The organism is Comamonas sp. MYb396 (assembly GCF_037479555.1).
In the GTDB taxonomy this organism is placed as follows: domain Bacteria; phylum Pseudomonadota; class Gammaproteobacteria; order Burkholderiales; family Burkholderiaceae_C; genus Comamonas.
Genome location: NZ_JBBGYU010000011.1, coordinates 169,259 through 225,347, shown reverse-complemented (window position 1 = coordinate 225,347; position 56,089 = coordinate 169,259). Strand labels below are relative to the sequence as shown.

Annotated in this window: 53 protein-coding genes (2 of these 53 cut by a window edge); 12 read left to right on the top strand and 41 right to left on the bottom strand. The window is 63.7% G+C overall.

Annotated features, from left to right (window positions below; translation table 11 throughout):
* The 3 genes in view from WH265_RS22315 to WH265_RS22305 are tightly spaced (at most 32 nt apart) and all read left to right on the top strand, a layout consistent with a single transcriptional unit that may run on beyond the window.
* Positions 1–474: the 3' portion of a PhzF family phenazine biosynthesis protein gene (locus WH265_RS22315; RefSeq protein ID WP_339559691.1), read on the top strand. 465 nt of this gene lie to the left of the window's left edge; 474 of the gene's 939 nt are visible here — the last part of the coding sequence; its start codon lies beyond the left edge, outside the window; its stop codon occupies positions 472–474.
* On the top strand, positions 471–1,163 hold the full coding sequence (locus WH265_RS22310; protein WP_339559690.1) for a VOC family protein: 693 nt from the start codon (positions 471–473) through the stop codon (positions 1,161–1,163). The genes WH265_RS22315 and WH265_RS22310 overlap by 4 nt, the downstream gene beginning before the upstream one ends.
* A 32-nt stretch (positions 1,164–1,195) precedes the next feature.
* Positions 1,196–2,164 carry a threonine dehydratase gene (locus WH265_RS22305; RefSeq protein ID WP_339559689.1) on the top strand — a complete coding sequence of 323 codons (969 nt, stop codon included), beginning with the start codon at positions 1,196–1,198 and terminating at the stop codon, positions 2,162–2,164.
* Positions 2,165–2,181: 17 nt separating this feature from the next.
* On the opposite strand, the gene WH265_RS22300 is transcribed toward WH265_RS22305, so the two are convergent.
* Positions 2,182–3,027: a creatininase family protein gene (locus tag WH265_RS22300; protein ID WP_339559688.1), complete on the bottom strand. Its 846-nt coding sequence runs from the start codon at positions 3,025–3,027 to the stop codon at positions 2,182–2,184.
* 68 nt (positions 3,028–3,095) lie between these two features.
* A complete protein-coding gene (locus WH265_RS22295) occupies positions 3,096–5,084 on the bottom strand; it encodes a sigma-54-dependent Fis family transcriptional regulator (protein ID WP_339559687.1) in 1,989 nt (662 codons plus the stop codon).
* A 296-nt stretch (positions 5,085–5,380) separates the two neighbouring features.
* Between WH265_RS22295 and exaC the strand changes: the two genes are divergently transcribed.
* The 3 genes from exaC (at position 5,381) to WH265_RS22280 (ending at position 8,055) form a co-directional block, all read left to right on the top strand.
* A complete protein-coding gene (gene exaC / locus WH265_RS22290; RefSeq protein WP_339559686.1) occupies positions 5,381–6,901 on the top strand; it encodes an acetaldehyde dehydrogenase ExaC in 1,521 nt (506 codons plus the stop codon).
* Positions 6,902–7,041: 140 nt separating this feature from the next.
* Positions 7,042–7,443 carry a DUF779 domain-containing protein gene (locus tag WH265_RS22285; protein ID WP_339536990.1) on the top strand — a complete coding sequence of 134 codons (402 nt, stop codon included), beginning with the start codon at positions 7,042–7,044 and terminating at the stop codon, positions 7,441–7,443.
* A gap of 171 nt (positions 7,444–7,614) precedes the next feature.
* Positions 7,615–8,055, top strand: a complete 441-nt coding sequence (locus WH265_RS22280) for a polyhydroxyalkanoate granule-associated phasin (RefSeq protein WP_021028938.1) — start codon at positions 7,615–7,617, stop codon at positions 8,053–8,055.
* A gap of 13 nt (positions 8,056–8,068) precedes the next feature.
* Here the strand turns inward: WH265_RS22280 and WH265_RS22275 are convergent, their stop codons facing one another.
* Positions 8,069–9,895, bottom strand: coding sequence for an ABCB family ABC transporter ATP-binding protein/permease (locus tag WH265_RS22275; RefSeq protein WP_339559685.1), 1,827 nt, complete (start codon positions 9,893–9,895; stop codon positions 8,069–8,071).
* A gap of 41 nt (positions 9,896–9,936) precedes the next feature.
* Between WH265_RS22275 and WH265_RS22270 the strand changes: the two genes are divergently transcribed.
* Complete coding sequence (locus tag WH265_RS22270) at positions 9,937–10,350, top strand: acyl-CoA thioesterase (protein WP_021028940.1); 414 nt, start codon at positions 9,937–9,939, stop codon at positions 10,348–10,350.
* Between the two features lie 102 nt (positions 10,351–10,452).
* On the opposite strand, the gene WH265_RS22265 is transcribed toward WH265_RS22270, so the two are convergent.
* Entirely contained in the window at positions 10,453–11,073 is a 621-nt protein-coding gene (locus tag WH265_RS22265) for a bactofilin family protein (RefSeq protein WP_021028941.1), read from the bottom strand.
* A gap of 172 nt (positions 11,074–11,245) precedes the next feature.
* Positions 11,246–11,707: a thioesterase family protein gene (locus WH265_RS22260; RefSeq protein ID WP_339537109.1), complete on the bottom strand. Its 462-nt coding sequence runs from the start codon at positions 11,705–11,707 to the stop codon at positions 11,246–11,248.
* A 153-nt stretch (positions 11,708–11,860) separates the two neighbouring features.
* Here WH265_RS22260 and WH265_RS22255 point away from each other — a divergent pair, with 153 nt between their 5' ends.
* From WH265_RS22255 to WH265_RS22245, 3 genes are read left to right on the top strand one after another with little or no spacing between them, the layout of a single operon-like run.
* On the top strand, positions 11,861–12,928 hold the full coding sequence (locus tag WH265_RS22255; protein ID WP_339559684.1) for a glycosyltransferase family 2 protein: 1,068 nt from the start codon (positions 11,861–11,863) through the stop codon (positions 12,926–12,928).
* The gene (locus WH265_RS22250; protein WP_373604942.1) at positions 12,925–13,350 is read left to right on the top strand and encodes a GtrA family protein; all 426 of its coding nucleotides are present in this window, start codon (positions 12,925–12,927) and stop codon (positions 13,348–13,350) included. The genes WH265_RS22255 and WH265_RS22250 overlap by 4 nt, the downstream gene beginning before the upstream one ends.
* Positions 13,351–13,355: 5 nt before the next feature.
* On the top strand, positions 13,356–14,189 hold the full coding sequence (locus tag WH265_RS22245; protein ID WP_339559683.1) for a ChbG/HpnK family deacetylase: 834 nt from the start codon (positions 13,356–13,358) through the stop codon (positions 14,187–14,189).
* On the opposite strand, the gene WH265_RS22240 is transcribed toward WH265_RS22245, so the two are convergent.
* From WH265_RS22240 to WH265_RS22180, 13 genes are all read right to left on the bottom strand, one after another.
* The gene (locus tag WH265_RS22240; protein ID WP_021028946.1) at positions 14,176–14,958 is read right to left on the bottom strand and encodes an enoyl-CoA hydratase; all 783 of its coding nucleotides are present in this window, start codon (positions 14,956–14,958) and stop codon (positions 14,176–14,178) included. The genes WH265_RS22245 and WH265_RS22240 overlap by 14 nt on opposite strands.
* Positions 14,959–15,045: 87 nt before the next feature.
* Entirely contained in the window at positions 15,046–15,888 is an 843-nt protein-coding gene (locus tag WH265_RS22235; RefSeq protein WP_339559682.1) for a thioesterase family protein, read from the bottom strand.
* Positions 15,889–16,052: 164 nt separating this feature from the next.
* Complete coding sequence (locus WH265_RS22230) at positions 16,053–17,252, bottom strand: acetyl-CoA C-acyltransferase (RefSeq protein ID WP_339536995.1); 1,200 nt, start codon at positions 17,250–17,252, stop codon at positions 16,053–16,055.
* A 5-nt stretch (positions 17,253–17,257) separates the two neighbouring features.
* Positions 17,258–17,629 (bottom strand): endonuclease domain-containing protein, encoded by a 372-nt coding sequence (locus tag WH265_RS22225; protein WP_339559681.1) that lies wholly within the window; start codon positions 17,627–17,629, stop codon positions 17,258–17,260.
* 83 nt (positions 17,630–17,712) lie between these two features.
* Complete coding sequence (locus WH265_RS22220; RefSeq protein WP_339559680.1) at positions 17,713–20,121, bottom strand: 3-hydroxyacyl-CoA dehydrogenase/enoyl-CoA hydratase family protein; 2,409 nt, start codon at positions 20,119–20,121, stop codon at positions 17,713–17,715.
* A gap of 68 nt (positions 20,122–20,189) precedes the next feature.
* On the bottom strand, positions 20,190–20,639 hold the full coding sequence (locus WH265_RS22215; protein ID WP_021028951.1) for a DUF2147 domain-containing protein: 450 nt from the start codon (positions 20,637–20,639) through the stop codon (positions 20,190–20,192).
* A gap of 40 nt (positions 20,640–20,679) precedes the next feature.
* The gene (locus tag WH265_RS22210) at positions 20,680–22,482 is read right to left on the bottom strand and encodes an acyl-CoA dehydrogenase C-terminal domain-containing protein (protein WP_339559679.1); all 1,803 of its coding nucleotides are present in this window, start codon (positions 22,480–22,482) and stop codon (positions 20,680–20,682) included.
* Positions 22,483–22,509: 27 nt separating this feature from the next.
* Positions 22,510–23,244 carry a TetR/AcrR family transcriptional regulator gene (locus WH265_RS22205; protein WP_339559678.1) on the bottom strand — a complete coding sequence of 245 codons (735 nt, stop codon included), beginning with the start codon at positions 23,242–23,244 and terminating at the stop codon, positions 22,510–22,512.
* 170 nt (positions 23,245–23,414) lie between these two features.
* Entirely contained in the window at positions 23,415–24,095 is a 681-nt protein-coding gene (gene slmA, locus WH265_RS22200; protein ID WP_021028954.1) for a nucleoid occlusion factor SlmA, read from the bottom strand.
* 200 nt (positions 24,096–24,295) lie between these two features.
* Positions 24,296–25,189, bottom strand: a complete 894-nt coding sequence (gene argB, locus WH265_RS22195) for an acetylglutamate kinase (RefSeq protein WP_133855766.1) — start codon at positions 25,187–25,189, stop codon at positions 24,296–24,298.
* Positions 25,190–25,262: 73 nt separating this feature from the next.
* Complete coding sequence (locus tag WH265_RS22190; protein ID WP_021028956.1) at positions 25,263–26,363, bottom strand: glycosyltransferase family 4 protein; 1,101 nt, start codon at positions 26,361–26,363, stop codon at positions 25,263–25,265.
* Positions 26,363–27,163 (bottom strand): glycosyltransferase family 2 protein, encoded by an 801-nt coding sequence (locus WH265_RS22185; RefSeq protein WP_339559677.1) that lies wholly within the window; start codon positions 27,161–27,163, stop codon positions 26,363–26,365. Before WH265_RS22185 ends, WH265_RS22190 begins: the two co-directional genes overlap by 1 nt.
* A gap of 65 nt (positions 27,164–27,228) precedes the next feature.
* Entirely contained in the window at positions 27,229–28,122 is an 894-nt protein-coding gene (locus WH265_RS22180) for a glycosyltransferase family 2 protein (protein ID WP_445228565.1), read from the bottom strand.
* Between the two features lie 93 nt (positions 28,123–28,215).
* Between WH265_RS22180 and WH265_RS22175 the strand changes: the two genes are divergently transcribed.
* Entirely contained in the window at positions 28,216–31,914 is a 3,699-nt protein-coding gene (locus WH265_RS22175) for a methyltransferase domain-containing protein (protein WP_339559675.1), read from the top strand.
* Positions 31,915–31,978: 64 nt separating this feature from the next.
* Positions 31,979–34,018, top strand: coding sequence for a glycosyltransferase family 2 protein (locus WH265_RS22170; RefSeq protein WP_339559674.1), 2,040 nt, complete (start codon positions 31,979–31,981; stop codon positions 34,016–34,018).
* Between the two features lie 42 nt (positions 34,019–34,060).
* Here WH265_RS22170 and WH265_RS22165 read toward each other — a convergent pair whose 3' ends face one another.
* The 23 genes from WH265_RS22165 to WH265_RS22055 form a co-directional block, all read right to left on the bottom strand.
* A complete protein-coding gene (locus tag WH265_RS22165; RefSeq protein WP_339559701.1) occupies positions 34,061–34,927 on the bottom strand; it encodes a class I SAM-dependent methyltransferase in 867 nt (288 codons plus the stop codon).
* 14 nt (positions 34,928–34,941) lie between these two features.
* Positions 34,942–35,838 (bottom strand): class I SAM-dependent methyltransferase, encoded by an 897-nt coding sequence (locus WH265_RS22160; protein WP_339559673.1) that lies wholly within the window; start codon positions 35,836–35,838, stop codon positions 34,942–34,944.
* Positions 35,839–35,924: 86 nt separating this feature from the next.
* The gene (locus tag WH265_RS22155) at positions 35,925–37,247 is read right to left on the bottom strand and encodes an ABC transporter ATP-binding protein (protein WP_339559672.1); all 1,323 of its coding nucleotides are present in this window, start codon (positions 37,245–37,247) and stop codon (positions 35,925–35,927) included.
* A complete protein-coding gene (locus WH265_RS22150; protein ID WP_339559671.1) occupies positions 37,244–38,047 on the bottom strand; it encodes an ABC transporter permease in 804 nt (267 codons plus the stop codon). Before WH265_RS22150 ends, WH265_RS22155 begins: the two co-directional genes overlap by 4 nt.
* Positions 38,048–38,148: 101 nt before the next feature.
* Positions 38,149–39,042, bottom strand: coding sequence for a peptidylprolyl isomerase (locus WH265_RS22145; RefSeq protein ID WP_339559670.1), 894 nt, complete (start codon positions 39,040–39,042; stop codon positions 38,149–38,151).
* Between the two features lie 185 nt (positions 39,043–39,227).
* Positions 39,228–40,730, bottom strand: coding sequence for a cell surface protein (locus WH265_RS22140; RefSeq protein ID WP_339559669.1), 1,503 nt, complete (start codon positions 40,728–40,730; stop codon positions 39,228–39,230).
* 179 nt (positions 40,731–40,909) lie between these two features.
* Positions 40,910–41,326: a hypothetical protein gene (locus tag WH265_RS22135; RefSeq protein ID WP_339559668.1), complete on the bottom strand. Its 417-nt coding sequence runs from the start codon at positions 41,324–41,326 to the stop codon at positions 40,910–40,912.
* Between the two features lie 27 nt (positions 41,327–41,353).
* Positions 41,354–43,774 (bottom strand): type II secretion system secretin GspD, encoded by a 2,421-nt coding sequence (gene gspD / locus WH265_RS22130; RefSeq protein WP_339559667.1) that lies wholly within the window; start codon positions 43,772–43,774, stop codon positions 41,354–41,356.
* 45 nt (positions 43,775–43,819) lie between these two features.
* Positions 43,820–44,461: a hypothetical protein gene (locus WH265_RS22125; protein ID WP_339559666.1), complete on the bottom strand. Its 642-nt coding sequence runs from the start codon at positions 44,459–44,461 to the stop codon at positions 43,820–43,822.
* The gene (gene gspM, locus WH265_RS22120; protein ID WP_312986321.1) at positions 44,458–45,024 is read right to left on the bottom strand and encodes a type II secretion system protein GspM; all 567 of its coding nucleotides are present in this window, start codon (positions 45,022–45,024) and stop codon (positions 44,458–44,460) included. The genes WH265_RS22125 and gspM overlap by 4 nt, the downstream gene beginning before the upstream one ends.
* Complete coding sequence (locus WH265_RS22115; RefSeq protein WP_339559665.1) at positions 45,021–46,349, bottom strand: PilN domain-containing protein; 1,329 nt, start codon at positions 46,347–46,349, stop codon at positions 45,021–45,023. The genes gspM and WH265_RS22115 overlap by 4 nt, the downstream gene beginning before the upstream one ends.
* Positions 46,350–46,367: 18 nt before the next feature.
* Positions 46,368–47,231, bottom strand: coding sequence for a type II secretion system minor pseudopilin (locus WH265_RS22110; protein WP_339559664.1), 864 nt, complete (start codon positions 47,229–47,231; stop codon positions 46,368–46,370).
* Positions 47,231–47,953: a prepilin-type N-terminal cleavage/methylation domain-containing protein gene (locus tag WH265_RS22105; protein WP_021028970.1), complete on the bottom strand. Its 723-nt coding sequence runs from the start codon at positions 47,951–47,953 to the stop codon at positions 47,231–47,233. The genes WH265_RS22110 and WH265_RS22105 overlap by 1 nt, the downstream gene beginning before the upstream one ends.
* Positions 47,950–48,390, bottom strand: coding sequence for a type IV pilus modification PilV family protein (locus tag WH265_RS22100; protein WP_339559663.1), 441 nt, complete (start codon positions 48,388–48,390; stop codon positions 47,950–47,952). The genes WH265_RS22105 and WH265_RS22100 overlap by 4 nt, the downstream gene beginning before the upstream one ends.
* Positions 48,387–48,884: a GspH/FimT family pseudopilin gene (locus WH265_RS22095; RefSeq protein ID WP_312986317.1), complete on the bottom strand. Its 498-nt coding sequence runs from the start codon at positions 48,882–48,884 to the stop codon at positions 48,387–48,389. Before WH265_RS22095 ends, WH265_RS22100 begins: the two co-directional genes overlap by 4 nt.
* Positions 48,885–48,924: 40 nt before the next feature.
* Positions 48,925–49,356 carry a type II secretion system major pseudopilin GspG gene (gspG, locus tag WH265_RS22090; protein WP_021028973.1) on the bottom strand — a complete coding sequence of 144 codons (432 nt, stop codon included), beginning with the start codon at positions 49,354–49,356 and terminating at the stop codon, positions 48,925–48,927.
* 27 nt (positions 49,357–49,383) lie between these two features.
* Positions 49,384–50,658 (bottom strand): type II secretion system F family protein, encoded by a 1,275-nt coding sequence (locus WH265_RS22085; RefSeq protein ID WP_021028974.1) that lies wholly within the window; start codon positions 50,656–50,658, stop codon positions 49,384–49,386.
* Positions 50,651–52,387, bottom strand: coding sequence for a type II secretion system ATPase GspE (gspE, locus tag WH265_RS22080; RefSeq protein ID WP_021028975.1), 1,737 nt, complete (start codon positions 52,385–52,387; stop codon positions 50,651–50,653). The genes WH265_RS22085 and gspE overlap by 8 nt, the downstream gene beginning before the upstream one ends.
* Before the next feature lie 109 nt (positions 52,388–52,496).
* Positions 52,497–53,045, bottom strand: coding sequence for a dTDP-4-dehydrorhamnose 3,5-epimerase (gene rfbC, locus WH265_RS22075; RefSeq protein WP_021028976.1), 549 nt, complete (start codon positions 53,043–53,045; stop codon positions 52,497–52,499).
* Positions 53,046–53,049: 4 nt separating this feature from the next.
* Positions 53,050–53,940: a glucose-1-phosphate thymidylyltransferase RfbA gene (gene rfbA, locus WH265_RS22070; protein WP_339559662.1), complete on the bottom strand. Its 891-nt coding sequence runs from the start codon at positions 53,938–53,940 to the stop codon at positions 53,050–53,052.
* Positions 53,941–53,942: 2 nt separating this feature from the next.
* Complete coding sequence (gene rfbD / locus WH265_RS22065) at positions 53,943–54,836, bottom strand: dTDP-4-dehydrorhamnose reductase (RefSeq protein WP_339559661.1); 894 nt, start codon at positions 54,834–54,836, stop codon at positions 53,943–53,945.
* Positions 54,837–54,895: 59 nt separating this feature from the next.
* Positions 54,896–55,951, bottom strand: coding sequence for a dTDP-glucose 4,6-dehydratase (gene rfbB / locus WH265_RS22060; protein ID WP_339559660.1), 1,056 nt, complete (start codon positions 55,949–55,951; stop codon positions 54,896–54,898).
* 113 nt (positions 55,952–56,064) lie between these two features.
* Positions 56,065–56,089, bottom strand: the final stretch of a protein-coding gene (locus WH265_RS22055; protein WP_027011401.1) for a type III pantothenate kinase. Its footprint extends 749 nt past the window's final position; only the last 25 of its 774 coding nucleotides appear in the window; its start codon lies beyond the right edge, outside the window; it ends in the stop codon at positions 56,065–56,067.

The following is a 56,089-nucleotide window of genomic DNA, read 5'->3' as shown; positions in this document are numbered from 1 at the left end:
GCCAGCCAAAAACTCAACAACGGCCCCGTTTTCTGGGCCCTGCTGCTGGATGACCCCGACACCGTGCTTGCGATCCAGCCCGACCTGACGGCGCTGCATGGCCTGGGCATGGAATTGGCCGTGGCCGCGCTGTACCCGCAAGCGGGCAAGGCGCTGATCGGCCGCGCCAGCCGCGAGGCGCGAGCCTTTGACGGCGCCACAGGCCAGGCCAGCCGCCCACCGGAGGCCGATATCGAGGTGCGCGTCTGGTTCAACACCGGCACCAGCCTCAGCGAAGACCCGATCACCGGCAGCCTCAATGCCAGCCTGGCCCAGTGGCTGCTGGCCGAGGACCATCTGCAGGCCCCCTATGTCGCCAGCCAGGGCATCAACCTGGACCGCAGCGGCATCGTCAACATCGCGCAGGATGCGGCGGGCCAGGTCTGGGTGGGCGGGCATGTGTCCGCCGGTATCCGCGGCGAGGTGCTGCTGTGAGCCAGGCCGGACTGGACCACCTCGTCGTCATGGCGGCCAGCCTGGACGAAGGCCTGGCCTGGTGCGAGGCGAGCTTGGGCGTGACGCCCGATGCGGGCGGCCAGCATGCCTTCATGGGCACCCACAACCGCCTGCTGCGCATCAGCAGCCCGGCCTTTGCCGCCAGCTACCTGGAAATCATCGCGATCGACCCGCAAGGCCAGCCGCCTAGCAGCCACCGCCGCTGGTTTGACATGGACGATGCCGCGCTGCAGGCCCAGGTGCGCCGCCAGGGCCCGCAACTGACCCACTGGGTCGCGCGCGTCAACGGCATCGGCCAGGCCACCGAGGCCTTGCGCGCGCTCGGCCATGCCGCTGGCACGCCCCAGGCCGCCAGCCGGCAAACACCCCGGGGCCTGCTGGCCTGGCAGATTGGGCTGCGCCCCGATGGCCAGCGCCTGCTCCAAGGCCTGCTGCCCACCTTGATTGAATGGGGGGAGCAGCATCCGGAAGCCAGCATGGCGGACAAGGGCGTTGCACTGCAGCAGCTGCAGCTGCTGCACCCCGATGCCCCAGCCCTGCACACCGCGCTACAGGCCCTGGGCCTGGGCATCCACCCCGCCTTGCAGGTGGACCATGCCGCCACGCCAGCGCTGGTCGCACATTTGCACACGCCCAAGGGGCCGGTGCAGCTGCGCAGCCCTCTCTGACCCGCCCTTCAACGCCCCCCTCTTTTTGACCTATGCAAGCCATCTCCCTGCCCAGCCTCGCCGAGATCGAGGCCGCCTCCCGCATCGTCTACCGTGAGTTCCAGGCCACGCCGCAGTACCGCTGGCAGTTGCTGGGCGAACGCCTGGGGGTCGAGTGCTGGCTCAAACACGAGAACCACACGCCCGTCGGTGCCTTCAAGATCCGGGGCGGTCTGTCTTACTTTGCGCAGATGGCAGCGCGCGGCACCTTGCCCGCGCAGGTGATCAGCGCCACGCGTGGCAACCATGGCCAGAGCATTGCCTGGGCCGCGCGCAGCCATAGCGTGCGCTGCACCATCGTCGTGCCCCATGGCAATTCGGTCGAGAAGAACATGGCGATGCGCTCGCTAGGCGCGGAGTTGATCGAGCACGGCGACGACTTCCAATCCGCCCGCGAGCATGCGATGGCGCTGGCCGAGCAAAGCGGCGCCCACATGGTGCCCAGCTACCACCCGGACCTGGTCAGTGGCGTCAGCACCTACTGGTGGGAGTTTTTACGCGCCGTGCCGCATTTGCAGACCGTCTATGTGCCCATTGGCCTGGGTTCGGGCGCCTGCGCTGCGGTGGCCGCCAAGCTGGCCCTGCAGCACCCGGTGCGCATTGTCGGCGTGATCAGCACCGGCGCCACCACCTACCGCGACTCCATCGCTGCCGGTGAAGTGGTCGAGGCGGTGGTCAGCACCGAGATTGCCGATGGCATGGCCGTGCGCCGCGCCGACCCGATGGCCCTGCCCGTGCTGCGCCAGCACCTGGACCACCTGGTGGCCGTCAGCGACGACGAGGTGCGCGACGCCATGCGCTGTTTGTTCACCGACACCCACAATGTGGCCGAAGGCGCCGGTGCCGCTGCACTGGCCGCCGCGCTGCAGGAGCGCGAGCTGATCGCCGGCCAGACCATTGGCCTGGCACTGACCGGCGGCAATGTGGATGCGGCCGTGTTCAGCCAGGTGCTCCGGGGTTGATCCTCAGCGGGTAGCCATCAGCGCGGTGGCACCGTCCACGCCAGCTGGTGGATCTCCTGCAGCAGCAAGGCCAGTTGCTGGGCCGCTGCCTCGACCACCGCCCGGCCTTTGTCTGCCGTGGCGCCGGCGGCATTGCCAACGGCGCCGCAGGGGTTGTAGTCTTCCATCGCCCAGCCCATCTTGGCGCTCTTGCCATTGCCCACAATCGCAAAGCGCCGCGCCCGGTCCTGCGACGTGGAATGGAAGCAACCCGCCTGCGCCATATCCACCTGCGCGGGTGCTAGGTGCAGCATCATCGAGGTTTCCACCTCGCCGCCATGGATGCCAAAGCGGTGCTCCTCGGCGCTGAACAAAGCCGTCACCTCGGCCGGCAACGGCAGGCCGCCCCAGCTGCTGCTGTAGACCAGCATGCCATGGGCGATGCGCAGCTCGCGCGCCACGATATCCATCACTGCGACCTGCCCGCCATGGGTGTTGAACATCAGCAGCTTGCGGATGCCCGCCCGCGCCACCGCCTGGCCCAGCGCCGTCCACAGGTCGATGATGAGCTTGGGCGGCAGGCTCAGGGTGCCGGGAAAGTTCAGGTGCTCGGTGCTCAGGCCAATGTTCTGCGCGGGCAGCACCAGCACCGGCACATCGGCCGGCAGCAGCGGCATGGCCGCCGCCACAATACCTTCCAGCAAAGTGGCATCGACGGACACCGGCAAATGCGGGCCATGCTGCTCCACCGCACCGACGGGCAGCACCGCCACCGTGCTGGCCGCCAGGCCGCTGGTCTGCGCCTGGGCAAATTCGCGCGTGCTGATATCCGCCCACCAGCGCGAGGACCAGGTGGCGACAGCAGGGTTTTCAGAGGCGGGCATGGGCATTCCAACAAAGGGCGGCACACCATGTGCCGGCGCAGCAGCTATCTTAGGCCATGCAGCTCAACCTAAGCCGTCTTGAGCCGGCGGTACAAGGTCTGCCGGCTGATGCCCAGCAGCTTGGCCGCCTGCGACACATTGCCCCGGCACTGCTGCAGCATCTGCGCAATGGCGGTGTGCGAGAGGGTTTTGAGATCGGTGGCCGGCAGGCTGGGCCGCTGCGCTTGCGCGGCCAAAGCGGCCACCGCCATCGGCGCGCCTTCGCGGTAGCGCAGCAGCTCCTGCGCCAGGTCATCGGAGAGCTGCGACCAGCCAATGGTGTCCTCGCCGGGCAGCAACAGCGCCGATGCGGTCTGCAGCGCATTGGCGTATTCGCGCAGATTGCCGGGCCAGGGGTAGTGCGCCATCGCAAAGGCCAGATCGGGGTGCAAGCGCACCGCTTGGCCGGGGTTGAACTGCTCCAGCAAACGGCGGGTGATGGCCTCGCGGTCGCTGCGCTCGCGCAGCGCGGGCAACTGCAAGGCCAGGCCGTTGATGCGGTAGAACAGATCGGCCCGAAAGCGCCCCTGCGCCACCGCTTCGCGCAGCTGGTGGTGGGTGGCGCAGACCAGCGCAAAATCGAGCTGCTGGGCCTTGCCGCCCCCCAGCGGGGTGATGCTGCGCTCCTGCAGCACGCGCAGCAAACGGGTTTGCAGCGCCAGCGGCATATCGCCAATTTCGTCGAGAAACAGCGTGCCGCCCTGGGCCTCGCGCAAGCGGCCCAGCTGGCCATCGCGCCGGGCGCCGGTAAAAGCACCTGATTCATAGCCAAACAGCTCGGCCTCGATCAAATGCTCTGGAATCGCCGCACAGTTGATGGCGACAAAAGGCGCAGCATGGCGCGCGCTGCTGTCGTGCAGCGCGCGGGCAAACAGCTCCTTGCCCACGCCCGATTCGCCCTGCACCAGCAAGGCAATGCCCTTGCCCCAGGTGCGCCGGCCGCGCTCTGCGGCGGCGCGCCAGCTCGGGTCGCCGGTGTCCAGCTGGGCCAGCGCATCAGGCGCTGATGGCTGGGGCACGGCCACGAGCGGCGCCCGGCCCCTGCGATCGCCTGGCAGCGCGGGCGGTGCAGCGGCCACCGGCGTGGCCTGTGCCGCCTGGGGCAGCACCAGGCGCGCAAACACGCTGCGGCCGGTGTGCAGGGCCGCCAGGTGCAGGCGTTCGGTCTGGGTGTGGCCCCGGGCCAGCCAGTCGCGCAGCGGCATCGCGCTGATATCGTCCCAGTGCAGATGGCCCCAGTCAGCGGCAGCAATCTTGAGGCTTTGCATGGCGGTGCGGTTGCCGCCCAGCAGCAAGCCATCGGGCGCGAGCGCCAGAATGCCTTCACCGGCAGTGCCCACCCCTTCGGCCTGGGTGTGGAAATGCATGCGCCAATCGCGCTGGTGGCGTGCCAGCAGCCAGCGGTTTTCGATCATGCGGGCAGCGGTGGTGGCCAGCCCCAAGGTATGGGCCTGGGCCAGGCGCTGGTCGCCAGAGATATCGAGCACGCCCAGCAGCTGGCCCTGGGCGCTGAAGATGGGCGAGGCTGCGCAGTTCAAAAAGCTGTTGGCCTCCAGAAAGTGCTCGGCACCTTCCACACGCAGTGGCGCGGCCTCGACCAGCGCGGTGCCAATCGCATTAGTGCCGCGCGCCTCTTCGGTCCAGATCGCGCCACTGCGCAGCGCCACGCGCTCGGCCTTGTTCAGGAAAGGGGCGTCACCCAAGGTGTGCAGCAAGGTGCTTTGGGCATTGGCCAGGATGACCATGCTGTGGCTGTCCTGGATCTGCTCGAACACATAGTCCATCACTGGCCGGGCAATGGCGAGCAGGTCTTCGCTGCGCGTGAGCACCTGGCGCATTTCGGAGCCGGTGAGCGGGTCACCGCCAGACACCCGGCCGACCGGCTGCACCCCCGCGCGCAGGCTGCGCTGCCAGGAGCTGGCAATGCGCGCCTGCACGGCCCCGGGCGGGCATTCACCATGTGCCAACAAATGCACCCGTGCCTGGCGCAGCACCTGGGAGGTGATCTGGGGATCCATGTTGTCTCCTTGCAAGCCTGTCTGCGCAGGCCCATGGGGACAGTATAGGAAAGCGGCCGCGCCGGGTCGCCCCGAATAGCCATGCCGCTGTCCGACTGTTCCAGATTGGAACACCTGCCTTGTCCAGCGCTGTTCCATCCGCTGTCCGGGCTTCACAGCAAGCTCAAACAAATCAACCACTTGGCACGCAATCAGGCCTGGCATGCATCTTGATATATCTGGTGTGACTCGTGCCCTCAGCGGCATTGCAGCCGGCACGAATCAGCTTGCGATATCCATTTCCAAGGAGACACACCATGCAATACGTATTTCCCGGCCAATCGGGCGCCAAGATCAGCTACAAAAAGCAGTACAACAACTTCATTGGCGGCCAGTGGAAGGCGCCCGTCAAAGGCCAGTACTTTGATGTGATCTCGCCGATCAACGGCCAGGTCTACACACAGGCCGCACGCTCGACCGCCGAAGATGTGGAGCTGGCACTGGATGCCGCCCATGCCGCGGCCGACGCCTGGGGCAAGAAGTCGGCGACCGAGCGCTCCAATGTGCTGCTGCAGATTGCCGACCGCATCGACGCGAATACCGAACTGCTGGCCTACGCCGAGACCGTGGACAACGGCAAGGCGATCCGCGAGACGCTCAATGCCGACATTCCGCTGTCGGCCGACCACTTCCGCTACTTTGCCGGCGCGCTGCGGGCGCAGGAAGGCGGCATCAGCGAGATCGACAGCACGACGGTGGCCTACCACTACCACGAGCCGCTGGGCGTCGTCGGCCAGATCATTCCCTGGAACTTCCCCATCCTGATGGCTGCCTGGAAGCTGGCGCCCGCCATTGCCGCCGGCAACTGCGTGGTGCTCAAGCCCGCAGAATCCACCCCCATCAGCCTGCTGATCCTCATCGAGCTGATCGAAGACCTGCTGCCCGCTGGCGTGCTCAACGTGGTCAACGGCTATGGCCGTGAGGCCGGCATGCCGCTGGCCAACAGCAAGCGCATCGCCAAGATTGCCTTTACCGGCTCGACCAGCACCGGCCGCGTCATCGCCCAGGCTGCTGCCAACAACCTGATCCCCGCAACACTGGAGCTGGGCGGCAAGTCGCCCAATGTGTTCTTTGCTGATGTGATGGACCAGGACGACTCCTTCCTCGACAAGGCGATCGAAGGCCTGGTGCTGTTCGCCTTCAACCAGGGCGAGGTCTGCACCTGCCCCAGCCGCGCGCTGATCCATGAGTCCATCTATGACCGCTTCATGGAAAAGGTGCTCAAGCGCATTGCCGCCATCAAGCACGGCAACCCGCTGGACACCGACAGCATGATGGGTGCGCAGGCCAGCAAGGAGCAGCTGATCAAGATCAGCAGCTACCTGGACCTGGGCCGCCAGGAAGGCGCCGAGGTGCTGATCGGCGGCGCCGAAGCCAAGCTCGGCGGCGATCTGGACGGCGGCTACTATGTGCAGCCCACGGTGTTCAAGGGCCACAACAAGATGCGCATCTTCCAGGAAGAGATCTTTGGCCCGGTGCTGGCCGTCACCACCTTCAAGACCGAAGAAGAAGCGCTGGAGCTGGCCAACGACACCTTGTACGGCCTGGGCGCAGGTGTGTGGACGCGCAACGGCAACCTGGCCTACCGCATGGGCCGCGCGATCAAGGCCGGCCGCGTCTGGACCAACTGCTACCACCACTACCCCGCCCACGCTGCCTTTGGCGGCTACAAAGAGTCCGGCATCGGCCGTGAGAACCACAAGATGATGCTCAACCACTACCAGCAGACCAAGAATCTGTTGGTGTCCTACTCCGAAAACAAGCTGGGCTTCTTCTAATAGAACGGTGTGCTGGGCGGTGTGCCCGGCCCAGGGCGCCATGGCGCTTTGGACTGGGGCCACGCACACCGGTCTGTGCAAATCCACCCCTACCGGCAGGCATGGCCCATGCCTTGCCTGCCATCACCGGAGACAGCAACATGGTTGTGGAAAAAGTGGTGGCCACGCCGGCCGCGCAAGCGCTGATTGCCTTGCTCAAAGACAAGCATGGCCCTGGCCTGATGTTTCACCAATCGGGCGGCTGCTGCGACAACAGCGCAGCCAACTGTTACCTGCTGGGCGAGCTGACCATTGGCCAGGGCGATGTCTACCTGGGCGATATAGGGGGCTGCCCGTTTTATATGAGCACCTCCCAGTACGCCTACTGGAAGCACACCCAGCTGATCATCGATGTGATCGACACCCACGGCGGCGGCACCTTCTCGCTCGAAGGGCCCGAAGGCAAGGCCTTCCATACGCGCTCGCGCGTCTTCAGCGACGAGGAGTTGGCGGCACTGCAGCAACAGGACGCACAAGGCATTGCAAACAATGCGCAGTGCTAGGCCATGGCAAGCGTTGCGCCTACTGCACAACCATGGTGCAAAAATAGAAATATTCTTTTTTATTCAATAGCTTAATTAATAACCATGGATGCAGACTGGTGAAATTGTTGCAATGCAGCATTCTTGCAAGCTCTCTACAATTTCCACTCTACCAACCCCACAGTGGAAGCCATGACTGCCCAACACACTACCCAAGCCAAGGTCCAGAATCTGGCCACCAAAAGCCTGGAGCTAAGCTTGGCTGCTCCCCAGGTGGTCGCACAGCGCGTCGGCCGCATGATGCTCGCGGGCTCCCAGCCCTCGGCCCGCGACCAGCAGGAGTTCTACCGCATGGGCAACGAGAAGGTCGCCGCCTTCTACGAATCCTGGATCGGCATGTGGACCCAGGCCTGCACGGCCTACTGGCAGACCGCCGCCAGCCTGTACACGGCCCCCGGGCTGCTCACCCCCAGCAGCAGCAACCCGCTCGCGGCCTTTGGCGTGGGCAAGGCCACATCGCGCATGGTCACGCAGCAGGTACGGGCCGTCACCGATGTGCTCAATGCCGGCATCACGCCCGTCCACGCCAAGGCGGTGAGCAACGCCAAGCGGCTCTCGCGCAGCAAGCGCTAAACCGGCTTCTCACCTATTGCTGCGCCTGGTTGCGCTGCAAGGCCCACATGCTCGCATAGCGCGCGCCCAGCGTCAGCAGCTGCGCATGGGTGCCGCGCTCCACAATGCGGCCGGCGTCCATCACCAAAATCTCATGCGCATCCACCACGGTGGACAGGCGGTGGGCAATCACCAAGGTGGTCTTGCCCTGCGCGGCCTTTTGCAGCTCCTGCTGAATGGCGCGCTCGTTGGCCGAGTCCAGCGCCGAGGTGGCCTCGTCAAAGATGAGGATCGGCGGGTTCTTCAGCAAGGTGCGGGCAATGGCCACGCGCTGCTTTTCGCCGCCTGACAGTTTGAGCCCACGCTCGCCCACCCGGGTGGCATAGCCTTCGGGTGAGGCGGCGATCATCGTGTGGATACGCGCGGCCTGCGCGGCCTGCACGACCTCCTCTTGCGAGGCGCCGGGCCGGCCATAGGCGATGTTGTAGGCGACGGTGTCATTGAACAGCACGGTGTCCTGCGGCACGATGCCGATGGCGCGGCGCAGGCTGTCCTGCGTCAGACCGCGGATGTCCTGGCCCGCAATGCGGATGGCGCCCGCCTGCACATCGTAAAAACGAAAGATCAACCGCGCGAGCGTGGATTTGCCGGCGCCCGAAGGGCCCACCACGGCGACTGTCTTGCCCGCAGGCACGACAAAGCTCAGGCCCTGCAAAATGGGGCGGCCCGGGTGGTAGGCAAAATGCACGTCGTCAAAACGCAGCTCGGGCTCGGCCTGCAGCGCCAGCGGCTGGGCCGTCGGCGCATCGGCCACCTCGCGCTGCTGGTCCATCAGCACAAACATGCGGTCCAGGTCGGTCAGGCTTTGCTTGATCTCGCGGTACAAGGTGCCCAGAAAATTGAGCGGAATGTACAGCTGGATCATGAAGGCATTGATCATCACCAGATCGCCCAGGCTCAGCCTGCCATCGACGACTCCCTGGGTGGCGCGCCACAGCATCGCCACCAAGGCCACGGCAATGATCAGCTGCTGGCCGCTGTTGAGCAGGCTCAGGCTGCTTTGGCTCTTGAGGCGCGAGCGGCGCAGTTTTTCCAGATCGCCGTCATAGCGCTGGGCTTCGAAGGCCTCGTTGTTGAAGTACTTCACCGTCTCGTAGTTCAGCAGCGAGTCGATCGCCTTGCTGTGCGCCGAGGAGTCGATCAGGTTGGCCTCACGCCGAAAATGCGTGCGCCACTGGGTGACCACGACGGTGAACGTGATGTAGACCGTGAGCGCCACGATGGTGATGATGGCAAACCAGATATCGAACTGCACGGCCAGGATGCCCAGCACCAGCGCCAGCTCGATCAAGGTGGGTACGATGCTGTAGAGCGAGTACGAGATGAGCGACTCGACGCCTTTGACGCCGCGCTCGATGTCGCGCGTCATGCCGCCGGTCTGGCGCTCGAGGTGAAAGCGCAGGCTCATCGCATGCAGGTGCTCAAAGGTCTGCAGCGCAATTGCGCGCGCGGCGCCCTGCGTGGCCTTGGAGAACACCAGCTCGCGCAGCTCGCCAAATACCGACGTCAAAAGCCGCAGGCCCCCATAGGCCAGCAGCAGGCCCACCGGCACCACCAGCAAGGCCTGGGGCTGGCCGGGCCGGATATCGAGCGCATCGACCACATGCTTGAGCAGCACCGGCACCCCGACATTGGCCACCTTGGCCCCCACCATCAGCACCAGGGCAGCCAGCACGCGCCACTTGTAGGTCCAGAGATAGGGCAGCAGCCGCTTCAAGGTACGGCCGTCGCCAGCGGTCAGATTTTTTCCATCACTAGGGGTAGGGCTTGTGGCGGCGGGCGCCTCGGCATAACGTCGCATCGGAGACAATGGTGGGTTTGTTATAGACCTCCATTGTGACCATGAATACCCCACGCACCGCATCCAACGCGCTTCCCCAGGACAAAGAGCTGGTTTTGCGCGTGGTTCCCATGCCTGCCGACTGCAATGCCAACGGCGATATCTTTGGCGGCTGGGTCATGTCGCAGGTGGACCTGGGCGGCTCGGTGCTGCCGCTACGCCACTCGCGCGGCCGCACCGTCACCGTGGCGGTCAATGAATTCATCTTCAAGCAGCCCGTGCGCGTGGGCGATATCCTGTCGTTCTACGCCAAGCTGGTGCGCGTGGGCACGACGTCGATGACGGTCCAGGTCGAGGTGTTTGCCGAGCGCCTGTCCAAGCAAGGCCAGTTCTTCAAGGTGACCGAGGCGACCTTGACCTATGTCGCCATCGACGACGAAGGCCACCCCCGCACCGTGCCTCCGCTGCCGGTCTGACCGGCCACGGGCCAGCGACCGGCCTAAAAACACCAAAGCCGCTGCAACGCAAACCTGCGCTGCAGCGGCTTTTTCACAAGCGGGAGGCCGGGGCCTCAGCGATCAAGCCAGGCTTTCGGCCGGCTTTTCCGTCTTGGTAGCGGTGGTGCTGGCGGCCACGGGCTTGCGCGTGCTGTTGGAGCACTCGATCTCGCCGGTCAGTTGGCCGCCTTCTTCGATGATGACCTTGCCGTAGCGGATCTTGCCATGCACACGGCCGCTGCCAAAAATCACCAGCTTGTCGCGCACGGTCAGGTTGCCTTCGAATTCACCATGGATCTCGGCAATGTCGATTTCCGCCGAGCCACGGAAGGCGCCTTCTGCAGTGATCTGGATCACGCGCGAATCCATCGTGGCCTCGACCGTGCCTTCCACCACCAAGGTGTCGCAATCGGTGATCTCAACGCCCTTGAGCTTGATATTGGGGCCAACAGTCAGTTTGCTGCCGGTGCCGGCGGTGGTATCAGTGGTCACAGTGCTGGTATAGGAAGAGGTAGGAGAAGGGTTGCTGGGCTCATCGGCCTTGTGGCCGCTCAGGTTGCCGCCGAGCACGGAGCTGGCAGAGCCCGCTGCGGTGCTGGGCAAGGTGCTGCCCGATGTACTGGAGGCATTGCCTCCCATGAACTTGGAGGCGGAAGAGTCATTGTCACGGCGTCCGCCGAAAAAAGGGTTTTGTACAGCCATCGGTTCTCCTTGTGAAAAGCTTCTACATGCTATTCAATTTATAGCTAGGGTGTTCACAAAATTTGACACTAGTCGTAACAGGCGGCAACTATGGCGGCCTTTCCTATCAATATTTTCATCGGTCGGACAAATCTCACATTTCCCAACATCGCAACAGTGCCGCCAGCCCGCATCAGGACACGATATAGGCCGCCGTGGCCGTGGCCAGCACCTGGCCGCTGCTGTCGCAAAAGTCAGACCGCGTCGTCGCCACGCGTGAGCCCAAGCGCAGCACCCGGGCCTGCAGCCCAAAGGGGCCATGGGTGCCAGGGCGCAGGTAGTCGACCCGCAAATCAATGGTGCCCAGCTTGGCAAAGCGCATCAGGCGCTGCATCACCGGCTCACCCACATGCTTGGCGCCGGAGGCCGCCATCACCGCGATGCCGCCCAGCGCATCCAAGCTGGCACTGATAACGCCGCCATGCACGCGCTGCAGACCAAAGTGGCCGATCAGTTCATTGCGCATCTCCAGGCTGGCCCAGACCGCGTCGTCCTGCACGTTCTGGAGCTTGAGCCCCAGGAGCTTGTTGAAGACGATGCGCTCTTCAAAAATGTCGCGCAGGCCTTCAACATAGGCGTTATCCAGGCCCTGCATAGAGACATAGGCTGGTGCTTCGAGGTGCGGGGTGGGCAAGGTGGCGGTGCTCATCCACCGCAGTATGCAGTCAAGCGCCCGGCACGGCAATCGCAGATTCTGCTGGGATGCCACTGCGCCATGCGCTAGACTGCGCGCAAATACAGCCCATCTATGCCTGACACCCTGCCCCCCGCTCCGCCCACCGCCCGCACGGCGCCCCGGCCGCCCTTGCGCCTGAGCTGCGTGGTGCCCGCCTATAACGAAGCCAGCAACCTGGAAGCCTTTCTGCCCTCCTTGTACGAGACGGTGCGTGCGCTGTCCGTCGATTGCGAGATCGTGCTGGTCAACGATGGCAGCAAGGATGCGACCGACGAGGTGGCCCAGCGCCTGGGCCAGCAGCTGCCGCTGCACTACATCCAGCTGGCGCGCAATTTTGGCAAGGAAGCGGCGATGACGGCCGGGCTCGACTATGCACGCGGCAATGCGGTGCTGTTGATCGATGCGGACTTTCAGCACCCGCTGCCGCTGATTGCCGAGATGGTGCAGCTCTGGCAGGGCGGCTATGACATGGTCTACGGCGTGATTGCCGACCGTGCCGGCGAGGCCAAGGCCAAGCGCTGGGGCACCTGGCTGTTCTACTACCTGATGAACCGCGACAACGCCGTGCATATCCCCGAGAACGCGGGTGACTTCCGGCTCATGGACCGCAAGGTGGTTGATGCGCTGCGCCAGCTGCCCGAGCGCAACCGTTTCATGAAGGGCCTGTACGCCTGGGTCGGCTTCAAGAGCGTGGCGCTGCCCTTTGTGCCCGACAGCCGGCGCAGCGGCCAGTCCAGCTTCAATTTTCACCGGCTCTTCGCGCTGGCCTTCCAGGGGCTGACCTCGTTCACCACCTTGCCGCTGCGCATCTGGAGCCTGGTGGGCTTTTGCATCTCGGTGATGGCCATCATCTACGGCATCTACATCACCATCGAGACCATCGTGCTGGACAACCCCATCGACGGCTGGCCGACCTTGGCCGCCGGCCTGATGCTGTTCTCCGGCGTGCAGCTGATGTCCATCGGCATGCTGGGCGAGTACATCGGCCGCATCTATGACGAGGTCAAGCGCCGGCCTTTGTACATCGTGGCGAACAACGACGACCGCAGCCCCGTGAGCAGCGAGCCCGCTGCCCCGCCGCATGTGCCCGCATCCGCCACCGCGCCAGCACCGGTCGCGCCGATGCCACCGGAGTCCTGAGCTTGCGGATCGCTGCTGCGCTCGAGCGCCTGCGCAGGCTGCCCCAGGGCCTGCAGTTTATTGCCGTGGGCGGCTCGGCAGCAGCCACGCATTTGCTGGTGGTGCTGCTCTTGGTGGGCAGCACAGGCATGGCGCCGCTGCTGGCCAATGTACTGGCTTTTCTGGTCGCCTTTGTGGTCAGCTACAGCGGCCACGCCTGGCTGACCTTTGCCGATAAAAAGGCGCCGCATGCCCAGGCGCTGCCGCGCTTCTTTCTGGTCGCCTGCAGCTCCTTCGCCCTCAATGAACTGCTGTACTACCTGGCACTGCACCAGCTGCACTGGCACTATGCCTGGAGCCTGGTCGCGGTGCTGGTCGTCGTGGCGGTATTCACCTTTGCCGCGGCCAAATGCTGGGCCTTTGCCCACGCTGCGCCGCACTGAGCACCATGAAACACATCACCCTCTGCGCCGACGATTTTGCGCTGCACCCGGCTGTCGACGCCGCCGTGCTGGAGCTGGCGGCGCTGGGCCGCCTCTCGGCCACCAGCTGCATGACCACGGCGCCGGGCTGGCGCACCGCGGCGCGCGCCTTGCCGGCTGTGCGCGGCCAGCTGGACCTGGGCCTGCATTTCAACCTGACCGAAGGCCATGGCCTAGCGCCCGATACCCCCATCACGCGCATTCTCAGCCATGCCTATACCGCCCGGCTGTCTGCCGCTGCGCTGCGCGATGCCTGGCGCCGCCAGCTCGATGCCTTTGAGGATGCGTTGGGCATGCCGCCCGTCTATGTGGATGGCCACCAGCATGTGCACCAGCTGCCCGGCGTGCGCAAAGCGATGCTGGCTGAACTTGAAGCGCGCTATGGCGCAGCGGCGCGGCAGATCTGGATCCGCTCCACGGCCCCTGCAGGCGCTTTGCGCTGGCAGGCCAAATCGGCCACGATTGCGCTTCTGGGCGGCTGGCGCCTCAGCCACCAGCTGCAGCGCCAGCACTGGGCGACGAACCGGGGCTTTGCGGGCGTCTATGGTTTTGATGCGCCGACGCAAGACGCCTATGGCGGCCTGATGGCGCAATGGCTGGCCGAATGCCAAGACGGCAGCTTGTTGATGTGCCACCCGGCGCAAACGTCGATGCCAGACGACGCCATTGGCCAGCAGCGGCCGGTGGAATGGGCCTATCTGCGCTCGGCTGCGTTTGGCGCGCTGCTGGCAGCGCAGGGCTGCCGCATTGGCAAGCTGGCCCCTGGCAAGGGCGCCCAAGCAGCGATCACAGACCGCTGAAGTTGGGCTTGCGCTTTTCCATAAAGGCCTGCATCGCCTCTTTGGCAGCGGGCTGCTGCAGCAGATCGGCAAACACACGGCCTTCTTCGGCGATGCGCGACTGAACGGCCGCCATCTGGCCGCTCTTGAGCAGGCGCTTGCTGGCCATCAGCGAGGCCAGCGGCTTGGCGGCCAGCTTGGCGGCTTGCGCCTGGGCAATGGTGTTGCATTCGGTCGGTGGCACCACGCGGTTGACCAGGCCCACTTCCAGTGCCGCCTCGGCCATGAAGGGGTCGCCCAGCAGCAAGGCTTCGCAGGCGCGCTGGTGGCCCATCAGCTGCGGCAGCAGCAGGCTGGATGCGCCTTCAGGGCAGAAGCCCAGGTTGACGAAGGGCAGCGAGAACATCGCGTTGTCACCGGCATAGACCAGGTCGCAGTGCAGCAGCATCGTCGTACCAATGCCCACGGCCGGGCCGCAGACGGCCGCGACGATGGGCTTGGGGAAGGCCGCCAACGCCTGCAGGAACTGGAACGGCGGCGCATTGTCATCGGGCTTGGGGCCATGGAGGAAGTCGCCCAGGTCGTTGCCGGCGGTGAACACCGAGGCATCACCCTGGAACAGCACCACGCGCACCTCGGCGCTGCTGGCGGCCTGCTGCAAGATCTCTGCCAGGGCCAGGTACATGGCACCGGTCAACGAGTTCTTCTTGGCCACCCGGTTGAAGGTGATGGTGCAGATGCCCGCTTCGGCCAGCACCCGGATATCGTCGCAGGAGGATTGGATCGTCATAACAGTCTCTCAAAAAAGGGGTCGGTGCCGGGCCCAGGCCACGGCGAACACCGAAGACGCTGGCATGCTAACCGGATTTGGCGCGCCTTATTCCTTGTAGTAGACCAGCTGGTGGCTGGTGGCCAGCAAAACGCCCTGGGGCGACCAGATCTGCGCGGTCTGGTCAAAAAAACCATCCCGAAAGCCCTGGCCCTGGGCCTGGGCCAGCACTGGCTGGCTGCCGACTGCGGCCAGTTGCTCGGCACTGGCATGCACATAGACCGTCAAGGACACGGTGCCCACCGGCACGCGCTTGGCACGGCGCAGCCAGATGCGGGGAAAGAAGACATCGCACAGCGAGGTGAGCGCCGGCACATCGAGCGGGCGCGGGGGCTCGTCACTGACCCACATGCGAGTCAGACTCGGGCTGCTCGCGCCGTCCCACGCCGTCGGATAGCCGCCCAGCAGCGGACGGATGTTGTAGCGGTTCAGCCATTCCACGCGGAAATCGGTGGTGTAGCGCTCCACCGTGCTGGAAGGCGGCACCTCGGGCATCGCGTACTCGTCATCCGACCAGGTATCGCGCGCCACTGCGGTCATCGCGGTCGCGGTGGTCGTGGTGGACCACTGGCCCTCGGCATCCTGCTCGCGCAGGGTGATGATCCAGTGCTGGGTGCTGCGGTTGGTGCGGGCCGGAATGGCCTCGATCACATAAGGCCGCTCGCCCACCGCGCCGGCGTAGTTCACGGTGATCGCCACCAGGTCCCCCAGGCGCTGCGGGTGCTGCAGCACGGCCTGGGCCACTTGGGCTGCTGTTATGCCGCCGTAGGGACCCACCATGTTCCAGTAGTCCTGGCTGGCCTGCGCCGCATACTGGTTCTGGCCGCTGGGTTGCATCGCCATCGCACGGTCAAAGGCATGGCGTTCGTTGGGGGTGGAGAGTTCACTCATTCGGACATCTTTCGCAGAAATTTTCGAATCCGCTGAAAACGCCATGTGCCCGTACCAAGCCTTTCAAGACCTGTCTTGCAGTTGCATTTTCTGCCACCCTACATTAGCAGCCAACGGCATCTGTTGCAGCCCAGTGGGCGACAGATGCCGTGGCCAGCGCCGGTTTAGACGCGCTCCAGAATGCCCGCCGCGCCCTGCCCCATGCCCACGCACATGGTCACCATGCCGTATTTGAGCTTGTTGCGCTGCAGCGCATGCACGACGGTGGCCGCGCGGATGGCGCCCGTCGCGCCCAGCGGGTGGCCCAGCGCAATCGCGCCGCCCATGGGGTTGACCTTGGCCGGGTCCATACCCAGCTGCTGCATGACGGCCAGCGACTGCGCGGCAAAGGCCTCGTTCAGCTCGATCCAGTCGATATCCTGCAAGGACAGGCCCGCATGGCGCAGCGCCACCGGGATCGCTTCAATCGGGCCAATGCCCATGATCTCGGGCGGCACGCCCTTGCTGGCATAGCTGACAAAGCGCGCCAGCGGCGTCAGGTTGAAGCGCTTGAGGGCCGCCTCGCTCACCACCAGCAGCGCACCTGCACCATCGCTGGTCTGCGAGCTGTTGCCGGCAGTGACCGAGCCGCGCGCCGCAAACACGGTGCGCAGCTTGGCCAGGCCCTCGATCGAGGTGTCCGGGCGCGGGCCTTCATCGAGCTCCACCGTGCGCGAGCGGCTGACCGCCTCGCCCCGGGCGATGTCCACGCCCCGGTCGGTCACGGTGATCGGCGTGATCTCGGCGGCAAAATCGCCCGCCTGCTGCGCCGCCAGCGCGCGCTGGTGCGACTGCAGTGCAAAGGCATCCTGGGCATCGCGGCTCACCTTCCAGCGCTGCGCGACTTTCTCGGCCGTCAGGCCCATGCCGTAGGCAATGCCGACATCGCCTTCGCGCTCAAAGATGGACGGCGACAGCGACGGCGAGTTGCCCATCATCGGCACCATGCTCATGCTCTCGACACCGGCAGCGATCATCACATCGGCCTCACCCACGCGGATTCGGTCAGCCGCCATCTGCAAGGCCGTCAGGCCCGATGCGCAAAAGCGGTTGACCGTTACCCCGCCCACCCCCACCGGCAGCCCTGCCAGCACCGCGCTGATGCGTGCTACATTCAGGCCCTGCTGGGCTTCGGGGATCGCGCAGCCGCAGACCACATCCTCAATCGCCTGCGGGTCCAGCCCCGGCGCCTGCGCCAGCACGGCCTTCATCACCGTGGCCAGCAGATCGTCAGGGCGCATATTGCGCAGATAGCCTTTGTGCGACTTGCCAATCGGCGTGCGCGTCGCCGCAACGATGTAGGCGTCTTGAACTTGTTTACTCATGATGACTAGTCCTCGGTATTCACCTCCCTCTCCCGCAAGCGGGAGAGGGCCGGGGTGAGGGCCTGCAGCAGCTGTGCAAGCACCTCGTTGGTTTGTAGCAATACGTCGTGGTTCCAAAATCGCAGCACGCGCAAGCCTTGCTGCTGCAACCAGACGGTTCGCTGCTGATCATGCAATTCCTGCGGAGCCTGGGCGTGCTGCCCACCATCGACCTCAACCACCAGGCCATGTTCCAGACAGACAAAATCCAGGATGTAGGGCCCCAGCGGATGCTGTCTGCGGAACTTGGCGCCCGCCAGTTGGCGGTTGCGCAGGTGGCGCCAGAGCAGTTGCTCTGCGGTGGTGGAGGCTTGGCGCAAGGCGCGGGCTTGTTGCACACTGACATCCGCCCTCACCCCTGCCCTCTCCCGCGAGCGGGAGAGGGAGTTGGGGGATAAGGGTTGCTTTTCCACGGTGGGCCTCAGTTACGGACGGGCTTGCCGGTGTTCAGCATGCCCAGAATGCGCTCCTGGGTTTTTTCCTTCACGATCAGGTCGGTGAAGGCCTTGCGCTCCAGCGCCATCAGGTACTCCTCGTTCACCAGGGTGCCGGCATCCACATCGCCGCCGCAGACCACATCGGCCATATGGCTGGCAATCAGCATGTCGTGCTCGGTGATGAAGCCGCCTTCGCGCATATTGACCAGGGTGCTGCGCAAGGTGGCTGCGCCACTGCGGCCAGCGACCGGAAAAGGCTTGCGCTGCGGTGGGCGCCAGCCCGATTGCGCCATGGCCTTGGCCTGCGTCAGCGCCACAAACAGCAGCTCGTCGCGGTGCGGCACGATGACATCATCGGACTGCAGGTAGCCAATCGCCTGCGACTCCAGCGCGCTGGTGCCGACGGTGGCCTTGGCGGCGGCCGTAAAGCCATTGGCCAGGAAGGGCAGCAGATCCGTGCCGGTGGAATACTGCGCATGGCGTGCGGCCTGGTAGGCCACATTGGTGAGGCCGCCGGCGCCGGGCACCAGGCCCACGCCCATCTCCACCAGGCCGATATAGCTCTCCATATGCGCCACGCGGCGTGCGCAGTGCAGCAGCAGCTCGCAGCCGCCGCCCAGCGCCATGCCATGCACAGCGCCGACCACCGGGATCTGCGCATAGCGCACCGACAGGAAGAGCTGCTGCATCACCTGCTCGATCTGGTCGATGGCCATCGGGCCTTGCAGGGCAAAGGCCGGCATCATCGCCTGCAGATCGGCGCCCACGCTGAAAGGTGCATCGCCCGACCAGACGACCATCGCATCAAAGTCCTTTTCGGCCAGCGCCAGCGCGGCCTGCAGGTCTTCCATCACATCGGGGCTGATGGCATGCATCTTGGTCTTGATGCTGAAGACCAGCACCTGGTCATCCAGGGTCCAGCTGCGTGAGGCCTTGCTCTCGGCCAGGGTGCGGCCTGCCGTGCGCCAGTCCTGTGCGGGCGCGCTCGCCTCACCCAGCACGCGCTCGGGGAAGAGCTGGCGCGCATAGACCGGCAGATCGCGGCGCGGGACAAAGCGGCTCTCGGCAGCGCTCCAGGAGCCCTGCGCCGTGTGCACACCGCCGGCGTCCGCCACGGGGCCTTCAAACACCCACTGCGGCAGCGGCTCGGTGCTGAGCGCCTTGCCTGCGTCAATGTCTTCCTGCACCATCTTGGCCATCTGCAGCCAGCCGGCCTCTTGCCACAGCTCGAACGGGCCTTGCTGCATGCCAAAGCCCCAGCGCATGGCCAGATCCACATCGCGGGCATTGTCGGCAATGTCCTTCAGATGCACGGCGGCGTAGTGGAAGCTGTTGCGCAAGATGGCCCAGAGGAACTGGCCTTGTGCGCCTTCACTATTGCGCAGCAGCTGCAGGCGCTCGCCGGCCGGCTTTTTCAGCATGCGGGTGTAGACGTCATTGCCCTTTTCGCCCGAAGGCACATAGGCCTGGTGCTCGGGGTCAAAGCGCTCGATGCCCAGCTTGGTCTTGCGGTAAAAACCTGCCTTGGTCTTCTGGCCCAGCGCGCCGTTGGCGATCAGCTGGGTCAATACCGCTGGCGTCGTGTAGCTGGCGTAGAACGAGTCGCTCTGCGCCGTCAGCTGGGTCTGCATGGTGGCGATGACATGGGCCAAGGTGTCCAGGCCCACCACATCGGCAGTGCGGAAGGTGCCCGAGCTGGCGCGCCCCAGCTTCTTGCCGGTCAGGTCGTCGACCACGTCGTAGCTCAGGCCAAAGCGCTCGGCCTCGGCCATGGTCGACAGCATGCCAGCCACGCCGACGCGGTTGGCAACAAAGTTGGGCGTGTCCTTGGCGCGGACGACGCCCTTACCCAGTTGGCTGGTCGCAAAGCTTTCAAGCTGGTCCAGCACCTGGGGCTCGGTCGCTGCGGTCGGGATCAGCTCCACCAGCTGCATATAGCGCGGTGGGTTGAAGAAGTGGATGCCGCAGAAGCGGTGGCGCAGCTGCTCGGGCAAGGCTTCCGACAAGGCCGTGATCGACAGGCCCGAGGTGTTGGAGGCCAGGATCGCATGGGGTGCAACAAAGGGCGCGATCTGGTGGTAGAGGTCGCGCTTCCAGTCCATGCGCTCGGCAATCGCCTCGATCACCAGGTCGCAGTCCTTGAGCTGCGCCAGGTGTTCTTCGTAGTTGGCGGGCGTGATCAGATCGGCTTCCGCCGCCACACCCAGGGGCGAGGGCTTGAGCTTTTTCAGGTTGGCAATCGCCTTCTGGGCAATCGCGCTTTTGGGGCCTTCCTTGGCCGGCAGGTCAAACAGCACCACTGGCACGCGCACATTGACGAGGTGGGCCGCAATCTGCGCGCCCATCACGCCGGCGCCAAGCACCGCCACTTTTTTCACCACAAATCGGGACATGGTTACTCCACTTTTCATGGCTGTCAGCCTCTGACAGAGAGGCGCTGACAAGCCGTTGTATTCAAAACCTATTCGACGCGCGACCAGGTCTGCGTGCGGCCAAAGGGGCCAATCGATCCGCGCACATCGAGCTTGTTGCCGTTGTCGGCAGGCGTGAGCTTGAGGCTGTAGCTGCTGCCGTTTTCCGGGTCCAGGATCTTGCCGTCTTCCCAGACGGCCTTGCCCTGCGCCTGCTTGGCACCGCGGATGATCTCCAGGCCGACGAGCGGCTGGCCCTTGCGGTCATCGCTGCAGCGGTCGCAGACGGCCTGCGGATCGGCGCCCTTGCGCAGCAGCTTTTCCACCTTGCCGCTGAGCACCCCGCCGCTGTCGCTGATGCGCACCTCGGACTTGGGCTCACCGCTTTTCTCGTCAAAGGTGCGCCACAGGCCCACCGGCGACATCTCGGCAGCCAGCGCTGGCAGTGCCACCGCCAAGCTGCCAGCCACCATCAGCACAGGTTTCAGCAAGGTTTGCATCAGGGTCTCCTTCGGTGTTTTTCGGCAGCACTGCAGGCGGTCAAGCCAGCGCGGCGTCGGTGTTCATCAAGAGCTTGCTGCCGGTGCGCATGGTGCGCACGCGCAGGCCCGCCTCGGGGAAGAGGCGCGCAAAGTAAAAGCGCGCCGTCTGCAGCTTGGCTTCGTAGAAGGTCTTGCCCGTCACATCGCCTTCGGCCAGTGCGCGCAGCGCGGTCTGGGCCATGCGTGCCCACCAGTAGCCCATCACCAGGTGGCCCATCACGCAGAGATAGTCGGTCGCGGCGGCCCCCACTTCGTCGGGGTTTTGCAGCGCCTTGAGGCCCAGCTCGGTGGTGATGCCGGTCATCTGGCCGGCCAGCTGCGCCAGCGGGTTGATGAAATCGGCCATGCGTTCGTTGACGCCCTCTTCCTCGACCAGACCCTGCACCAGCTTGCCCAGCGCCTTGAGCGCCGCACCCTGGTCACCCAGCACCTTGCGGCCCAGCAGGTCCAGCGCCTGGATGCCATTGGTGCCTTCGTAGATCATGTTGATGCGCGCATCGCGCACAAACTGCTCCATACCGGTTTCATGGATGTAGCCATGGCCGCCAAACACCTGCTGGCACAGCACGGTCACCTCAAAACCCTTGTCGGTCAAAAAGGCCTTGAGGATGGGGGTGAGCAAGGCGACCTGCGCGGCATGGGCCTTGCGCAAGGCTTCGTCGGGGTGGTTCAGCTCTTCGTCGACCAGGGCCGAAGTGGCGATCATCATCGCGCGGCCGCCTTCGCTGTAGGCCTTGGCAGTCAGCAGCATGCGGCGCACATCGGGGTGGACGATGATGGGGTCGGCCGGCAGGTCCTTGGCCTTGGTGCCCGAGAGGCTGCGCATCTGCAGCCGGTCCTTGGCATAGGCCAGCGCGTTCTCGTAGGCCACGGCCATCAGACCCAGCGACTGGTTGGCCACACCCAGGCGCGCGGCATTCATCATCACAAACATGGCCTGCAAGCCCTTGTTGGCCTGGCCGACCAGGCTGCCCACGGCGCCATCGATGGCGATCTGCGCGGTGGCATTGCCATGGATGCCCATCTTGTGCTCCAGTCCCGAGCAGCTGATGGGGTTGCGCGCTCCCAGCGAGCCATCGGCATTGACCAGGAACTTGGGCACCAGGAACAGGCTGATGCCCTTGCTGCCCTTGGGCGCATCGGGCAGGCGTGCCAGCACCAGGTGCACGATGTTGTCGGTCATGTCGTGCTCACCGGCGCTGATGAAGATCTTGTTGCCGGTGATCTTGTAGCTGCCATCGGCCTGCGGCTCGGCCTTGGTGCGCAGCATGCCCAGATCGGTGCCGCAATGGGGCTCGGTCAGGCACATGGTGCCGGTCCATTCACCGCTGGTGAGCTTGGGCAGGTAAAGCTTTTTCTGCTCGTCCGAGCCATACACATGGAGTGCCTCATAGGCGCCGTGCGACAGGCCGGGGTACATGGCCCAGGCCTGGTTGGCGCTGTTGAGCATCTCATACAGGCACTGGTTCAGCACAAAGGGCAGACCCTGGCCGCCATAGGCGCTGTCGCACGACAGGGCTGCCCAGCCGCCTTCCACATACTTGGCATAGGCTTCCTTGAAGCCCTTGGGCGTGGTCACGCTCGAATCGGCCGGGTTGCGCGTGCAGCCTTCGGCATCACCAGGCAGGTTGAGCGGCTGCACGACCTCGACCGCAAACTTGCCGGCCTCTTCCAAAATCGCATCCATGGTGCCGGTGTCCACCTCGGCATAGGCCGGCAATTGGGCAAAACGGGCGGGCAGGCCCAGCACTTCTTGCATGAGGAACTGCATGTCGCGCAGCGGTGGGGTGTACTGAGGCATGGAAAGTCCTTTGGAAAAATGACGAGGTCAAACAGAAACGGAAGCGGGCGCATCGGGCTGCGCCGCCAGGCATGGGGCCAGCGCGGCATCGATCAAGACAGCCTCGCGCTCGGGGTGGACGGCATGGCGCAGCAAGACGCCGCGCAGGCCAGCGGCGGCATGGCGCAGCGCCTGCGGGCCATGGAGAAAGCGGGTTTCATAGTGCAGCGACAAAATGATGCCGTGCAGCTCGAACAGCACCTGGTCGGGCGCGACATCGCTGCGCAGCTGGCCTTCGGTCTGGGACTGCACGATCGCGCGGCGCATCGCATCCATCCAGATGCGCACCGACTCGGACAGCGCATCGCGCACATCGCCGGGCCGGTCATCAAACTCCACCGCGCCGCTGATGTAGAGGCTGCCGTAGAGGCGGCTGGCATCGTTGGGCTGGGCGGTGCTGCCCATCCAGCCGGTGGCCATGTGCAGCATGCGGGCGAGCCCGCGCGGCACCTGCAGCGCCGGCACAAAGATCTCGCGCTCAAAGCGCTCGTGGTATTCGCGCACCACCGAGCACTGCAGCTCCTCGCGTGAGCCAAAATGGGCAAACACGCCGGACTTGCTCATGCCCATGGCCAGCGCGACCATGCCCAGCGACAGGCCATCGAGCCCCTCTTGGGCGGCCAGGGACAGGGCAGCATCCACAATCGCAGCACGCGTTTGGGCGCCTTTGGCCAGCTTGGCGATCTCGGCAGGGCCTGGGGTGGAAGCAAGGGGTTTGGTCATAAATCAAAAAATAGCACGATCGTTCTTTTTTTGATTCTTGCACAAACCCAGTGTGCTGCCAACCGCTGGTGTGCAAAGCAAGGGTAAACCACGGCAACGGCCGTGCCCCGCATGAAAAAAGCTGCTGGCCTTGTCAGGCTCAGCAGCTTTTGCGATGGGGTGGGCTGGCGTCAGTGCGCCATCAAGGACAGGCAGGCGTCGAGCTGCTCGGTAGGCAGGCGGCGGAAATCCGAACGCGCAAAGCGCTGCAGGCGGCCAATCAGGAAGGACATCAGCACGCTGGAGCGCACATTGGCATCCACGGTGGGCGTAGCCGATGCATCGCCGCCGGGCACCACGCGCAGGCACTGGCGCAAGGTGGTCTCGATGCGCTCGAAGAACTGCTGCATGCGCTGCTGCAGGCGGGGGTTTTCGGACTGCAGCGCGTCGCCCAGCATTACGCGCACCATGCCGGGGTTGCGCTCACCAAACTGCAGCACCATGGCCACCACCCGGTGGGCCTGGGCAATGCCCTGCTCCACGGTCTTGGCGGGGTCCGGCACATCGCGGCCGGTGATCTGCACGGCCAGGCTGTAGACGGACTGCTCGATGAACTCGATCAGGCCCTCGTACATCTGGGCCTTGCTGGCAAAGTGGCGGTAGAGGGCCGCCTCGCTGATCGACATTTGCGCGGCCAGTGCCGCCGTGGTGATGCGGTCTGCGCCTGGCTGCTCCAGCATGGCTGCCAGCGTCTGCAGAATCTGGATTCGACGCTCTCCGGGTTTTGGACGTTTACGGGTAGGTGCCGGGTTAGCGGCTTCTAGCGGCGCATCGACGAGGTCGGCGGCGAAAGAAGATTCTTGATCAGACATGCGTTGAATATGAGGCTGCACCCGACGCAGTCTCCCAACACCGCCAGGTATTTTTTATTGATAAAAGTAAGGCACTCGCCTCACAGGTTGCCAGCGCAACCTTGGGCCCTCTGTAACATCTTACTGCAAAAGAACTGCAGAAAAATGATAAAAATCATGTGCATTGCTAGATGCACAAATCAATTACGCAATCAAATGTATCAATAACTACGAATCATTGTTCCGTAGGCCGTGTCAGTCAAAATTTCGAGCAGCATCGCGTGTGGCACGCGGCCATCGACAATATGCACGGCATTGACACCGCTCTTGGCGGCATCGATGGCGCCGGCCAATTTAGGCAGCATACCACCCGAGATGGTGCCGTCCTCAATGAGGTCATCGATCTGGCGCGAGGTCAATTCGGTCAGCAGCTGGCCTTGCTTGTCGAGCACGCCGGGGATGTTGGTCAACAGCATCAGCTTTTCGGCCTGCAGCACGGTGGCCAACTTGCTGGCCACCACATCGGCGTTGATGTTGTAGCTCTCGTTGTTCTCGCCAAAGCCAATCGGGCTCACCACGGGGATGAAGGCGTCATCCTGCAGCGCCTTGACCACGCTGGGGTCGATGGACAGGATGTCGCCGACCTGGCCGACATCGTGCTCGACCGACGGATCCTTGTTGTCCTTCAACTTGAGCTTTTGGGCGCGGATCAGGCCGCCATCACGGCCCGTCAAGCCCACGGCCTTGCCGCCAGCCTGGTTGATCAGGCCCACGATATCCTGCTGCACTTCGCCGGCCAGCACCCATTCGACCACTTCCATGGTTTCGGAGTCGGTCACGCGCATGCCCTGCACGAACTTGCCTTCCTTGCCCAGGCGCTTCAAGGCGTTTTCGATCTGCGGGCCACCGCCGTGCACCACCACAGGGTTGATGCCCACCAGCTTGAGCAGCACCACGTCTTCGGCAAAGTCGGCCTGCAGCTCGGGGTCGGTCATGGCGTTGCCGCCGTACTTGATGACCATGGTCTTGCCATGGAACTTGCGGATGTAGGGCAGTGCCTGCGCCAGAATTTCAGCCTTGTCGCGCGGGGCAATGGAGAGAGAAGGAGTCGTCATGGTTGCAGGCCTTTACAGCAGCGGAGAAGATGCAAAACGCGCATTGTGCCCCAAAGTGCCGCCTGCCTGCTGATCAGCGAATCCAGCCTGGTAGCTTGAAGCGCACGATCACCAGATAGGCAGCGACATAGGAGACACAGAACAGCGCACAAAAACCGATGAGGATATAGGTGTTGCGCCAGAACAGAACCGCCGGCACCACGGTGAGCAAAGTGAACGCCCACAAATACGGTGCGGTCCGGTTATTGCGGCGCAGCATGCGGCGGGCGGCGTTTTCATCGAGCACGCTGCGCACGATACGGCGGTAGATCAGCTGGTGCAGGTGCAGCGCGTCGGCCATGCCCGGCGAGTCGCCGCGCGCTAGCTTGCGGTAGATGGAAAACATGGTCTCCCAGACCGGATAGATGAGCAGCAGCATCGGGAACCAGGGCGAGACGATGGGGTGGCGCTGCACCAAGGTGATGCTGCAAAAGGCGATCACGATGCCCCAGACATAGGCGCCGCCATCGCCGGCAAAGAGCTGGCCCATGGGGTAGTTCCAGAACATGAAGCCCAGGGTGGCGGCTGCGGTGATCACCAGGATCGCCGCCAGCTCGCGGTCGCCCAGCTGCAGCGCCACATGGGTGAGCGCCGCGCAGATGATGACCGCCACCATGCCGGCCAGGCCGTTGTAGCCATCGATGATGTTGAAGGCATGGGGCAGGCCGGCAATGGCCAGCACGGCCAGCGCCATGCCCAGCCAGGGCGCGGCGCTCAGCGCCGTATCGAGCCAGACCAGGCCCATGCGCGGCACGGTCATGCCCAGCAGGTAGACGGCCAGCAGGCCGGTCAGCAGGGTCAGCACCAGGCGGTAGCGCACCGTCATGCGCTGGGTCATGTCCTCGGCAATACCGCCAGCCACCGCCGGCAGCATCGCCATGAAGAAATACAGCACCCACTGGTTCCAGTGCAGTGCATTGCCGTAGTAGCCCCACCAGTTCTGCAGGCCGGCCACGCCCACCGTCAGCACCAGGCTGACAAACATGGCCAGACCGCCCAGCCGGGGGATGTTGCCCATATGGAAGCGCTGGGGCAAATCCTTGCCATAGCGTTTGGCATGGCCGCGCATGCGGCGCACGATGAAACCCGCGCCAATGAGCGTACAGAGAAAAGCGACCACTGCCAGGAAAATCATTATTCAGTCATCGTGAGTGCTGCCGTGGGGGTGCGCCGGAGCAAGGCCCGGGCGCGCCAAAAAACTGCCGAGGCCCACAGCCGCAGCAAGCTGCGAATATGCCACAAAGCATGGCGGGCCCGGCGGTGGCTGGCGCGCTGGCCGGCATGGCCTATCACGCAATCAGCACGCGCCAAGGTCCAGCCCGCCAGGCGCAGGCGCAGGCACAGATCCACATCCTCGCAGTACATGAAGTACGCGGTATTGAGCCCGCCAATGCCCTGCCAGACGGGGGTGGGCAGCAGCCACATCGCGCCATTGACCCATTCGGCCCGGGTCTCGCGCCGTTTGACCGCATAGCGGCGCAGCAGGGACCAGGGGGTGGGCAGCTCCCGCTCGCTGTCCTGCAGCTGACCGTTTTCATCCACCTGCATCGGGTAGGCCAGGCCCACGCCCTGGCGCTGCAGCGCGCGCACCAGCGCGGGGAAGGGGTTGCCGCCGCGCAGGTCCACATCCGGATTCAGCACGCAGACCAGCGGCTCCGTCGCGCCCGCCAAGGCGGCATTATGGTTGGCCGAAAAGCCTTGCGGCACGCTGTTGTGGCGCAGCTCCAGCACAAAAGGCCAGCCGCCTGCAGGTGCCAGGGGCGCAGGCTCGGGCAGGTTCAAGGTCAGCACCACGCGGCTGACACCGTTGCCGCCAGCGCCGTGCAGCGCCAAGGCATCGAGCAGCTGCTGCACCATCGCCCCATGGCCATGGCTGACGACAGACAGGGCAATAGCGGGAATGGACGGAGGCAAGGAGGTGGGGCTGGCGGACATCAGCGGGCATTATCCATCAGCGGCCCGCGCGGAAATCAGCCCAGCGCGCCAGTTGTAACAGCGCCTCAGTACAGGCGCAGCGCCAGCAGCACACGCAAGATCAAGGTGTCGACCTTGCTCATGCGCCAGTAATAGCGCTGGACTGACGCACGCAGCGCCGTCGTCCAGCTGCTGCGCGAGCGGATCAGCATGCGCAGCTGGCGGCGCTGGGCATCGGCCAGGTCGGCGCCATGGAGCCGGTCGAACTCGCTCAGCTGGTCGATCCAGCCCGGGCCCGCCTGGCGCAGCCGGCGCCAAAAGCGCTGCACGCGCGCCCATTGGCCCGCCAGGCCCTGCTTTTGCATGCCGATGGTGTTGCTGCCATGCTGGCGGTAGAGGATATGGCTCTCGCTGTCGAACACCACCTGGCCAAAGGCCGACACCACCAGGTAGGCCCACCAGTCATGCGCCAGGCAAAAGCCGGGGCGCTGCGCCAGCAGGCGCTCGCGTGCCGCGCGGTTGAGGGCCATCGTGCAACCGGTCGCAATGTTCTGCACCAGCGCATTGCCCCAGCCAATGCAGCGGCGGTCGTAATCGGGCGAAGGGCCGATGGGCTGCAGATCGCGGTCCACATACTGGGTGCGCGAGCAGTAGAGCGCAGCGCCCTGTTCGCCTTCCAGCAGCGCCAGCGCGCGGCTCACCTTGCTGGGCAGCCAGACGTCATCCTGGTCACAGAAGAAATAGAAGCCATAGCCCGCGCCCACGTTTTGCAATAATTCGTAAAAACTAGCTACAAAACCAAAGTTTTCGCCGGCCTGGATGTGGATGTTGGGATGGATGCTGGCATAGCGCCGGACAATAGCCAGGCTCTGGTCACTGGAGCCGTCATCGCGCACCCAGATATCGCAACCCGCATGGCTTTGCGCCAGCAGGGAATCGAGCTGCGCAGGCAGAAACCGCTCGCCGTTGTATGTAGACAATAGAATTGCCACACGATTTTGCTTGTCAGTCATTCATCTTTCACCTGCATCTGCAGGCCTATCTCGGCAGAATTCCTACCCATTCCCATATCCATGACCCGCGAACACCACGTCTACACCCGCCACATCGATCTCCAGCAGCGCAGCTCGCTGTCCGTGCTGGCGAACAAGATACCGCCGGGCGCCCGTGTGCTCGATCTGGGCTGCGGCCCCGGCGTGCTGGGCCAGTACCTGCACGAGCACAAGGCCTGCACCCTCGATGGTGTGACGTTCAGCGTCGAGGAGGCCGCGCTCGCCAGGCCGTATTATCGCGATCTGGCCGTGGCCGATCTGGAACAGATCAACCTGGCGGAGGCTTTTACGCGGCGTCAGTATGACTATATCGTCTGCGCCGATGTTCTTGAGCACCTGCGCCAGCCCGAGCAACTGCTGGCCGACTGCCGCGATCTGCTGGCAGAAAACGGCGAGATTTTGGTCTCCATCCCCAACGCCGGCTACTGCGGCCTGGTGATGGAGCTGATGCAGGGCGAGCTGCGCTACCGCGAAGAAGGCCTGCTCGACGCCACCCACCTGCGCTTTTTCACCCGCCAGTCGCTGCTGCGGCTGATGCAAGCGGGCCAGTGGAGCGTGCAGTCGATCGAGACCATCGACCGCCCGCTCGACGAATCCGAATTTGCCCGCACCACCGCCGACAGCCTGCCGCCCGCCGTGATGCGCTACCTGCTGGCCCAGCCCGATGCGCTGGCCTACCAGTTCATCTGCAGCATCCGGCCCTGCAGCGATGCTGCTGCCGCCCAGGCCCATGCGCTGCTGGCGATCGAGAGCGAGGCCAACAAGGCGCATGCCAGCTTCACCACCAACCTGTACTGGGCCGATGCCGGCCAGTTCAGCGAATCGCACAAACTGATTGCCAAGGGCCAGATTGGCGCCCTGCAGCAGAGCATTCGCTTTGCGCTGCCCCGCTTTGATGGCGCCCAGCCCAGCCTGCGTTGGGACCCGGCCGACCGCCCCGGCTTTTTGCACCTGCATGCGATGCGCCTGTATGACGCCAGCGGCGCCCTGCGCTGGCGCTGGGACGCCGACCAGCCCGAAGCGCTGGCCCAGGTGCCGCACAGCCAGATCAGCTGGCAGCCGGCCCCCGCCACCGCGCCGGGCAGCACCCTGCTGTTGCTGACCGGCGATGACCCGCACCTGCACCTGCCGATTTCCCCGGCGCTGCTGCAGGACTGCCTGCAGACCGAGGGCGCCGTGCTCGAAGTGAGCCTGGGCTGGCCCATGTCGGCCGACTACGCCGCGCTGGCCGATAGCGCCCAGGAGCTGCAGGCCCGCATCCGCCATGCCGACACCGAGGTGCTGCGCGCCCAGCAGGCCCAGGCCGATGCCCACACCCAACTGCGCCTGCTGCAGGCCCATATGCAGGCGCAGAAAGACAACCTGGAAGCGGCCATTGCCCAGCAGCAAGAGCATATCCAGGGCCAGCAGACCCATATCGGCAACCTGCAAACCCATCTGGGCAATATCGAGGCCTCAGAGGCCTACCGCGTGGGCCAGAAACTGGCCAGCGCCAAGGCCCGGTTGCGCGGCCGGCCTGCGCCCGCCCCGGCCGTCGTGCATGTGCCCGAGCCAGAGCCTGTGCAGGATGCAGTGCAAGCAGTCGATGCAGCGGAGATGATGGCTGAGGTGCAGGATGAGACCCTGCTCGCCGTCGTGGTCGAGGAAGCAGCGCCCGCTGACACCCTGGCCGAGCCGGTGCGCCCGCTGGCAGCCGCCCAGCCCGCGGCCATGGTCGACATCATCGTCCCGGTGTACCGGGGCCTGGGCGATACGCAGCGTTGCCTGCAATCGGTGCTGCAGGCGGCGACGCAAACCAACAGCCAGCTGGTGGTGATCAATGACGCCAGCCCCGAGCCGGAATTGACCGCCTGGCTGCGCGAGCTGGCCCAGCAGGACAGCCGTGTGCAGCTGCTGGAGAACGACAGCAACCTGGGCTTTGTGGCCACCGTCAACCGCGGCATGGCGCTCAACCCCAGCCACGATGTGCTGCTGCTCAACAGCGACACGGAGGTGTCGCACGAATGGCTGGACCGCCTGCACCGGGCGGCCTACAGCGCCACCGACGTGGGCAGCGTCACGCCGCTGTCCAACAACGCAACGATCTGCAGCTACCCGCGCTTTTGCGAAAAGAATGCGCTGCCGGCCGACGCCGATCTGCTGCGCCTGAACCACCTAGCCGCCAGCGCCAATGCCGGGCAGACGGTCGAGGTGCCCACCGGCGTGGGCTTTTGCATGTACATCCGCCGCGACTGCCTGGCGCAGACCGGCCTGTTCGATGTGGCGCATTTCGGCAAAGGCTACGGCGAAGAGAACGACTTTTGCATGCGCGCCCATGACCTGGGCTGGCGCCATCTGCTGGCGCTGGACAGCGTGGTGCTGCACACCGGCGGCGTCAGCTTTGGCGACAGCAAGACGCCGCGCGAGCAGGCCGCCTACCAGACCCTGCTGCAACTGCACCCCCGCTACGACAGCCTGGTGCAAGCGCATCTCAAGGCAAACCCGGCCCAGGCCGCGCGCAATGCCATCGACAAGGCGCGCCTGCGCCAGCACCCGCTGCCGCGCGTGCTGATGGTGCTGCACAACGCGGGCGGCGGCACGCTGCGCCATGTCAAGGAGCTGGCCCACAGCCTGCGCGACCGCGCGGTATCGCTGGCCCTGACCCCGCTGGAAGACAACTACATCCGCCTGCAGTGGCTCGATGCCGCCGAGGGCTATGACGAGGAGTTCCACTGGCCCACGCAGTCTGAAGCGCTGGTGGCGCTGCTGCGCGAGCTGGGCGTGAGCCATGTCCACTTCCACCACCTGATGGGGCTGAACCTGGAAGTGATGCGCCTGCCCGAGCTGCTGGGTGTGCGCTATGACTTCACCGCCCACGACTACTACGCGATCTGCCCGCAGATCAACCTGATGGAGCCCACCCACAACCCGCGCTATGCGGCCTTGGGTGTGCCACAGTGCCCGCAGTGCTCGGGCGCCGAGCCGGCACCCACCGGTGAGTACATCGATGCCTGGCGCATGCGCCACCGCCTGTTCCTGAACCAGGCGCGCTATGTGCTCGCGCCCAGCAAGGATGCGGCACTGCGCATGCACCAGTACTTCCCCGATGCGCCAGTGCGCTATGTCACGCACCATGACATCCCCGATGCCGCCTCGCTGCCTGTTCCCAAGGGCCAGCCGCTGGCGCCCCATGCCCATCTGCGCGTCTTTATCCTCGGCGGCGTCAGCCTGGCCAAGGGGGGCGATGTGATGGAAGCCGTAGCGCTGGCCGCCGCCCAGAGCCAGGCGCCTGTCGAGCTGCACCTGCTGGGCTACCCGCACCGCCGCATGCGCACCCAGCCCCATGCCAGCCTGACCATCCATGGCCCCTATGACGATGCCGACCTGCCCGCGCTGATGGCGCGCCTCCAGCCCGATGTGGTCTGGTTCCCGGCGCTGTGGCCCGAGACCTATAGCTACACCTTGAGCGCCTGCCTGCAGGCGGGGATGCCGGTGATCGCGCCCGATATCGGCGCCTTCCCCGAGCGCCTGGCAGGCCGCCCCTGGACCTGGCTGCGCCCCTGGAGCACCTCGGCCGACGAATGGCTGGCGCTGATGCAGGAGATTCGCCAGCGCCAGTACGTGGAAGGCCAGCCACCGCTGCCGGCGCCGGCGGCTGCGGTCGAGCGGAAGGCCCAGTACCTGCAGCCCTGGAGCTACGGGCACGATTACCTGACGGGCCTGCGCCAGTCTGCCAATTAAATAAAATAGGCCAATAGTGCTTGCAAATCAAGCACCCACCGCTACAAAAACAAAGAGCCATTCCTTGTCATCCACTCTCTCTACCTTGCGCAAGCTGCCCCACAAGCTGCGCCAGCTGGGCCGCAGCCTGTACCTGCTGGCCGCCGATCCACGCCAGTTGGGCAGCAACAGCCGCAGGCTCTGGCGCGCCTGGCGCACGGGCGGCACCCAGATGCTCAAGCACCAGCTGCTGTCGCTGGGCCATCCCGATGCACCGACGGTGCCCGTCGCCCCTACCGATGCCTGGCAGGACTACCAGCAGCGCCTGGCCAGCGAAGTGCTGCCCGTGCTGCGCGCCGAGATTGCCGCGTTAAAGCAGCCCGTCAGCATCTCCATCCTGGTGCCCACCTACAACACCGACCCGGCCATGCTCACCGCGATGGTCGACTCGGTACGCGCCCAGATCTACCCGCACTGGGAGCTGTGCATTGCCGACGATGCATCGCCCAAGCCCCATGTGCGCCAGATGCTGCAGGAGCTGGCCGCGCAGGAGCCGCGCATCAAGCTGCACCTGGGCGAGAACAACCATGGCGTGTCGCACGCCAGCAACCGGGCGCTGGCGCTGGCCACGTCTCCGTTTGTCGTACTGCTCGACCATGACGACCTGCTCCAGCCCCAGGCCATCTACCGCGTCGCCCAAAGCGTCATGGCCGATGACCCGGACATGCTGTACTCGGACGAAGTGCTGGTCAGCCCTGATGGCAAAGAGGTGCTGCAGTACTTCCACCGCCCGGCCTTCTCGCCCGAATATCTGCGCAGCCACCCCTATATCGTGCACATGGTGGGCTTTCGCACCGCGCTGCTGCGCAGCCTGGGTGGCTTTGACGAGGCCTTGGGCATCTCGCAGGACTACGACCTGATCCTGAGGATCAGCGAAGCGGCCAGCCGCATCGTGCACCTGCCGGAGATCCTCTACCAATGGCGCACCCACACCGGCTCGGCCGGCCACGACAAGATGGCCCAGGTGATGAGCACATCGACCGCCGTACTGCAGCGCCACCTGGACCGCAGCGGCGTGGCGGCGCGCTCGGCCCCCGGGGTGTCGTTCAACTTCTTTGAAACGCAGCACCAGATCGCCGATGGCCAGCGCGTGGCCATCATCATCCCGACCAAGAACTACGGCAGCCTCGTGCGCCAGTGCGTGGACAGCATCCGCGCCACCGTGCAGCATGCCGCCTACGACCTGATCGTGATCGATCATGCATCGACCGAGCAGGCCAGCCTCGACTACTTTGCGCAACTGGAGCAAGAAGGCAGCGCCACCGTGCTGCGCTACCAGGGTCCCTTCAATTTCTCGGCGATCAACAACTGGGCGGTGCGCCAGCTGACCCGGCCCTACAGCCACTACCTGTTCTGCAACAACGACATCGAGGCGCTGGAGAGCGGCTGGCTGGAGCACATGCTGTCGCAGTGCCAGGACGCGAGCGTGGGCATGGTGGGCGCGCAGTTGCTCTACCCTGACCGCACCTCGATACAGCACGCCGGCGTCTGCGTGGGCGCCTTTGGCATCGCCGAGCACTATGGCAAGTTCTTGAAGCTGCCGCCCGACCGCGTCGATATCGCCTTCATGGGCCGCCTGGTGAGCACGCACGAAGTATCTGCCGTGACCGCCGCCTGCCTGCTGATGCGCAAGGACGCGTTTGATGCCATCGACGGCTACGACGAAAAGCTGGCCGTGGGCTTTGGCGATGTGGACCTGTGCCTGCGCAGCTTGCAGCTAGGCTGGCGCGTGCTGTACTGCCCGCAGGCCACCTTGGTGCACCATGAGTCGATCACCCGGGGCAAGGCCGAAGGCTACGACCCGCACCCCGAGGATTCGGCGCTGTTCGCCAGCCGCTGGCGCGATTTTCTGGACCAGGGCGATCCCTACTTCCACCCCGCATTTGAAGTGCGCCATACCTGCTGGCTGGTGCGCACGCCGCTGCACTGCCAGCCCTCGATCAACCGCCGGCTCTTTAGCCGCAGCGGCCTGGGCCAGCGCATGCAGCGCCTGAGTTACAGCGCCAGCGTCTCGGTGCCGCTGCAGCCGGCAGCAGCTGCGGCAGGCACCCAACCCGCCGCCTGACGGAAAACTGGCCGGGGCCCAGAGCGGGCTGCCGGCCAGCGGTCAAACGGGGCGCTGCAGCAGCAAAAAGATCTCGTTGTTGGTCAACACCTCACGCGGGTACTGCGCCAGCAAGGCCTCGGGCACGGGCCCCGGTTCATAGTGGCGGCGCTCCTCGCGCGCCACCGTAAAGCCCGCCTCCTTGGCCAGCGCCACCAGCTCATCGGCAGTCAGGCGGTTGAGCTCCTGGTATTCCTTGAACACAAAGCGCTTGTAGCCCTCCGGCCCAAAATCGGCAAAGCCAAAGTCCACCTCATCGGGGCTGAGTTCGCCGTCATAGCCTTCAATCACCGTCCAGAGCGCATCCTCGTCCACCAGCAGGTGGTGCCAAGCCACATCGTCATAACGGCGTAGGTGCGAGCCAAAGGCCGAGTAGAACAGCGGCTCGATCTGCAAGAAGAAATGCCCGCCGGGCTTGAGGCAGGCCAGCAGGTCTTTCAGGATGGGCAGCAGCTGGTCGCGCTGCACATGCTCAAAGGTCGACCAGCTCATGATGCCGTCATAGAGCGGCGCCTGGCCCGCCAGCGGCGCGCTGGGCGTGATGGTCTGAAAACTCAGCGCCGCCGGAATGCGCTGCATGCCCAGTTGCTCCTGCGCAATGCGGGGCAGCTTGGCGTATTCCTGGCGCACATCGATGCCGTGGATGGCCCCCGCGCCATGGCGCAGCACCAGGGCCAGATCGGTGATGCCATCGCCGCAGCCAAACTGCAGCAGCCGGGCCGAACTCACATCCATGACCGGGCTGAGCCACTGTGCCACCACATCGGATGCGTAGTGGAAGTGAGAACGGAACCACTCGTCGGTAATTCGGCTGTCGTCAAAGTCAGGCAGGCCCAGCAGCTTTTCACGCAATTGCGCCAGGCGGCGCATACGGCTTCCGCGGTTCATGATGGCTTTCGCAGCACGTACACATCCTGGTGGTTCCAGAACTGCACGGGCGAGAAATATTCGAGCTTGTCGGCGCCCGCGGTCTCGGCAATGCGGGCGCGCACAAAGGCTTCGGTCGTAAAGGCTGTGCCGTACTCGTTCGGGTCAATCGCGTGCGACTCGCTCGACGGCGCAAAGAAAAATCCCTCGTCGTCGAGCGGTACGCTGTCAAACCGGGCCGCCTTGATGCCATGCGTGCTGAACACCAGAATGCCCCCCGGCGCCACCACGCTGTACAACACCTGCAGCCAGCGGCCCCAGGTGGCGCGCGGCAGGTGGCTGAACAGCGACAGCACAAAGACCGTGTCGTACTGGCGCGGCGCCACCAACTGCTCAGGGACGCTGGCCGAGACAAAGCCCTGCACGCCAAAGGTGCGCTGCGCGAAGTCCACCGCATCGGGCACCACATCGGACACCGTCACCTTGTCCGGCCCCAGCAGATGGGCCAGATGGCGGGTAAAGCGGCCATGGCCGCTGGCAAACTCCAGAAAATGCTGGCTCTGCACCAGCGGCTGGCCCACCCGCTCCATCACCGTCATCAGCTCGGCCAAGGTGCGCCAGCCATCGGCCAGGTAATCGCGCAGCGGGTTGCTGCTGCTGGCGTGGCCGGCAAAGAAGCCAAAAATATCATCGGCCGAGGAAATCGTGCAGTCCAGGCCAAAGATGTTGCGAAACGAGCCAGTCAGCCCGTGCTGCTCGATCAGCGCATGCGCTGCCAGCATCACGTCCTTTTCGGCACGGGCACGCAGCAAGAGGCCCGAGGCCGCTTCAAAATTGCCATGTGCCAGCATCAGCTGGGCATCGGCCAGCAGCTGCTGGCCCTGGCTGGTCGCAGAGGGAGAATTCGTGGTCATAAATCTGGTGGCGATGAGCGCGCCAGCGCAGATGCTGGCGCGCTCGTTGGCTGGGGTGCAAGCCGCACGCACTCTTGCGCGCAGCCTCAGCCCCAGTGGTGGGGCAATCGTACCAGCCCAGGCAGTGGCTTGGGGTAGATAAAACGGAAGACGCTGTACTGGAACCATTGGTCGTAAACGGCCAGGCCCGAGCCATCGAACAAAAAGGCGCTGACCACATAGTCACCGCTGTGCAGTGGCAGATCGGGGAAAGTCAGCACCGATTGCCAGCTGCCGTCGGCCAATTGCACGGGCACAGCGCCTTCCTCGTGCGTGGCCAGGCAGGCAATGCCCACACCCTTGTTCTGCTCGATCATGAAGCCGATATTGGGCCGCTCTGCACCATTGCCGCGTGCCTTGATGGTGACGACCAGATTCTGGCCTTGCAGCACCGGTGGGTCGCCTGGGCCCAGGTTGGCAATATCGACCGACAGAATGCAGGCGTTGCCAGCGTCTTCAGACGGGGGCAGGTCCGGTGGCTGCACGGCATATGGGGTGTCCAGCGGATCGGCAGGCTCGGTGGCGATAGCCGCTGCGGCCACATCGGCCAATGCACCGGGCGTTAGGCCTGCCGCATCATCGCCCCACTGCAGCTGGTCCTTTTCATCCCGCTTTTGGCGGGTGCGCACATCGTATGCCGCCAGCACCGCCTCGGTCTCGCCAAACATCTGCACCTGCCCCTGCTCCAGCCACAGAGCGGCATCGCAGAGATGGCGGATATGATAGGGGCTGTGCGAGCAAAAGAGGATGGTGCAGCCCTTTTGGCGAAAGTCCAGAATGCGCTCGATGCACTTTTTCTGAAAGCTCTGATCACCCACGGCCAGCGCCTCATCGACGATCAGCACATCGGGCTGCACGGCAGTGACCAGCGCAAAGGCCAGGCGCACATTCATACCCGAAGAATAGGTTTTGACGGGCCGGTCGATGGCGTCCTGCAGCTCGGAGAACGCAATGATCTCGGGTTCGAGCTTGCGCATTTCCTCATGGCTGATGCCAATCAGGCTGCCGGCAAAATACAGGTTGTCGCGGCCGCTGAAATCGGGGTGAAAACCAGCGCCCAGCTCCAGAATGGCGGTAATGCGGCCCGAGCGCTCAATCGAGCCTGCGGACGGTTGCATGGTGCCGGCCAAGAGCTTGAGCAGCGAGCTTTTGCCGGCCCCGTTGTCGCCCACCACGCCAATGCACTGGCCGCGTCCCAGGCTGAAACTGACATCGCGCAGCGCCCAGTGGCTGCGGTGCATGGCACGGCCACTCAGCAGCGCCTTCACCCGCTGGCGCGGCGAATCATAGAGCTTGTATTCCTTGCCCAGGTTCTTCACCACCAGCACGGCGGCGGTCTCTTGCATCTTCGCCATCTGCATGCCCGTCATAGCCAGTCCACCAGCTGGTCGCGGCTGCGCCGCACCAGCACATTCACCACCACGGCAAGCACTGCAATCCACACAGCGCTCACCACCCAGACCTGCAGCTCAGGCCACTGGCCTTGCAGCAGTGCCGACTGGTAGCCCATCACATAGGACGCCATCGGGTTGAGCCATAGCAACCAGCGCCAGCCCTGCGGAAACATCGTGATCGGAAACAGAATCGGTGTCAGGTAAATGCCCACCGACAACGCAAAGCCCACCAGCTGCACGGTATCACGCAGGGCTGCTGCAAAAATCGCCAGCGCATAGGACAGCAGCAAGGTCATCAGCAGTTGCATGGCCATCAGCGGCAGCAAGGCCAGTACCCCCCATTGCATATGGTGAACGGGGATATAGCACAGCGCCAGCAGCAGCATCAAGGGGCCAAAGATCCAGGAGCTGGCCAGCACCGATCGCACCGGAAACAGCACCGGCGGCAGCGGGTTCTTCTGCAAGATGGAGCCCGCCTCCAGCAGGCTGCCCATCCCGCGCGAGACCGCATCGCAAAAGGCCATCCAGGGTAGCGCGCCGACAATCAGAAAGGTGCCCACTGCATGGCTGGATGCACCCTCTCCCAGCCGCATCGCAAACACGATGTCGAACACCAGGTAGTAGGCCGCCACGGACAGCAGCGGCTGCAGGTAGGGCCAGATGACGCCCAGCGCGGTACCGGCATGGCGCGCTGCCACTTCTCGGCGCGTCATCACGCCGACCAGGGCGCGACTGGCGACCAACTCGCGGGTATTTTTTATCAGGGAGTCCAGCATAGACAGGGGCTTATCAATGAGCGTGCCAAGCCTATCAGCATGGCATAAACAAGTCGAGGAGGCAGGGCCTCCTCTTTTGTTGTCCGTCTTGGGACAAGATCTTATTTTTGTACCGCAAACTTGGCGGACAAGGCTTCCAGATTGGCAGAGTCGGTTTTTGTCTGCTCATTGATCTTTTCTACTTCAGCTGTGCGTGCCTGCTGGATCGCCTGCTGGATGAATTGCTTCTCCAGTTGAGGCTTCACCTCCTCCAACGCCATGGTTCGGGCAGGCTTCTTTTCAATCAGCTTGATGATGTGGTAGCCAAACTGCGTCTTGATGACTGGACTCAGATCGCCCGGTTTGCTCAGCGCAAATGCAGCTGCTTCAAACTCAGGAGCCGTCTGACCGCGGGGGACCAAGCCCAGATCGCCGCCTTTGAGCGCAGAGCTGGTATCCGAAGAGTTCTCCTTGGCCAATTTGGCAAAATCAGCACCAGATGCTGCCTCTTGGCGCAGCTTCTCGATCTGCGCCTTGGCCTTTGCATCGTCCTGGTTGGCAATCAGAATGTGAGCCACATGCGCCTGTTCAGGCGCTTGGTACTTGTCTTTGTTGGCCTGGTAGGCTGCACGGACCTGTGCGTCCAGTAACTTTTGATCGGGCGTGTGCGCCTTGTCGAACGTCACCAGATAGGCGTCCGACAGAATCTTGTCGTTGGCGATTTTCAGCGCAGCTGCAGTCTCGGACTGCTTGCCCATTTGGGCCTCGGTCGCACGCAGTGCTAGAACGCGACGAATGTAGATCGCATCAGCCATCTGGGCAACACTGTCCTTGCGAGCCAGAAAGGATGCACGCATCTCAGGAGGGAGTCGCTTGGCATCGCTCAAGATGTCGCTCTCCCGCACTGCTACACCGTGGCCTTCAATCAGCACGGGATCTGCCGTTTGTGCCATTACAGCCGCACTGCTGGCACCCAATACAGCCACCAATCCCAGGGAAGTCAACCAACTACGCATCTAGCATTCCTCAACTCAAAAGATGCAGCATAGCAAAAGCTGAGCAAACAAGAATTCATGGAACCCCAGCGGAAAGCACGGGCATCCAACACCTTACAAAAAACAAAAAAAGGACAGAGATTGCTCTCTGTCCTTTTGGACTCACTAGAAATCTAGCTCGTAAGCCCCGAAGGGCCTAAGAGAGATTACTTAGCGAAACGGTGAGGCCAGGTGATACCGTAGGTACCGCTGAAGCCGTTAGCCAGACCGCCGCTGTTGGACAGCTTGATGAAGGAGGAACCAACCACTGGCAGAGCCTTGGTGTAGTTGATAGCGCCCCAACCGTTTTCGTAACCAACTTGAACGTTGGTACGAGCAACGGTTGCACCCAGCACCGACTTGCCAGCTGCGTCGTTGAACGACAGCACGTTCACTTCGCCGCAGAAGTCCAGACCCTTCAGCAGGCTAGGCGAGATCACAGCGCCGTTGCGCTTGGAGGTTTCTTCACGATCCCAGAAGGTGTAGCCGCTGGTGTTCGCGCAGATCAGACCGTTAGCGGTGTTCACGTAGGTGTTGGTTTCGGTGAAGTAAGCTGCACCAGACAGGTCCACCACGCCATCGTTGAACACGCGGTAGCCAGCGTCTGCAGGCTTCTTCGTGTAGTCAGCGCCCACGCTGTAACGACGGGTAGGCATGGACAGCACCCAGTCAGTCTTAGCGGAGATAACCGCGTCCAGAGCGTACTGGTTCGACACACCAGTGTTGGCCACAGCTTGCGTCAGACGCGAAGCTTGTGCTTCTGGGTTAGCCGTAGCAGCCAGGTAAGGCGTCGACAGATCTGGGAAGTCGAAGTTCACAGGCTTGACGATACCGGCCTTCAGCAGTGGATCAGCAGTCAGCTGAGCTGCGTTGGTAGCGTTAGCGGCAGAGTTGGTTTCGTCCTGTGGGAACAGCACGAAGTTACCACGGCCATTGCCGCCGGTAGCGGCGATAGCGGTAGCAGCACCGGAGAACGTGGTGGTTTGGTTCACGTTCAGGATGTACCAGTCAGCAGTCAGCTTGCCCGATGGGGTGTCAAAACCGGAGGTCTTGGCAGCGGTCACGCTGGCAACATCCAGAGGGTTGATGCTCAGGGTTGCGTCCAGAACGTCGCTGGTGCAAGGTGCCACGCCGTTAACGTGCTTGGTAGCCTTGTACATCGCGGTGGAGGTACCGGAGATGTCAGCCATGTTCAGGATTTCGATGTAACCTTCCTTGGTCTGGGCAGCGTCAGCACCAGATGGCAGGCGGTCGGTCACGAACTGAACTTGTTGGCCACGGATATCGGGCAACGTGCAGCTCTTGTCGTTGGTCAGGAAGTACGAACCTTGTTCGTTGCCTTGCACCGAACCGGTCCACACGTCACCAGGCGACAGGAACACGGTAAAGTCCAAGATATCGTCAGAGTTGGCGGCGCCACGGAAACGAACCTTCAGAGCCTTGCCGTTGACGGTGTCGGTGTTCACCACGTGGAACACGGACATGTTGTCGTTTTGCGAGGTGAAGTAAGGCACCACCAGGATGTGACCTGCACCGCCTTCGCTCTGTTCCAGAGCAGTAGCGGTTGGGGGGGTCATCGTGCTGTTAGGGAACACGGATTGGGCAGACGCGGCGCCTGCAAAACCACCAATCATGGCAGCAATGCTCAGTGCCAGAACATTTTTCTTCATAAACACACTCCAGTTAAAAAAAGTTAGTCAGCGCAACTACCACGATTGTTTACGCTAAGAAATAATAGCATAGCGCTCACGGGGTATGCAAAGCAAGCAGCCTGTTTTTTTTAGCAGCCTGTTGAGTATTTACAACAGCCAACCGCATACAGATAAGCTTGCACGCATGCCTGTCAGCATCAAGGTGCCTGGTAGAGATTCCACCGACCGTCTTCGAGCAACCAAGTTTGCGTCGAATACATGTCAATGGTACCCATTTTTCGGCCAGGAATCGGAGGATTGACCTTCAAATTCACGCCAACCTCGCACTTTTCGGGCTCGCAAGTCGCCTTCTTCACCTCGGCACCCACCGCAAAGGTAGCCATGTAGTTCTTGGCAAAGCGCTTGTCATCGACCGCTTGACGGAAGGCATCATTCATATAGCTGCGGGCTTTCTCCGCATCACCCTTGAGGCGTGCATCCCAATAGCCTTGGGCACGCTTGGCAACGGCTTGTTCCGGCGGGTCTGGCTGAAAGCTGGCACAAGCCACCAACGAGGCGGCAGCGCCGATTGCAAACAAAGCTTTCGCGGATTGAATCATCAAATTTGAAGTCATTTTTCAATATCTTTACAACATAGCTTATTACTGTGCCTGCACAGGCTGCACAGGGGCGACATGCGACGCAGGGCGCGTAGATGCATTCGAGCGAATCAACAGATCATCGTCATTCAAGCCACGCAGGCGGTCACGCAGCTCTTCGCTGACCTCACGGACATCTACATCGGTTCGTACGACACGAGGTGTCATCACCAGCAAAAGTTCCGTTCGTCCTGTTTGTCTGGTGGTGCTGCTGAAGGCTTTGCCGATGATCGGAATGTCTTTCAGCAAAGGAATACCTGAGTTGGTATCTTCATTCCTGTCTCTGATCAAGCCGCCCATGACGATCGACTCACCAGAACGCACGGCCAGCTTGCTGACCAGCTGGCGGTTGGAGAACTTGGTCTGTTGCGATGCGGTGTCAAGGCCGGCGCTGTCGATGACGGACTGGTCGATCTGCAAACTGACCATATTGCCAGAATTGACCGAAGGCGTGACATTCAGAATCACACCTGTGTCCTTCAGCTGGTAGTTATCGGATACATAGTTGTTGGACGGTACATAGCTACTTCCAACCCTGATTGGGATCTGCTCACCGACCGTAATGGATGCAGGGTGGTTGTCCATCACCATCACAGATGGGCTGGACAGCATCTTCACCTGCCCCTGGCCCGCTACCGCACTCAAGCGGGCGGCGATATCACCACCGCTATTGAACAGGGAGTAGGTAAAGCTCCCCTTCGTGACAGCAGCGGCGCTAGAACTCGTAGCCCCCAAAGTGCCCAGGCTACCAGTACCCGAATAATCGCGACCATTCACTCCAATCCCACTGTTGCGGAACAGCCACTCTACGCCGTATTCCAGATTGTCATTGAGCGTCACCTCAATGATGCTGGCCTCGATCAGCACCTGGATAGGCGCCACATCCAGGCGTTTCAGCGAAGACTCGATCTTGCGGAACTGCGAGCCGGTGGCCCAGACCAGAATGGTGTTGTTGAACTCATCGGCTACGACTCGGATATCGCCAATGGCTGTGGCAGTAATGGTCGGTGTGCCGCCTTGCTGCTGGGAATTTCCACTGGTGCCAAAACGGTTGGAATTGTTGTTGCCGAAGCCAGAGGAAAAGCCGGAGGTGCTGCCAAAGCTGTTGAAACCGCCTGTACGGTTGTTGTTATTGTTGTTGACGCCATTGAGACCAGGCGCAACACCCGAGGTCATGTTGCCGCCAGCGCCCTGCTGGCCGCCAAAGATGCCGTTGAGCACTTGGGCCAGGTACTTGGCATTGCCGTTTTGCACGCGGTAGACATAGAGCTCGGGCTCGCTGCCACCGTAACCTGGCACATCGAGACGGCGAATCCAGCGTTCGGCTTCATCCAGATAGGAGGCACGCGGCGTAATCACCATCAGCGCGTTGAGGCGCGGGATGGGCAGCACGCGCAGCGCACCAAACAGCGGGTTGGAATCGCCCAGCGAGGTCAGCAGCGCGGCCGCAGCGGCCGCATTGCCGCTCAGCTGGTTATTGCCTCCCCCACTGGCAGCAGCGCCAGTCGCCTGGCCAGGCCGGCGCGCAGCGGCAGCGCTCGCAGCGCCACCCGTTATGCCTGCAGACCCGGCAGCGCCTTGGCCCTGCGTTGCCTGGCCACCACCGCCATTGACCATTTGCAGCGCCGCACTGACTTCTTCGATCGAGGCGTGCTTGAGCGGATAGATGCCCACCGACATGCCCTTGAGCAGGTCCACATCAAAGGTCTTGACCATCTCCATCCAGCCTTCGGACTGGGTGCGTGTGCCTTGCATGATCAGCACATTGCGCACGGTATCCACCTTGATGAGGGCCTCTGCCGGGATGATGGGCTTGAGGATATTGGACATCTCGGTGGCGCCAATGTACTGCAGCGGCACCACGATCACACCATAGCCAGGAGCCATGCTGCCAGGAGCCCCAGCCATGCGCACATTGCCCACCAGGCTGCGCAACGCCTCGGGCTTGCCCACCTGGTAGGTGCCGCGGGCATCGCGCACCATCGCCAGGCCGTTGGCCTGCAGCGCCGCCTCCAGCAGGAAGACTGCCTTGTCCGGGTCGATCGGCTTCGGGGTCGTCAAGGTCACCGTGCCCTGCAGCGGCGGGTGCATCACATAGTCGATCTTGAGGATATCGCCCAGCACGGTGCGAACCACCTCGGCCACTGGTGCTTCCTCAAAGCGGAAGCTGACGGGTGCGCCGGCGGCAACGGGAGCTGATTTGTCGATATTGAGCAGTTTGTCTGTGCCACGCAGCACGCGTGGCTCAGTCGATTCCTCTTCCTCGTCGCCACCCAACTTAGGGGTGATCAGGATATTTGGCGCTTGGATGACCGGGGCGGAGCCATTGGCTTGCACGGCCGTTTGCGCATGGAGCGGCAGCAGCATGCCCATCTGGCCCAGTGCGACCACCAGTGCAGTCTTGAAAAATACGGGAGACTTCATGGTTCTAACCCTAGGATCTATCTATATATATAGGGATTGCCGCGCTCAAGGGCGCTGGGCAGCGGTAGAGCCACCCAGACTTGCACGGCGACGAGGTGGAGGAGTATCGGTGCCGGCAGGGGGCTGAGCGATCTGGACAGGGAGAGCTCTGGCAGACGCATGGGTCTCTGTCGCCCCGCCATAACCCTGCTGCAGCTTGCCCTTTTGCAAGGCAATTTCCTTGGTCACGCCTGCACGGGTGAAATACACCCGGTTATCTGCGACCGAGCTCAAGGTCCAGCCATCAAGCAAGCCCTGCAGCGGCAGGGATTTGTCCTTGCCCTGGAAATTGATGATGATGCCGCCGGTCTTGCCGTCCGCACTGAGATAAACGCCGCTGAGCACCGCATCGGCCAGGTAGTCCGGCGGAGGCGGTGGCGCCTCCGCAGCCGCCACCGGTGGTGGAGGTGGCGGGCGCCGGGTAGGAGAGAACAAGGGACGATCAAGCATCGCCAGAAACTGGCTATGGTCCATCGCCTGTGCCTTGCCCAGGCGAGGGACGATATCGTCCAGGTTGGATTTCTGCCCTCGGGGCATGGTCCAATGGGAATTTTTCAAGCCACCGCTGGGGCTGAGCCACATCCAGACCAAAAGCAGGACCAACACCACATTGGCAGCTATCAAAATGACACTTGTATAGCGTTTCATGGACGCTCCCTCAACACGCTCAAGGTCATCTGGAGGCTCAGGCGAGGCGCCATCTTCTCATTCATCACTTGCAAAGTGCCCTGGTTTCTGACTTCGACATCGGCCAGCAGCATCACTGGCAGCTGCTCATTCAGCACGGCGAGCGCGCTATCTACGGCCAGCAAGTCACCTTCAGCGCGTACCGACAGCGGAATGCGGTCAAAACCCTTTTCTTCCTTGGCCGGCAACACCTGGCTGCTGACCACCGTCAACCCTGCCGTGGTCAACAGGCTGCGCACCTTCTGCTGCACGGCATTGCCGGTCTGCGCCACATCCTGGCTGGCGGGGTAAATATACTCAGCACGGATCTGCAAGGCACGCTCGAGCGACTGGTCAATCTCCTCGCGCTGCAGATCCAGGCCGCGCAGTCGCGCATAACGGGGCTCAAACTCCGACAGACGCGCCTGCGCCCAAAGGTGTTTGCTGGCGATATAACTGCCAAGACCAATCAAGGGCAGCAGCACCAGCAAAGCGGTGGCAACTAGGATCAGCAGTTCTTTGCGGTTGGGGCGGGTCACTATCATGGTTGTTTCCCTCCAGCGTCAGGGGGAGGGGTTACAGAGCCACCCAGGCTGGCTCTCGGCTTGGTACTGCCACCCAATGTGGCTTTGGAGGCTGGGCGGGGGGCTGTGCCAGTGGTGGCGCCCGCTGCCGGTGCGACGGCAGTAGGTGGCGCGGCAGGCGCAACTCCTACCGGAGCGGTCGGGGCATCGGCCCCAAGGGGTGCAGCAGCGGCTGGCTCTGCAGGCTGTGGTTTCGCAGCTTCTGCCTCTACCACAGTCTTGGGACCAAATACCTTGGCATCTAGCCCCAACTCGATAGTGAAATTCTCTTTGGTGCCGCCGCCCATGCGGGTAGCGGCGCTGGGCGCGCGCACATCCTTGACGCCATCCTGGTTGCTCAGCTTCTGCATCAGGGCCGACGCATTCTCGGTCAAACCGGAAATCGTTACTTTGCTGCCCTGGATACGCGCCGATTGCAGCGCCGTATCATCGGGCAGCACATGGGTCAGCATGCTGAGCACCTGGACCCCATCAATGCGTTCGCCCAGCAACTCCGACAGGCCCGCGACCTTGTCGGCACTCTGGATCAGGCTATCGCGCTTGGCCACCACATCGGCGGTCTTGGCGGCCATGCCTTCATAGGCATGGGTTGCCTCAATCGCGCGCAGCCGCAGCTGCGCCGTAGGGGTGGCAGCAATCACAGCGCACAACAGCAAGGCGAGCGCCGCGCCACCCACATTCCACCACAGCCGCTTGCGGCCCCAGGCATAACGGGCGTGTTCGCCAAAGCCCTGGAACACCACGGGGCTGCGCTCCGGAGCAAACACCCATACCTCGGGCTGCTCCAAGGATTCGGCCTTGGTCTGCCCTTTGAGCGTTTGCAGGTGCAATTGCTCCGCGACCCGGGCCTGCAGATAGGGCTCGGTCTGGGTCCTGGAGGCCAGCACCACCAGCAATTTGACCGCCTTGCTGCTGCGGCTCAGTTCGGTGTAACCCCAGAGCAGGTCGTCTGCGGCAAAGGGGCTGATCGCCTGCACTTCCAGCTCGGCAGCGCTGGCGCAATCCTGGGGGTCCAAGGCAGGCAGGGCCACCGTCTTGCGCAGTACCATGTGCTCGGGCAGCTCCACCGCCCAAAACGCAGGCTCCCGCCCGGCCTTGGCCACCGGCTGGCCGCTCTCCCACACCACGCTGGGCGCGCCTTCGGCAGGCACCAGGCGCAGCATCTGCTCGGGCCGCAACCATGACAGCGGCGGCCACTGCGGCGCCCTGCGCCATGTCTTGAAAACATCGGCCTTGAGCTGGTTCAGATCCAGCCCAAAAAAGCGCGATTCAGTTGAAATTGCCATAAGGGTTCTTTGCTTCGATCAGGATGCAGGCTGCAGCATCTGGCGCGCCTCAAACGTGTACCAGGGCAGACCGTCCCGCGTTCTGGCCCCAAAGTACACACTGCGATCTACGAGAAAAATACGTCCATCGGCCATCGGCACCTGGGCGGTTATTCGGTAACGGCGTTGCGCCCCGCCGGGTCGCGCCAGGTTGGCGTCCAGGCCAGAGGTATCCAGGCCAGGCTGGCCCCGCGATGCAGCAATGCGGGCTGCAATACCCTCGTCGCCATTGGCCAGCACCCGCAGAACTTGCGGAGGAGCTGCCAGCGGATTGACCGTGGCGCCTCCCGAGCCGGTGGTTGACGCGGTGATCAAGGGCGCGAGTCTAGCATAGAGGTCGTAATCGATTCCGGGCACCTGCATCAGGTCTTCTATCGCTTCAAAACGCTCAGGGCGGCGGCCATCGAGCGACGCGCGTTCACGGCGATCAAGGATCGCCACGGCGAGTTCCTGGGCTGCAGATTCGGGCAGTCCGCCACCAACGCTCATCAGGGCCGTCAACAGTGGCAGCGATGCGCCATTGATATTGATAAGGCCATTGAGCGGCATCACACTGACCGCCACCTGCGCGCCCTGGTAGTTGACCGAGGTTTCGGTGGTTTCCTGCAAGATCGTGCGGTCGGCCGACAGCTGCTGCAACACCATGACCACAGCCGCATCGCCCACCGCCTGCGCGGTCACCTTGTCCTTGGCAACCCCCACCATCTTGGCTTCCTGGCGCACCACACCGCTGACGCCCGTGACCATCAGGCTCAGTGCCGCAACCAGCCAAAGCACGGCGATCAGGGCCATCCCCTGCTGGGAGGATGCCGTGGCCGTGCGGCGTTGAATCTGTAAGCGCATCATCCGCTCGAGCCTCCCAAGCTCGCGCCGCCGCCGCCTCCTCGGGGATCCCCCGCGGGCATCACGCGCAACTGCACCACCACCGGTGCCAGCACCATCGACTCGGTGGACATCACCACCTGCACCGCCTGCGGCAGCCGATCCACCGCGCCCCAGTCACTGCCCCATTGCGGCGGGTCAATGGCCCCGTCCAGGTACTGGAAAGACAGGCCCGTTGCATGCTGCAGCAGCGGGTAGGTCTGTGCCCCACCCCAGTCGGGCAGGGTCTGCTGGTCGATCCAGGGCAGGTAGCTCAGCATGACGGCAGGCGCGCCGTCATAGCTGCCCATCGCCAGCCGGAAATGGTAGCGGCCACCGACGCCGTAACGCGCCGGCATCACCCCCACCCAGGTCATCGACTGGCCTGCGCCTTCAAAGAAAAATGCCGAGGGCGTGGCGCTGAGCATGCCTTGCTGCTGCAGCCCCTGCACCCGTTTGGCGGAGATGCGGCCCAGTACGGCGCGCAAAAAATCGGTGCTGGCGCGCGACTCGTCCATGCGTTCGAGCCGGTTGTCGATGCTGGTCTCCGTCCGGCCCATGGTGCCCATGGCACCGGCCAAGCCCAGCACGATCAGCGACAGCAAGGACATGGCCACCAGCATCTCCACCAACGTAAAGCCGGCGGCCTGGCGGCGCTGGCCATGCAGGCTGCGCACAAAAAAATGCGGGTGAACGCGGCTCATCCTGGCGGCACCACATTCTCTGCCGGGTCGGGTGGCCGGCGCTGCGCACGCAAGGTCGTGAGCTCAAATTCGCGCGCGCGCTCGCCCTCGGCCCAGTGCACGCTGATGTGCACCTCATGCAACACGGGGATGTTCGGGCTCTCGTCCACGCCGGTCTTGAACGGCGCGCTTTGCACGCTCCACTGGTAGCCATTGCTCTGGCCCGATTCGTTCCAGCCGCTTTCGTAGACCGAGTCGCGCGAGTCCATGATGGACTGCGCCAGTTGCACCGCATATTGGTAGCGATCGAGATCACCGACGCTGCGCGCATTGCTGCCCGTGGCGCGGTAGATCATGCCCAGCGAGATCGCCATGATGGACAGTGCCACCAAAATCTCCAGCAAGGTCATGCCTTGCTGCTGGCGCGGCCGCAGGGACAGAGACGACAGCGCCCTCATTGGAACAAGGGCTCCTGGGTGACGCGGCCTGAGAGCCAGTCCACCCGCAGGCGCGTGCCAGCGCCGTTTTTGCGCAGAATCTCCACGCTGCCGCCGGTGGAGCCCCCCGAGGCCAGGAACACGATCGAGGCCGAGCTGTTGGGCACAAACTCGCGGTCTGCGACCGTGGTGCGCAGATCGACGGTCTCGGGAATCTCCTTTTCCGCGCCCGCATAGCCATAGTGCCTGGTCTGCAGGTCCACGGTAAAGCGCACCGGCTCGCCTTGCGAGACGGCGGTATAGCGGGCCGAGCGCAGCTGGCTGATCATCGTGCGCACGGTATCTCGGTACTGCACCCCGTCCTTCAGCCGGTCATAGGCGACCGGCGCCATCGCCACCACCAGGGCCATGATGGCGAACACCACCATCAGCTCGATCAAGGTAAAGCCTTGATGGGCTGCTGGGCGCTGCGTAGCACGGGGGTGTCGGCGCAGCCATGGCAAGGCAGTCGGCACGGGGATTCCTGGTCAGACCGGAAAAATGGCAGGCGCCGGTTTACTGCGCGTTGCGCACATCGGCGGCTTCGCCTTCGCCCCCGGGCTGGCCATCAGCGCCCAGCGACAGGATGTCGACCCGGCCACCGTTGTAGCTGTAACGGTAGGGGTTGTTCCAAGGGTCATTGGGCACGCCACCCGACAGATAAGGGCCGTTCCAGCCGCGCACATTGCCCGGCTGCTTGGCCAACGCGTCCAGACCTTCTTCGGTGGTCGGGTAGCGGCCGGTATCGAGCTTGAAAATATCCAGCGCCTTTTGCAAGTCGGCAATCTGCACGCCGGCGGTCTTGGATTTGGCGCCGCCCAATTGGCTCAGCACCTTGGGGCCCACCAGGCCCGCCAGCAAGGTCAGGATGGCCAGCACCACCAGCAGTTCGATCAGCGTAAAACCACGGCTTTTGCGTGGCGTCTTTTGGGTGAAAAAGGCCTTCATGGCGGGCTCTCCTTGCAGTATTAAAAATTAAGCAGCCAGATCGTTGACGGACAGAATGCCCATCAAGATAGACACAATGATGGAAGCAATCATGATGCCCAGCACCAGGATCAGCACCGGCTCGATCATGGTCAGGGCGCGTTTGATGCCGGTTTCCACCTCACGGTTCAAAATATTCGACAGCTCCAGCATCATCGAGCCCAGGCGGCCGGTCTCTTCACCGACGCGCACCAGGTTCACGGCCAGCGGCTCGAACACCGTCGTGGTGTTCATCGCCTGCACCATCTTGCCGCCCTCTTTGACGATGGGCGGAATCTTCGCCAGCTCAGCCTGGATCAGGCGGTTGCTGACCGTATCGGTCGCGATATGCAGCGCGGTGAGCAAGGGCACGCCGTTGCCCAGCAAGGTGCCCAGCGAGCGCGAATACAGGGTCAGCTGGTACTTGAGCGCCAGGCGCCCCAGAATTGGCATGCGCAGCAACACGCCCTGCCACCACAACCGGCCCTTGGGCGAACGCAGCCAGCTGCGCATCACATAGACCACGGCGGCGCCACCCAGCAATACCACCCAACCGTTCTTGCGGAACACCTGGCCGATGGTCATCACGATCTTGGTCGGCGTGGGCAGTGCATCGCCCATGTCGGTGAACAGTTTCTCGAACTGCGGCACCACAAAGCCCAGCATCGCGATCAGCGACAGGATCGCCACGGCCACGAGGATCATCGGGTAGATGGTGGCCGAGACCACGCTTTCCTTGAGCGCACGCTGGCGCTCCAGATGCTCCACCAGGCGCTGCAGCACGGCCGACATCTGGCCACTGGCCTCGCCCGAGCGCACCATGTTGATGTAGAAATCGCCAAACAGCTCCTGGTGCACCATCAGCGCCTTGGACAGCGGCACCCCGCCCTTGACCGCTTCGAGCACGCCGGTCAGCAGCTCGCGCATGCTGTCCTTGAAGGCCATGTCGATCAGCACGCGCAGCGCGTTATCCAGCGCCAGGCCGGCCTTGAGCATGATCGACAGCTCCGAGGTCATCGCCAGCACATCGGCGGCCTTGGCCGGGCCCTTTTGCGACTTGGGCGCCTTGGCCTTGCCAATGGCGCTGGCAGCGGCCGGCTTGGCCCCAGCGGCCTTGGCGCCTGCCGGCATCAGTGCGGCAGCATCCACCGCATCGACAATGCGCACCGGCGTGAGCTTTTGCGCGCGCAGGTGCTTTTGCACCGCCGCCGCATTGGGCGCTTGGAAAGTGCCGCGAACCTGCTCGCCCGCGGCATTGATCGCATGCCAGGCAAAATCAGCCATCAATCTGGTCCTGGGTGACGCGGGCGACTTCGTCCAAGGTGGTCATGCCGGCGGCCACCTTGCGCAGGCCGTCCTCGTGCAGGCTCAGCATGCCGGACTTGGCCGCCAGGTTGAACAGCTCGTTCGAGTCCTTGCCCGCATTGATCGCATTGCGCATCGGCTCGTCGAGCACAAACAGCTCGTGGATGCCGGTACGGCCCTTGTAGCCGGTCTGGCGGCAGGCATTGCAGCCCACAGCGCGGTAAATCACCTGGCCTACTTCGCTAAAGCGCGCCAGGCCGGAGCGCTTGCGCACCTCTTCGCCCGGCTCGTAGGCCTCTTTGCAATTGCCGCACAAGGTACGCACCAGGCGCTGGGCCAGCACCCCATTGACCGAGGAGGTGATCAGGTAGCTCTCCACCCCCATGTCCTGCATACGGGTGATGGCACCGGCGGCGGTGTTGGTGTGCAAGGTCGACAGCACCAAGTGACCCGTCAGCGCCGACTGCACCGCGATCTGCGCGGTTTCGCCATCACGCATTTCACCGATCATGATGATGTCCGGGTCTTGCCGCAGGATGGAGCGCAGCGCATTGGCAAAGGTCAGGTTGATCTGGGCATGCACCTGGATCTGGTTGATCCCTTCGAGCTGGTACTCGACCGGGTCTTCGACGGTGATGATCTTGTTCTCGAGTGCATCAATCTTGGACAACGCTGCATACAAGGTGGTGGTCTTGCCCGAGCCCGTGGGCCCGGTCACCAGCAAAATGCCGTGCGGGCGGCCCAGCAGGTCGTTGAACTTGGACAGCGTGTCCTTGGCGAAGCCCATGGTTTCGAGCTGCAGCCGCACGCTGGCGCGGTCCAGCACCCGCATCACGATGCTCTCGCCATGCACGGTGGGCACGGTCGAGACACGCAGATCGAGCTCGCGGCCCTTGACGCGGGTCTTGATGCGGCCGTCCTGCGGCAGGCGGCGCTCGGCAATGTCCAGATGCGCCATCAGCTTGACGCGCGAGCCCACAGCCGCCGACAGGCGCGGCGGCACCAGCTCACCGGGGTGGATCACACCATCGACCCGGTAGCGCACATGCAGCCCATCGTCAAAAGGCTCCAGGTGGATATCGGAGGCGCGCAGATCGGTCACCTTGCCGATGATGCTGTTGACCAGGCGAATCACGGGTGCCTCGCTCGCCAGGTCCTTCAGATGCTCGACAAAGTCGCCCACATCGGAGCCATCGCCAAACATGTCATCGCCGTCGTCTTCTTCGGCTTCGGGCTCGGGCTCCTGCAGCGCCTTTTCAATATCGGCCTGCAGTGCCAGGTGCGGGCGAATCTGCAGCCCGGTCGACATCTGCAGCGCCTTGATGACAAACGGGTCCTGGGGCGAGGCCATCGCCACATCCAGCACGCCATCCTGCAGTTGCAAGGGGAAGACATGCTGCGAATGCTGGAACTCGGGCATCAGGCCCGGCACGCTGATCGCCTCGGCGGGGAAATCGGTGCCCAAGGTGAAAGGAATCTGCAGCTGGGTCGCCAGCGTATGCATCAGATCCAGCTCGGAGACCAGGCCCAGCTGCACCAGCACCTGGCCGATGAGGCTGCCCATCTCCTGCTGGGCCTGCAGCGCACGCTCCAGATCGCGTGGCGACAGCTTGCCCGCCTGCACCAGCATCTCGCCCAGCAAGGGGCGGCGCCCGGGCTCTGTGGCCAGGGCTGCATCGCTGAAATCGTCAATGGTGCTGGTGCTCATGCGTCTATGGTCTCAAAAGCCTATGACAGGCGTGGTATTCATCCCCTTAGCCTATAGGGCACCCAGTGTAGGCGCCAGGCATGGGAGACAAATGGGAGGAAAAGCAAACTCAGGCAAAAACATCGGCCTCGGCAAAGGCCTTGCCCTGCTGGTCCTTGGCCGACAGCTGCGGCTCCAGGCCGTTCAACTGCCAGTCGATCGACAACTGTGCATCATTCCAGATAATGCAGCGCTCGTGGGCCGGCGCGTAGTAGTCCGTTGTTTTGTAGAGGAACTCGGCCGTCTCGCTGAACACGACAAAGCCATGGGCAAAGCCCGGTGGCACCCACAGCTGGCGTTGGTTGTCCTCGCTCAGCTCCACAGCCACCCATTGGCCAAAGCTGGGCGAGCTTTTGCGGATGTCAACGGCCACATCCAGCACCCGGCCCTGCACCACCCGCACCAGCTTGCCCTGGGCCTGCTCCAGCTGGTAGTGCAGACCGCGCAGCACACCCCGGCTGCTCTTGCTGTGGTTGTCCTGCACAAAGTCATAGTGCTGGCCCACCGCCGCATCAAAGGCTTTTTGGTTGAAGCTCTCAAAGAAAAAGCCGCGCGTGTCGCCAAATACCTTGGGCTCGATGATCTTGACGTCGGGCAGCGCCGTGTCGATGGCTTGCATGCCTTTACTCCTTGGGCTCCTGCAGCAGGCGCTGCAGGTACTGTCCGTAACCGTTCTTGGCCAAGGGCTTGGCCAGCGCGGCCAGCTGCGCGTCGTCGATATAGCCGCTGCGCCAGGCGATCTCTTCCGGGCAGGCAATCTTCAGGCCCTGGCGGCTTTCCAGCGTGGCGATGAACTGGCCGGCATCCAGCAGGCTGTCATGCGTGCCGGTATCGAGCCAGGCATAGCCCCGGCCCATGATCTCCACGCTCAGCTGACCTTTTTCCAGGTACAGGCGGTTCAGATCGGTGATCTCCAGCTCGCCGCGCGGCGAGGGCTGGAGGCCCTTGGCCAGCTCCACCACCTGGCTGTCGTAGAAATACAGGCCGGTCACCGCATAGTTGCTCTTGGGCTTGGCTGGCTTTTCTTCCAGCGACAGCACCTTGCCCTGCTTGTCAAAGTCGGCCACGCCATAGCGCTCGGGGTCGGTCACATGGTAGGCAAAGACACTGGCGCCCGCGTCGCGCTGCATCGCGCTGGCCAGCAGCTTGTGGAAATCATGACCATAGAAGATATTGTCGCCCAGCACCAGCGCGCTTGGCGCACCGGCCAGAAAGCTCTCACCAATCAAAAAGGCCTGTGCCAGGCCATCGGGGCTGGGCTGCACCGCGTATTCCAGGTGGATACCCCACTGGCTGCCATCGCCCAGCAGCTGCTCGAAGCGCGGCGTGTCCTGCGGCGTGCTGATGACCAGGATCTCCTTGATGCCCGCCAGCATCAAGGTGGTCAGCGGGTAATAGATCATCGGCTTGTCGTACACCGGCAGCAGCTGCTTGCTGACCGCCAGGGTGGCCGGGTGCAGGCGGGTGCCGGAGCCGCCCGCCAAGATGATGCCTTTGCGTGCTTGGACTGTCATTTTCAGAGAATCTCCTGCAGCATGCGCTGCACGCCGGTTTGCCAGTCAGGCAAATCCAGCGCAAAGCACTGCTGCAATTTGTGGGTGTTCAAACGGGAATTGTGGGGGCGGCGCGCTGGCGTCGGGAAGGCCGAAGTGTCGACCGCCTGCACCTCCTGCGCCGTCAGATTCAGCGCCGGGTTGATCTTGCGCGCCGTCTCCAGCACAAAGCGGGCATAGCGGTTCCAGGTGGTCTCGCCACCGGCCACCAGGTGGTAGATACCGCTCAGCTCCTGCGCCGAGCCCATCGCCGTGCGCAGCGCATGGGCCGTCACATCGGCGATCAGGTCGGCACCGGTGGGCGCCCCCCACTGGTCGTCGATGACGGCCAGCTTGTCGCGCTCCTGCGCCAGGCGCAGCATGGTCTTGGCAAAGTTGCCGCCGCGTGCGGCATAGACCCAGCTGGTGCGAAAAATCAAATGCTTGGCGCCGCTGGCCGCAATCTGCCGCTCACCGTCGAGCTTGGTCTGGCCATAGACCGACAGCGGGCCGGTGGCCTGGTCCTCTTGCCAGGGCTGGTCGCCACCGCCATCGAAGACATAGTCGGTGCTGTAATGCACCAGCCAGGCGCCCAGCGCCTGGGCCTCGCGTGCCAGCACGCCCACGGCGTCGGCATTGATCGTGCGGGCGGCCTCGGGCTCGCTCTCGGCCTTGTCCACCGCGGTGTAGGCTGCGGCATTGACAATCACATCGGGCGCCAGCGCACGCACGGTTTCGGCCAGCGCCTCGGGGCGCAGCAGGTCGCCGCACAGCGGGGTGCTGGCGCGGTCCAGTGCAACCACTTCGCCCAGCGGCAGCAGGCTGCGCTGCAGCTCCCAGCCGACCTGGCCGTTCTTGCCCAACAACAGTATTTTCATCGCATCGTCCTGTCAGGCAGCCCCGGCATGCAGATGCCAGGCCCGCCTCGCTAGCGCCCTCAGGCGTACTGCTTGTTGACCCAGTCCTTGTAGTCACCCGACTGCACCTGGGCCACCCAATCCTGGTGCTCCAGGTACCACTGCACGGTCTTGCGGATACCGCTGTCAAAGGTTTCTGCCGGCTTCCAGCCGAGCTCCTTCTCCAGCTTGCGCGCATCGATCGCATAGCGGCGGTCATGGCCGGGGCGGTCCTTCACATAGCTGATCTGCTCGGCATAAGAGCGGCCATCGGCACGCGGGCGCTGCGCGTCAAGCAGGCTGCAGACATGCTGGACGATCTCGATATTGGGCATCTCGTTCCAGCCGCCCACGTTGTAGGTCTCGCCCAGACGGCCCGCCTCCAGCACACGGCGGATGGCGCTGCAGTGGTCCTTGACGTAGAGCCAGTCGCGGATCTGCATGCCGTCGCCATACACGGGCAGGTTCTTGCCCGCCAGCGCGTTGACGATCATCAGCGGGATCAGCTTCTCGGGGAAGTGGTAGGGGCCGTAGTTGTTCGAGCAGTTGGTGGTCAGCACCGGCAGGCCATAGGTGTGGAACCAAGCACGCACCAGGTGGTCGCTGGCCGCCTTGCTTGCGCTGTAGGGGCTGTTGGGCTCGAAGTTATGGGTTTCGGTAAAGGCCGGATCGTCCTTTTCCAGGCTGCCGTAGACCTCATCGGTCGATACATGCAGAAAACGGAAACCGTCCTTGCGCTCACCTTCCAAGCCGCTCCAATAGGCGCGGGCAGCTTCCAAGAGGCGCAAGGTACCGACCACATTGGTCTGGATAAAGTCCTCGGGGCCGTGGATCGAGCGGTCCACATGGCTTTCAGCGGCAAAGTGCACGATGGCGCGCGGCTGGTGCTCGGCCAGCAGGCGGTCGAGCAGCGCGCGGTCGCCGATATCGCCGTGCACAAAATGGTGGCGGCTGTCGCCCTGCAGGCCCGCTAGGTTGTGCAGATTGCCCGCGTAGGTCAACTTGTCGAGATTGACCACCGGTTCATCCGAACCCGCCAGCCAGTCCAACACAAAATTCGAGCCGATAAAGCCGGCGCCTCCGGTGACGAGAATCATGGTCAGTACAGGTAGTTCAACAAATAACCGTCCATTATCGCATTGCCCTTCGGCTGCACTGCCCTGGCTCGGCCAATCCAGGGGCTATCGCTGTAACCGCATGTGGGCGGGGCTCAGCCCTTGGCGCCAAAGCGGCTG

What these genes read in the sequence shown, in the direction of transcription:
- WH265_RS22305 (WP_339559689.1), top strand. Translation starts at nt 1,196, where the DNA reads ATGCAAGCCATCTCCCTGCCCAGCCTCGCCGAGATCGAGGCCGCCTCC.
- WH265_RS22300 (WP_339559688.1), bottom strand. Translation starts at nt 3,027, where the DNA reads ATGCCCGCCTCTGAAAACCCTGCTGTCGCCACCTGGTCCTCGCGCTGG.
- WH265_RS22295 (WP_339559687.1), bottom strand. Translation starts at nt 5,084, where the DNA reads ATGGATCCCCAGATCACCTCCCAGGTGCTGCGCCAGGCACGGGTGCAT.
- exaC (WP_339559686.1), top strand. Translation starts at nt 5,381, where the DNA reads ATGCAATACGTATTTCCCGGCCAATCGGGCGCCAAGATCAGCTACAAA.
- WH265_RS22285 (WP_339536990.1), top strand. Translation starts at nt 7,042, where the DNA reads ATGGTTGTGGAAAAAGTGGTGGCCACGCCGGCCGCGCAAGCGCTGATT.
- WH265_RS22280 (WP_021028938.1), top strand. Translation starts at nt 7,615, where the DNA reads ATGACTGCCCAACACACTACCCAAGCCAAGGTCCAGAATCTGGCCACC.
- WH265_RS22275 (WP_339559685.1), bottom strand. Translation starts at nt 9,895, where the DNA reads ATGCGACGTTATGCCGAGGCGCCCGCCGCCACAAGCCCTACCCCTAGT.
- WH265_RS22270 (WP_021028940.1), top strand. Translation starts at nt 9,937, where the DNA reads ATGAATACCCCACGCACCGCATCCAACGCGCTTCCCCAGGACAAAGAG.
- WH265_RS22265 (WP_021028941.1), bottom strand. Translation starts at nt 11,073, where the DNA reads ATGGCTGTACAAAACCCTTTTTTCGGCGGACGCCGTGACAATGACTCT.
- WH265_RS22260 (WP_339537109.1), bottom strand. Translation starts at nt 11,707, where the DNA reads ATGCAGGGCCTGGATAACGCCTATGTTGAAGGCCTGCGCGACATTTTT.
- WH265_RS22255 (WP_339559684.1), top strand. Translation starts at nt 11,861, where the DNA reads ATGCCTGACACCCTGCCCCCCGCTCCGCCCACCGCCCGCACGGCGCCC.
- WH265_RS22245 (WP_339559683.1), top strand. Translation starts at nt 13,356, where the DNA reads ATGAAACACATCACCCTCTGCGCCGACGATTTTGCGCTGCACCCGGCT.
- WH265_RS22240 (WP_021028946.1), bottom strand. Translation starts at nt 14,958, where the DNA reads ATGACGATCCAATCCTCCTGCGACGATATCCGGGTGCTGGCCGAAGCG.
- WH265_RS22235 (WP_339559682.1), bottom strand. Translation starts at nt 15,888, where the DNA reads ATGAGTGAACTCTCCACCCCCAACGAACGCCATGCCTTTGACCGTGCG.
- WH265_RS22230 (WP_339536995.1), bottom strand. Translation starts at nt 17,252, where the DNA reads ATGAGTAAACAAGTTCAAGACGCCTACATCGTTGCGGCGACGCGCACG.
- WH265_RS22220 (WP_339559680.1), bottom strand. Translation starts at nt 20,121, where the DNA reads ATGTCCCGATTTGTGGTGAAAAAAGTGGCGGTGCTTGGCGCCGGCGTG.
- WH265_RS22215 (WP_021028951.1), bottom strand. Translation starts at nt 20,639, where the DNA reads ATGCAAACCTTGCTGAAACCTGTGCTGATGGTGGCTGGCAGCTTGGCG.
- WH265_RS22210 (WP_339559679.1), bottom strand. Translation starts at nt 22,482, where the DNA reads ATGCCTCAGTACACCCCACCGCTGCGCGACATGCAGTTCCTCATGCAA.
- WH265_RS22205 (WP_339559678.1), bottom strand. Translation starts at nt 23,244, where the DNA reads ATGACCAAACCCCTTGCTTCCACCCCAGGCCCTGCCGAGATCGCCAAG.
- slmA (WP_021028954.1), bottom strand. Translation starts at nt 24,095, where the DNA reads ATGTCTGATCAAGAATCTTCTTTCGCCGCCGACCTCGTCGATGCGCCG.
- argB (WP_133855766.1), bottom strand. Translation starts at nt 25,189, where the DNA reads ATGACGACTCCTTCTCTCTCCATTGCCCCGCGCGACAAGGCTGAAATT.
- WH265_RS22190 (WP_021028956.1), bottom strand. Translation starts at nt 26,363, where the DNA reads ATGATTTTCCTGGCAGTGGTCGCTTTTCTCTGTACGCTCATTGGCGCG.
- WH265_RS22185 (WP_339559677.1), bottom strand. Translation starts at nt 27,163, where the DNA reads ATGTCCGCCAGCCCCACCTCCTTGCCTCCGTCCATTCCCGCTATTGCC.
- WH265_RS22175 (WP_339559675.1), top strand. Translation starts at nt 28,216, where the DNA reads ATGACCCGCGAACACCACGTCTACACCCGCCACATCGATCTCCAGCAG.
- WH265_RS22165 (WP_339559701.1), bottom strand. Translation starts at nt 34,927, where the DNA reads ATGCGCCGCCTGGCGCAATTGCGTGAAAAGCTGCTGGGCCTGCCTGAC.
- WH265_RS22160 (WP_339559673.1), bottom strand. Translation starts at nt 35,838, where the DNA reads ATGACCACGAATTCTCCCTCTGCGACCAGCCAGGGCCAGCAGCTGCTG.
- WH265_RS22155 (WP_339559672.1), bottom strand. Translation starts at nt 37,247, where the DNA reads ATGACGGGCATGCAGATGGCGAAGATGCAAGAGACCGCCGCCGTGCTG.
- WH265_RS22150 (WP_339559671.1), bottom strand. Translation starts at nt 38,047, where the DNA reads ATGCTGGACTCCCTGATAAAAAATACCCGCGAGTTGGTCGCCAGTCGC.
- WH265_RS22145 (WP_339559670.1), bottom strand. Translation starts at nt 39,042, where the DNA reads ATGCGTAGTTGGTTGACTTCCCTGGGATTGGTGGCTGTATTGGGTGCC.
- WH265_RS22140 (WP_339559669.1), bottom strand. Translation starts at nt 40,730, where the DNA reads ATGAAGAAAAATGTTCTGGCACTGAGCATTGCTGCCATGATTGGTGGT.
- WH265_RS22135 (WP_339559668.1), bottom strand. Translation starts at nt 41,326, where the DNA reads ATGACTTCAAATTTGATGATTCAATCCGCGAAAGCTTTGTTTGCAATC.
- gspD (WP_339559667.1), bottom strand. Translation starts at nt 43,774, where the DNA reads ATGAAGTCTCCCGTATTTTTCAAGACTGCACTGGTGGTCGCACTGGGC.
- WH265_RS22125 (WP_339559666.1), bottom strand. Translation starts at nt 44,461, where the DNA reads ATGAAACGCTATACAAGTGTCATTTTGATAGCTGCCAATGTGGTGTTG.
- gspM (WP_312986321.1), bottom strand. Translation starts at nt 45,024, where the DNA reads ATGATAGTGACCCGCCCCAACCGCAAAGAACTGCTGATCCTAGTTGCC.
- WH265_RS22115 (WP_339559665.1), bottom strand. Translation starts at nt 46,349, where the DNA reads ATGGCAATTTCAACTGAATCGCGCTTTTTTGGGCTGGATCTGAACCAG.
- WH265_RS22110 (WP_339559664.1), bottom strand. Translation starts at nt 47,231, where the DNA reads ATGCGCTTACAGATTCAACGCCGCACGGCCACGGCATCCTCCCAGCAG.
- WH265_RS22105 (WP_021028970.1), bottom strand. Translation starts at nt 47,953, where the DNA reads ATGAGCCGCGTTCACCCGCATTTTTTTGTGCGCAGCCTGCATGGCCAG.
- WH265_RS22100 (WP_339559663.1), bottom strand. Translation starts at nt 48,390, where the DNA reads ATGAGGGCGCTGTCGTCTCTGTCCCTGCGGCCGCGCCAGCAGCAAGGC.
- gspG (WP_021028973.1), bottom strand. Translation starts at nt 49,356, where the DNA reads ATGAAGGCCTTTTTCACCCAAAAGACGCCACGCAAAAGCCGTGGTTTT.
- WH265_RS22085 (WP_021028974.1), bottom strand. Translation starts at nt 50,658, where the DNA reads ATGGCTGATTTTGCCTGGCATGCGATCAATGCCGCGGGCGAGCAGGTT.
- gspE (WP_021028975.1), bottom strand. Translation starts at nt 52,387, where the DNA reads ATGAGCACCAGCACCATTGACGATTTCAGCGATGCAGCCCTGGCCACA.
- rfbC (WP_021028976.1), bottom strand. Translation starts at nt 53,045, where the DNA reads ATGCAAGCCATCGACACGGCGCTGCCCGACGTCAAGATCATCGAGCCC.
- rfbA (WP_339559662.1), bottom strand. Translation starts at nt 53,940, where the DNA reads ATGACAGTCCAAGCACGCAAAGGCATCATCTTGGCGGGCGGCTCCGGC.
- rfbD (WP_339559661.1), bottom strand. Translation starts at nt 54,836, where the DNA reads ATGAAAATACTGTTGTTGGGCAAGAACGGCCAGGTCGGCTGGGAGCTG.
- rfbB (WP_339559660.1), bottom strand. Translation starts at nt 55,951, where the DNA reads ATGATTCTCGTCACCGGAGGCGCCGGCTTTATCGGCTCGAATTTTGTG.